48 protein-coding genes (1 of these 48 running past the window's edge) are annotated in these 57671 nt (G+C 38.7%); 28 read left to right on the forward strand and 20 right to left on the reverse strand.

Going from position 1 to position 57671, the window contains the following annotated elements; genetic code table 11:
• From HQN86_RS00590 to HQN86_RS00600, 3 genes are all read right to left on the reverse strand, one after another.
• Positions 1 to 413 (reverse strand): MFS transporter (locus HQN86_RS00590; protein WP_172659107.1); only part of this gene is annotated, 413 nt, incomplete at its 3' end.
• A 107-nt stretch (positions 414 to 520) separates the two neighbouring features.
• Positions 521 to 1156, reverse strand: a complete 636-nt coding sequence (locus tag HQN86_RS00595; RefSeq protein WP_172659119.1) for a GDSL-type esterase/lipase family protein — start codon at positions 1154 to 1156, stop codon at positions 521 to 523.
• Between the two features lie 14 nt (positions 1157 to 1170).
• Positions 1171 to 3645 carry a glycoside hydrolase family 95 protein gene (locus HQN86_RS00600; RefSeq protein ID WP_172659120.1) on the reverse strand — a complete coding sequence of 825 codons (2475 nt, stop codon included), beginning with the start codon at positions 3643 to 3645 and terminating at the stop codon, positions 1171 to 1173.
• A 332-nt stretch (positions 3646 to 3977) separates the two neighbouring features.
• Between HQN86_RS00600 and HQN86_RS00605 the strand changes: the two genes are divergently transcribed.
• The 8 genes from HQN86_RS00605 to HQN86_RS00640 all read left to right on the forward strand — a co-directional run bounded on the left by HQN86_RS00605 (position 3978) and on the right by HQN86_RS00640 (position 13289).
• A complete protein-coding gene (locus HQN86_RS00605; RefSeq protein WP_172659122.1) occupies positions 3978 to 4730 on the forward strand; it encodes a DUF1835 domain-containing protein in 753 nt (250 codons plus the stop codon).
• A gap of 90 nt (positions 4731 to 4820) precedes the next feature.
• On the forward strand, positions 4821 to 5600 hold the full coding sequence (locus HQN86_RS00610; protein ID WP_172659124.1) for an enoyl-CoA hydratase/isomerase family protein: 780 nt from the start codon (positions 4821 to 4823) through the stop codon (positions 5598 to 5600).
• A 67-nt stretch (positions 5601 to 5667) separates the two neighbouring features.
• The gene (locus HQN86_RS00615; RefSeq protein WP_172659125.1) at positions 5668 to 6348 is read left to right on the forward strand and encodes a hypothetical protein; all 681 of its coding nucleotides are present in this window, start codon (positions 5668 to 5670) and stop codon (positions 6346 to 6348) included.
• Between the two features lie 116 nt (positions 6349 to 6464).
• Entirely contained in the window at positions 6465 to 8222 is a 1758-nt protein-coding gene (locus HQN86_RS00620; RefSeq protein WP_246269366.1) for an LTA synthase family protein, read from the forward strand.
• Between the two features lie 2 nt (positions 8223 to 8224).
• Complete coding sequence (locus HQN86_RS00625; RefSeq protein WP_172659128.1) at positions 8225 to 10387, forward strand: S9 family peptidase; 2163 nt, start codon at positions 8225 to 8227, stop codon at positions 10385 to 10387.
• A 313-nt stretch (positions 10388 to 10700) separates the two neighbouring features.
• Positions 10701 to 11510: an MlaE family ABC transporter permease gene (locus HQN86_RS00630; protein ID WP_172659129.1), complete on the forward strand. Its 810-nt coding sequence runs from the start codon at positions 10701 to 10703 to the stop codon at positions 11508 to 11510.
• 10 nt (positions 11511 to 11520) lie between these two features.
• Positions 11521 to 12291, forward strand: coding sequence for an ABC transporter ATP-binding protein (locus tag HQN86_RS00635; RefSeq protein ID WP_172659130.1), 771 nt, complete (start codon positions 11521 to 11523; stop codon positions 12289 to 12291).
• A gap of 5 nt (positions 12292 to 12296) precedes the next feature.
• Positions 12297 to 13289, forward strand: a complete 993-nt coding sequence (locus HQN86_RS00640; protein ID WP_172659131.1) for an MlaD family protein — start codon at positions 12297 to 12299, stop codon at positions 13287 to 13289.
• 15 nt (positions 13290 to 13304) lie between these two features.
• Here HQN86_RS00640 and HQN86_RS00645 read toward each other — a convergent pair whose 3' ends face one another.
• Complete coding sequence (locus tag HQN86_RS00645) at positions 13305 to 15665, reverse strand: sensor histidine kinase (protein ID WP_172659132.1); 2361 nt, start codon at positions 15663 to 15665, stop codon at positions 13305 to 13307.
• 81 nt (positions 15666 to 15746) lie between these two features.
• Between HQN86_RS00645 and HQN86_RS00650 the strand changes: the two genes are divergently transcribed.
• Positions 15747 to 16613 carry an aldose 1-epimerase family protein gene (locus HQN86_RS00650; RefSeq protein ID WP_172659133.1) on the forward strand — a complete coding sequence of 289 codons (867 nt, stop codon included), beginning with the start codon at positions 15747 to 15749 and terminating at the stop codon, positions 16611 to 16613.
• Here HQN86_RS00650 and HQN86_RS00655 read toward each other — a convergent pair.
• The 4 genes from HQN86_RS00655 to HQN86_RS00670 all read right to left on the reverse strand — a co-directional run bounded on the left by HQN86_RS00655 (position 16610) and on the right by HQN86_RS00670 (position 23535).
• A complete protein-coding gene (locus HQN86_RS00655; protein ID WP_172659134.1) occupies positions 16610 to 17776 on the reverse strand; it encodes a GAF domain-containing sensor histidine kinase in 1167 nt (388 codons plus the stop codon). The two genes, HQN86_RS00650 and HQN86_RS00655, sit on opposite strands and share 4 nt — an antisense overlap.
• A gap of 76 nt (positions 17777 to 17852) precedes the next feature.
• Positions 17853 to 18647 carry a DUF4249 domain-containing protein gene (locus HQN86_RS00660; RefSeq protein ID WP_172659135.1) on the reverse strand — a complete coding sequence of 265 codons (795 nt, stop codon included), beginning with the start codon at positions 18645 to 18647 and terminating at the stop codon, positions 17853 to 17855.
• A 4-nt stretch (positions 18648 to 18651) separates the two neighbouring features.
• Positions 18652 to 20982 carry a TonB-dependent receptor gene (locus HQN86_RS00665; protein WP_172659136.1) on the reverse strand — a complete coding sequence of 777 codons (2331 nt, stop codon included), beginning with the start codon at positions 20980 to 20982 and terminating at the stop codon, positions 18652 to 18654.
• 60 nt (positions 20983 to 21042) lie between these two features.
• Positions 21043 to 23535 carry a ThuA domain-containing protein gene (locus HQN86_RS00670; RefSeq protein ID WP_172659137.1) on the reverse strand — a complete coding sequence of 831 codons (2493 nt, stop codon included), beginning with the start codon at positions 23533 to 23535 and terminating at the stop codon, positions 21043 to 21045.
• Positions 23536 to 23806: 271 nt separating this feature from the next.
• Between HQN86_RS00670 and HQN86_RS00675 the strand changes: the two genes are divergently transcribed.
• The gene (locus HQN86_RS00675) at positions 23807 to 24301 is read left to right on the forward strand and encodes an ankyrin repeat domain-containing protein (protein ID WP_172659138.1); all 495 of its coding nucleotides are present in this window, start codon (positions 23807 to 23809) and stop codon (positions 24299 to 24301) included.
• Between the two features lie 4 nt (positions 24302 to 24305).
• Complete coding sequence (locus HQN86_RS00680) at positions 24306 to 26417, forward strand: catalase (protein ID WP_172659139.1); 2112 nt, start codon at positions 24306 to 24308, stop codon at positions 26415 to 26417.
• A gap of 105 nt (positions 26418 to 26522) precedes the next feature.
• Here HQN86_RS00680 and HQN86_RS00685 read toward each other — a convergent pair whose 3' ends face one another.
• Positions 26523 to 27545: an LLM class flavin-dependent oxidoreductase gene (locus tag HQN86_RS00685; protein WP_172659140.1), complete on the reverse strand. Its 1023-nt coding sequence runs from the start codon at positions 27543 to 27545 to the stop codon at positions 26523 to 26525.
• Between the two features lie 137 nt (positions 27546 to 27682).
• On the opposite strand from HQN86_RS00685, the gene HQN86_RS00690 reads away from it, so the two are divergent.
• From HQN86_RS00690 to pdeM, 9 genes are all read left to right on the forward strand, one after another.
• Positions 27683 to 28396, forward strand: coding sequence for a hypothetical protein (locus tag HQN86_RS00690; RefSeq protein ID WP_172659141.1), 714 nt, complete (start codon positions 27683 to 27685; stop codon positions 28394 to 28396).
• 174 nt (positions 28397 to 28570) lie between these two features.
• Positions 28571 to 29965 (forward strand): TolC family protein, encoded by a 1395-nt coding sequence (locus HQN86_RS00695; protein ID WP_172659142.1) that lies wholly within the window; start codon positions 28571 to 28573, stop codon positions 29963 to 29965.
• 12 nt (positions 29966 to 29977) lie between these two features.
• The gene (locus tag HQN86_RS00700; protein WP_172659143.1) at positions 29978 to 33256 is read left to right on the forward strand and encodes an efflux RND transporter permease subunit; all 3279 of its coding nucleotides are present in this window, start codon (positions 29978 to 29980) and stop codon (positions 33254 to 33256) included.
• 27 nt (positions 33257 to 33283) lie between these two features.
• Positions 33284 to 34387, forward strand: coding sequence for an efflux RND transporter periplasmic adaptor subunit (locus tag HQN86_RS00705; protein ID WP_172659144.1), 1104 nt, complete (start codon positions 33284 to 33286; stop codon positions 34385 to 34387).
• Between the two features lie 22 nt (positions 34388 to 34409).
• The gene (locus HQN86_RS00710) at positions 34410 to 35363 is read left to right on the forward strand and encodes a helix-turn-helix domain-containing protein (RefSeq protein ID WP_216854298.1); all 954 of its coding nucleotides are present in this window, start codon (positions 34410 to 34412) and stop codon (positions 35361 to 35363) included.
• Between the two features lie 302 nt (positions 35364 to 35665).
• On the forward strand, positions 35666 to 36709 hold the full coding sequence (locus HQN86_RS00715; RefSeq protein WP_246269369.1) for a ligase-associated DNA damage response exonuclease: 1044 nt from the start codon (positions 35666 to 35668) through the stop codon (positions 36707 to 36709).
• Positions 36706 to 38298 carry an ATP-dependent DNA ligase gene (locus tag HQN86_RS00720; protein WP_172659145.1) on the forward strand — a complete coding sequence of 531 codons (1593 nt, stop codon included), beginning with the start codon at positions 36706 to 36708 and terminating at the stop codon, positions 38296 to 38298. The genes HQN86_RS00715 and HQN86_RS00720 overlap by 4 nt, the downstream gene beginning before the upstream one ends.
• Positions 38295 to 40832: a ligase-associated DNA damage response DEXH box helicase gene (locus tag HQN86_RS00725; protein WP_172659146.1), complete on the forward strand. Its 2538-nt coding sequence runs from the start codon at positions 38295 to 38297 to the stop codon at positions 40830 to 40832. Before HQN86_RS00720 ends, HQN86_RS00725 begins: the two co-directional genes overlap by 4 nt.
• On the forward strand, positions 40822 to 41457 hold the full coding sequence (gene pdeM, locus HQN86_RS00730; protein WP_172659147.1) for a ligase-associated DNA damage response endonuclease PdeM: 636 nt from the start codon (positions 40822 to 40824) through the stop codon (positions 41455 to 41457). The genes HQN86_RS00725 and pdeM overlap by 11 nt, the downstream gene beginning before the upstream one ends.
• On the opposite strand, the gene HQN86_RS00735 is transcribed toward pdeM, so the two are convergent.
• From HQN86_RS00735 to HQN86_RS00750, 4 genes are all read right to left on the reverse strand, one after another.
• Positions 41454 to 42062: a hypothetical protein gene (locus tag HQN86_RS00735; RefSeq protein ID WP_172659148.1), complete on the reverse strand. Its 609-nt coding sequence runs from the start codon at positions 42060 to 42062 to the stop codon at positions 41454 to 41456. The genes pdeM and HQN86_RS00735 overlap by 4 nt on opposite strands.
• 157 nt (positions 42063 to 42219) lie before the next feature.
• Positions 42220 to 43488 carry an adenosylmethionine--8-amino-7-oxononanoate transaminase gene (gene bioA, locus HQN86_RS00740; RefSeq protein ID WP_172659149.1) on the reverse strand — a complete coding sequence of 423 codons (1269 nt, stop codon included), beginning with the start codon at positions 43486 to 43488 and terminating at the stop codon, positions 42220 to 42222.
• Positions 43485 to 43925, reverse strand: coding sequence for an NUDIX domain-containing protein (locus HQN86_RS00745; protein ID WP_172659150.1), 441 nt, complete (start codon positions 43923 to 43925; stop codon positions 43485 to 43487). Before HQN86_RS00745 ends, bioA begins: the two co-directional genes overlap by 4 nt.
• Positions 43922 to 44899, reverse strand: coding sequence for a cation diffusion facilitator family transporter (locus HQN86_RS00750; RefSeq protein ID WP_172659151.1), 978 nt, complete (start codon positions 44897 to 44899; stop codon positions 43922 to 43924). Before HQN86_RS00750 ends, HQN86_RS00745 begins: the two co-directional genes overlap by 4 nt.
• A 135-nt stretch (positions 44900 to 45034) precedes the next feature.
• Between HQN86_RS00750 and HQN86_RS00755 the strand changes: the two genes are divergently transcribed.
• Positions 45035 to 46228 carry a pyridoxal phosphate-dependent aminotransferase gene (locus tag HQN86_RS00755; protein WP_172659152.1) on the forward strand — a complete coding sequence of 398 codons (1194 nt, stop codon included), beginning with the start codon at positions 45035 to 45037 and terminating at the stop codon, positions 46226 to 46228.
• Positions 46229 to 46499: 271 nt separating this feature from the next.
• Here HQN86_RS00755 and HQN86_RS00760 read toward each other — a convergent pair whose 3' ends face one another.
• A complete protein-coding gene (locus tag HQN86_RS00760) occupies positions 46500 to 47741 on the reverse strand; it encodes an ABC transporter permease (RefSeq protein WP_172659153.1) in 1242 nt (413 codons plus the stop codon).
• Between the two features lie 174 nt (positions 47742 to 47915).
• On the opposite strand from HQN86_RS00760, the gene queA reads away from it, so the two are divergent.
• Together queA and HQN86_RS00770 are read left to right on the forward strand one after the other, a co-directional pair.
• Positions 47916 to 48965, forward strand: a complete 1050-nt coding sequence (gene queA / locus HQN86_RS00765; RefSeq protein WP_172659154.1) for a tRNA preQ1(34) S-adenosylmethionine ribosyltransferase-isomerase QueA — start codon at positions 47916 to 47918, stop codon at positions 48963 to 48965.
• A gap of 93 nt (positions 48966 to 49058) precedes the next feature.
• Entirely contained in the window at positions 49059 to 49736 is a 678-nt protein-coding gene (locus HQN86_RS00770) for a 2-C-methyl-D-erythritol 4-phosphate cytidylyltransferase (RefSeq protein ID WP_172659155.1), read from the forward strand.
• Positions 49737 to 49786: 50 nt separating this feature from the next.
• Here HQN86_RS00770 and HQN86_RS00775 read toward each other — a convergent pair whose 3' ends face one another.
• The 6 genes from HQN86_RS00775 to HQN86_RS00800 all read right to left on the reverse strand — a co-directional run bounded on the left by HQN86_RS00775 (position 49787) and on the right by HQN86_RS00800 (position 52776).
• On the reverse strand, positions 49787 to 49948 hold the full coding sequence (locus tag HQN86_RS00775) for a lmo0937 family membrane protein (RefSeq protein ID WP_152542334.1): 162 nt from the start codon (positions 49946 to 49948) through the stop codon (positions 49787 to 49789).
• Between the two features lie 134 nt (positions 49949 to 50082).
• Positions 50083 to 50304 carry a DUF2795 domain-containing protein gene (locus tag HQN86_RS00780; protein ID WP_008240955.1) on the reverse strand — a complete coding sequence of 74 codons (222 nt, stop codon included), beginning with the start codon at positions 50302 to 50304 and terminating at the stop codon, positions 50083 to 50085.
• A gap of 86 nt (positions 50305 to 50390) precedes the next feature.
• Positions 50391 to 50939 carry a cob(I)yrinic acid a,c-diamide adenosyltransferase gene (locus HQN86_RS00785; RefSeq protein WP_172659156.1) on the reverse strand — a complete coding sequence of 183 codons (549 nt, stop codon included), beginning with the start codon at positions 50937 to 50939 and terminating at the stop codon, positions 50391 to 50393.
• A gap of 9 nt (positions 50940 to 50948) precedes the next feature.
• Positions 50949 to 51707 (reverse strand): ABC transporter ATP-binding protein, encoded by a 759-nt coding sequence (locus tag HQN86_RS00790; RefSeq protein ID WP_172659157.1) that lies wholly within the window; start codon positions 51705 to 51707, stop codon positions 50949 to 50951.
• Positions 51708 to 51757: 50 nt separating this feature from the next.
• Complete coding sequence (gene gatC / locus HQN86_RS00795; RefSeq protein ID WP_048906171.1) at positions 51758 to 52048, reverse strand: Asp-tRNA(Asn)/Glu-tRNA(Gln) amidotransferase subunit GatC; 291 nt, start codon at positions 52046 to 52048, stop codon at positions 51758 to 51760.
• Positions 52045 to 52776, reverse strand: coding sequence for a lysophospholipid acyltransferase family protein (locus HQN86_RS00800; protein ID WP_172659158.1), 732 nt, complete (start codon positions 52774 to 52776; stop codon positions 52045 to 52047). The genes gatC and HQN86_RS00800 overlap by 4 nt, the downstream gene beginning before the upstream one ends.
• Before the next feature lie 140 nt (positions 52777 to 52916).
• On the opposite strand from HQN86_RS00800, the gene trpS reads away from it, so the two are divergent.
• The 5 genes from trpS to HQN86_RS00825 all read left to right on the forward strand — a co-directional run.
• Positions 52917 to 53915, forward strand: a complete 999-nt coding sequence (trpS, locus tag HQN86_RS00805; RefSeq protein ID WP_172659159.1) for a tryptophan--tRNA ligase — start codon at positions 52917 to 52919, stop codon at positions 53913 to 53915.
• A 45-nt stretch (positions 53916 to 53960) separates the two neighbouring features.
• Positions 53961 to 54575, forward strand: coding sequence for a deoxynucleoside kinase (locus tag HQN86_RS00810; RefSeq protein ID WP_048906174.1), 615 nt, complete (start codon positions 53961 to 53963; stop codon positions 54573 to 54575).
• Positions 54576 to 55310, forward strand: a complete 735-nt coding sequence (kdsB, locus tag HQN86_RS00815; protein WP_172659160.1) for a 3-deoxy-manno-octulosonate cytidylyltransferase — start codon at positions 54576 to 54578, stop codon at positions 55308 to 55310. It abuts the gene before it with no gap.
• Complete coding sequence (locus tag HQN86_RS00820; protein WP_172659161.1) at positions 55307 to 55846, forward strand: hypothetical protein; 540 nt, start codon at positions 55307 to 55309, stop codon at positions 55844 to 55846. The genes kdsB and HQN86_RS00820 overlap by 4 nt, the downstream gene beginning before the upstream one ends.
• A 317-nt stretch (positions 55847 to 56163) precedes the next feature.
• A protein-coding gene (locus tag HQN86_RS00825; protein ID WP_172659162.1) for an outer membrane beta-barrel family protein crosses the window boundary here: on the forward strand, positions 56164 to 57671 show its 5' portion. Its footprint extends 1261 nt past the window's final position; the window shows 1508 of its 2769 coding nt (coding positions 1-1508); it begins with the start codon at positions 56164 to 56166; its stop codon lies off the right edge, out of view.

Raw genomic sequence — 57671 nt, forward strand, 5'->3', positions numbered from 1 at the left:
AACCTGCTTAGCATTTTATTCATTTTTGGACCTGCATATGCATCTGCAATCAAAGGATTACAAGCCGCTTCTGTACATCCGTTACCAAATCCTATAAAAAGTGTAGAAACAAGTAACCCTACATATCCTCCGGCATATATGGTCAATAAGATACCAATAGTATGGGCGACAAATGCAGCTTTCATAATGTTTTTAGGCCCAAAAGTGTGATAAACCAACCCACCAATGATCATAGAGATCGGAAATCCTAAAAAGAACATACTGTTGATAAATCCAAGCTGTTCTGCAGTCAGGTTAAATTGCGCTCCGAGCTGGGGTAAAATACCCGCCCTGATAGAGAAGGTAAAAGCTGTGGTGATCACGGCAAAGCAACTCCCGTTGAATAAGGCACTCTTGTTAATGTTTTCGTTCATAATATAATGGTTATTTGGTTAGCAAAATCATCTTAAGGGATAGATTAAGTGTTTGGAAATATACAATTAATTTGTTTTTTTAAAAATAGTATATTTTTCATTAAGTGTTATTTATTAAACTTGATCTTTCTAAATATACGTTTCGCCATAATTCTGGATGCTTCTGCATTAGGATGTATTTTATCTGGCATAAGTTCAGGCTTATCTATCAACAAAACATGCATATCTAAAACCTCCACTTTATTCTCATTGGCCACATTCATTATTTTTGGGATAATCTGTTTTACAATCACAGGATCCCATATTCCTGCTGTATCCGCTACAAAAGACACTACAGGTAACAGCAATATAATACGTGGATGGGAAGGCAAATCTTTAAAAGATTTAATCATAGCATGGTAATCCTGCTCATATTCATTTAATCTGGATCTGTTAATCAATTTGCTATCATTTCCACCAAGATCAATAACCACAATATCAGGATTACGCTTTAAAGCTTTCTGATACTCATTGGTTTTGTAATATGGTGAATCCCCGTTTCGCAGAAGCGTACAACCACTTACACCATAGTTTTCTACGGCATAACTGCTTCCCAGATATCTTTGAAGCTGAGCCGGAAAGGAGTTTTGCTCCCTGTTTTCCACCATTGCCCCATAAGTTATACTTGCTCCAATGCAGGCTACTTTAGTAACCGCATTAGAGTTAGTATAAAAGCAAAGTGCAAGTAATAGACTAAATAACATTTTCATCTTTTAAATTACTCACTAATGAAAGTATATGTTTTACCAGCAGTGGTATCGAAATCATAAAGAATGGTTTCGTTAATGGATGGCTTATTCAGGTTGGCCTTAGCAGATATAACTGGTGTAGCTATTTTATCAATCTGATAAAACTGATTTGGGTTATCTCCTTTTGCGGGTTTAAGAGAGTTTCCTTTTAGCACATTAGGAACACGTAAGCGACAATTACCACCAAGTTTTGATTTAATGGTAACCTTGCTCAATTTTCCATTTTTCCAGGTGATGTTCTCAATTTCAAAACCTCCTGGAGCTCTTAACCCACTAATACTTCCGTCCTTCCATTCATCAGGCATCGCCGGAAGCAGTTGGATAGAGCCATCGTGGGCCTGTAATAACATTTCAGTAATACCTGCCGTGCATCCAAAATTACCATCTATCTGGAAAGGAGGATGTGCATCAAACAAATTAGGGTACGTTCCCCCGCCACTGTTTTCACCACCTTTATTTAATCCTGTAGGCGTAAGCTGGTTTCTAATTAGTTTATAAGCATGATTACCATCCTGTAATCTGGCCCACAGGTTTACCTTCCATCCCATAGACCATCCTGTAGAAACATCTCCCCTCTGGATCAATGAGGTATGCGCAGCGTCAAACAATTCAGGAGTACGTAAAGGAGAAATCTGATTTGCAGGATACAAACCAAAAAGGTGAGAAACATGCCTGTGTTTGTCATTAGGATCATCCAGATCCTGCATCCATTCCTGCAGTTGGCCGTACTGCCCTACCTGCATTGGGGCAAGCCTATTACGCATGGCCTTAATTTTAGCTACAAGATCTTTATCCGTATTTAGTGCCTCGGCAGCTCTTATGGTGTTAGAGAACAGATCAAACACAAGCTGGTTATCCATAGTTGCACCAGCGGCTATAGATTTACCTTTATGAGCTCTTGGTGCATTTTCTGGCGACATAGAGGGCGATACCACCATCCATTTATGAACTGGTTCTTCTACAAGGAAATCCAAATAAAACTCTGCCGCACCTTTTAATGCCGGGTATACTGTGGCAAGGTATTTTTTGTCTCCGTTATATAAATACTTTTCCCAAACATGGCGACTTAACCACGCTCCGCCCATAGGCCACATTGCAGAATAAATACCATCAACCGGGCCGGTTATTCTCCAAAGATCCGTGTTATGGTGTGTTACCCAACCGCCGGAGCCATACATAACCTTTGCAGTTTCGCGCCCTGTATGAGAAAGGTCTTTTACCATTTCTATCAGCGGGTTATGCATTTCGGTCAGGTTAGTCCCTTCAGCTGGCCAGTAGTTCATTTCAGTATTAATGTTAATGGTATATTTACTTCCCCATGGCGGATCCATTTTATTGTTCCAAATTCCTTGCAGGTTGGCAGGCTGGCCACCTGGCTGAGAAGACGAGATCAATAAATAACGACCAAACTGATAATAAATAGCTGCCAATTGAGGGTCATTGCCATTTGCAAAGTCCTTTAACCTAACATCTGTAGGATTCTTAATAGAATCTGTTTTACCAAGATCAATTTTTACACGGTTAAAATATTTTTGATAAGCTGCAACATGATCCTTCAATAGCTGAGGATAGCTTTTCTTTAATGCAGCATTCAAATAGGTTCCAGAGCGTTTGTTTTCATCAGCACTGATGTCGTTATAGTTCACAAAATTGGTTGCAATAGAAACATATATGGTAACACTGTTCGCTCCTTTAACACTAACCTGATCATCTGATAAAGAAAGCTGTCCACCTTCATTTTTAACTTTTGCTATTGCATTAAATTTAACCTTACCTGGAACGTTCTCTCTGTCGCTGCTTATTCCCGACAAGTGTATTTCATTTGTATTAATAGCTTTAGCAGACCCTTTGTGCTCAGTTGCCATTGATGCGTTAAACGTTATGCTACCTGGCTTACTCGCGGTTAACCTGACTACTATTGCCTGATCTGGTATAGAAGAAAAAATGGTGCGGGTATAATTAACTCCATTAACTACGTAAGTACTTTTAACTACGGCATCAGCAAGATTTAGCTCGCGGTAATAGTTCGAAAAGTTTTCATGCCCCGGAAAGTTCAGATTTAAATCGCCCACTGGCTGATACTTCATTCCGTTGTTCTTTTTAGACTGGATAGCCTTTTCAGCAAGCGCATTGGCTTCCACATATTTATCTTCAAAAAGTAGTTTTCTCACTTCTGGTAAAGCACCCAAAGCATCGGGGTTGTCATTGCGATTTGGGCTCCCACTCCATACTGTAGATTCGTTTAAACTGATCTTTTCGTGGGCAGTATTTCCATAGATCATGGCGGCTAGTCTTCCATTTCCTATTGGAAGAGCAGCTTCCCAAACAGATCCTGCCGGAGATTTATACCATAATTTCAAATCTTTCTCTTGCGAGAATGCAGATATGGTTATGCCCATAAGTAAAGCATAAGCCACAATAATTGTTTTTAGGTTGGTGAACATTGGTTGTTTAATATTTGGTTTGTGTGTAATCTTTTTTACTAATTAATGCATTAGCATTAAAAAAAAATTAATATATGATTAATTCCATTATGGTTTACATTATTGGTTTAGTTTTCATGTTCAAACACATAATTATTACAATCTATACCGTTCCTTATTCCTAAATCCCAATCACTTGGATTGCTTTTCATACTATGAATCTTGTTTAACTACCTCAATCGCATTGGAGAACAATTTACTTTGACTAATGGTGATGTAGGAGAAAATATGGCAGCCATTTTTTATATCTTTATATCTGCAATGTAAATAAGCCTCAAAAGAATCTTACAGTCATGGTGTACAATATTTTAAACGGCGACTCCCTTGCTTATAGTTTTCCAGAAGCAAAAATTGAAGGGGATGTTATTGTTGTTAGAGAAGGTCTTATTGACGGAGAATTATCAGGAGACAACCTACATGACTTTTGGCAATCAAGAGCCAAATACATGAGAATAACTGAAACCGAATACAATAATTCTGTTGTAAAAGAATTTGAAAAAATAATAAATGCACCCGATCATTCAGAGTTTAATCTTTGGTTTGAGTATGACTTGTTTTGTCAAGTAAATATGTGGTTTGTTATTTCAATTATCAATAGTTTGTCAATAAAGAAAAAAGTTTTTGCTGTTTACACTTCTTATTTAGACAAAACCAGTAAACAATTTTGGAATGGCTTTGGATCAGCAAATTCAGATGAACTTAAAGTTTGTTATGCGAATAGACTTCCTTTAAGTGAAGCCGACATAAATTTAGGACAACAATTATGGAAAGCTTACAAAAACGGCAATCTTGAAGAGTTGACAAATCTTTCAAAACATCAATCTTTAGTTTTTCCGTATTTACAAGAAGTAGTGAAGGCGCATGTTGACCGCTTTCCAAAAGATGGCACAACAGGAAGACCTGAAAAAGTTATTGAAGACATCACGAAAAATATTTCTACTGATTTTCATAAAGTGTTCAAAGAATTTTGGAATAGAGAAAGCGTTTATGGTTTTGGTGACGTTCAATTAAAAAGTCTCTATGACAAAGTAATGCACTACCGCTAATATTTGTATGCCACAGACGTAGCCCCCTTAAAGGAACAAAAAACACCAATAATTACTTATTTATTAGGATTTAGTAGATATTTACAGATTATGACAGAACCCCTCGTTTTATATTCAGTAAGTGAGCGTATAGCAACTATTGCTATAAATCGTCCTGAGAAGCGTAATGCATTAAATCCCGATCTTGTTCAGCAGTTAACGGATTCGTTCATCAGCGCATCAGAGGATGATGGCGTAAAAGTGATTGTTTTAAAAGCTAACGGTGCTGTTTTTAGTGCAGGTGCTGATCTGGCTTATTTGCAGCAATTGCAGTTAAATACTTATGAAGAAAACCTTGCCGATTCTGAGAACCTAAAGCGACTGTTTACCACCATTTATTATTTACCTAAGGTTGTCATAGCTCAGGTAGAAGGGCATGCAATTGCCGGAGGCTGTGGACTTGCAACTGTTTGCGACATTACATTTTCTGTTCCTGAGGCCAATTTTGGCTACACTGAAGTAAAACTGGGATTTGTTCCGGCTATAGTATCCTGCTTTTTATTACGCAAAACAAGTGAAACTATTGCTAAAAAAATACTACTGACAGGAAGCCTTTTTTCTGCACAAGAGGCACTTGAGCATGGATTAATAACGTTTGTAACAAACAAAGAAGAGATTAGTCAAAAAGTGAAAGATTTTGCATTAAATTTGTGTAATGAAGCTTCAGCAAATTCGTTAATGGTAACTAAGCAGCTAATCGGGCAGACTACAAATCCTTTATTGGAGAAATGCTTGTCGCTAGCCGTTCAGATAAATGCCAGGGTAAGAGATACTGATGATTTCAAAAAAGGAATTGCCTCTTTCATTAACAAGGAAAAGATAAAGTGGTAATTACCTTTTGATTGTGACAAATGCTAATAGAACTATACTAATACATAAAAAAACTAAAAACCAGAAAATGTTTAAATCAATCAAAACCGGTGTTGTAGCTGTAATTTTAATCAGCACGGCCATTGTTGCTAAAGCTCAAAAAATTGTAGATCAGGGAACATTAACCTTTGGAATTGAGTATCAATTAACAGATGATCAAAAGAAGGTTATAGATCCTTCTGTTCTTCCTTCCGAAAGTAAAGTTCAGTTTAATGGCAATATATCTAAAATTGAAATGGATATGGGCCCTGCAATGATAAAGGTATTTTCTGATGGAGCTGCCAGAACTGCATTAGTACTTATAGATATTCCGGTTGCCCAAAAACAGTATGCGTCTAAAATGTCTAAAGAAGATTTAGACAAACAAACAGGAAACCTGGTATTCAGCGACTTTAAAGCAACAGGCGAAAAACAAACAATCGCAGGCTTTAATTCAGAAAAATACACTTATAAAGATAACAATGGTGCTAACTACGAAGTTTGGGTTACTACCGATTTAAAGGTTACACCGGGTGCTACCCCTCCAGGATTTGATCAGATAAAAGGTACCCCTGTAAAATACACCAACATCAGAGATGGTTTTAAAACAGTAGCAACATTAAAAAGTCTGAAAGAAGAAAAAGTAGGTCCTTTTAGCCTTACTATACCAAGTGGTTATGAAGAAAAAACAATGGCAGAATTAAAAGCTATGCAAGGTGGTGGCCAATAACATAGCGTAAAATGTTAAAAAGCTTCCTGTTTTTTGCACGCTTCTTTCTGTTTTGGCTGTTATTTTTTTTCGTTGACCGCCTTACATTTATCATTATAAATTCAAAAAAACTTGCCATGGTTCCTTTATCGGAAATCATGGCAAGTTTTTATCATGCCCTAAAGCTTGATCTGTCGATGACGGCGTACATACTCGTCATTCCTCTTTTCAGCTATATATACTGGCTCTTAAATGGCCGCAAGGTGGTAGAATTAAAATGGCTTACCATCTATAACAAAATCCTGATCATATTATTCAGCATTGTATCTGTTGTAAATTTCAATATTTACCGGGAATGGGGTAGCAAAATAAACGCAAAAGCTGTTGGTTTTGCCATTTCAACGCCCAACGAAGCACTTGCATCAAGTGCATCCTCTCCTATCGGATTAACGTTATCTTTACTTGTTTTATTGATTGTTATAGGTTTTATTCTGCAACGATGGGTTGTACTTAGGAAACTTAGTTTTAAAGCTAGTCCGATCTGGTTACGGGGAATTGCCGTTATCATATTGGTTTTTTTAAATTTTCTCTTGATACGTGGCGGGTTAGGCGGGTCTCCAATTAATCAAAGCATGGCCTACTTTTCCAAAGAACAGGTTTTAAATCATGCTGCAGTAAATACAGAGTGGAACCTGTTGTCGAGCGCCCTTGCTGCCCGCATGACCAAGAATAACCCTTATAACTATTTAAGCAAGCAAGCAGCCGATGCAAATATTAAGGAACTTTATACTCCGGCAAAGGACACTACCATCAACATACTTACCACTAAACGACCAAATGTAGTTCTGGTAATCATTGAAAGCTTTACTGCAGATCTAACCAAAACACTGGGCAACGAGGATGGTATTACGCCTAACTTTGATACGCTAATACACAAAGGAGTGCTTTTTAGTAATATTTATTCCTCTGGTAGCAGAACTGACAAAGGATTGGTAGCCACATTAGCTGGCTTCCCTACCCTTGCCGCTGGCAGCATAGTAAAATGGCCTGAAAAAATGCAGAAAATTCCCGGCATCTCTCAGCCATTTTTTAAAAACGGGTATCAAACCTCTTTTTTTTATGGTGGAGAATCCGAATTCGACAATTACAAGGCATTTATTTTAAGTCACAATTACCAAAAGTTGATTGACAAAAATAATTTTAAAGGTGGAAAAGTAACCAAATGGGGACAATTTGATGAGGCGGTTTTTGACAGGCAGATTGAGGATCTTAATAAAGAAAAGCAACCTTTCTTCTCTACCCTGCTTACCCTTACCAATCATGAACCTTATGCGCTTCCGGGCAATTACAAGTTTGGACAGGCTGATAACGTTGCAAAATTTAAAAGCACCGCACATTATACCGATTCCTGTATCAACGCTTATTTAAACAATGCAAAAAAAGAAAACTGGTATAAAAATACACTCTTTGTATTTATTGCAGACCATGGTCACCTTTTACCTAAAAATAGTCACGAAATTTATGTTCCTCAACGTTATCATGTACCCTTATTATTCTATGGAGATGTGATTAAAGACGAATGTAAGGGCAAAAAATTTGAAGATGTAGGAAGTCAGGCTGATGTGGCTGCCACAATACTTGGCCAGTTGGATATCAGTGCAAAGGAATTTGTGTGGAGCAAGAACCTCTTAAACCCTTATGCAAAACATTTTGCATTTTTTAGCTGGGATAATGGAATGGGCTTTATTGATAACCAGCAATGTGTTACTTTTGACAATGTGGGGAAGACCATATTATACAACAGCAATCCTAAAGATAAGGACCTAACTTTAAAAACCCTTAACACCGCCAAATCATACCTACAAAACGTTTATCAGCAATTTATAGAACTATAAAAATGAACTTCAAACACATTTTTTTTAAACTGGCTTTAGTCTTAGTTTTAGGACTTTTTGGAAAAGCCAATGCTCAGGATATCAAATGGGCAAAAGATGGCAATTCATACTATGAGGTGAGCCAAGGTGAAATTGTATCAATAAGCCTTCCTCTTAATGAAAGAAAAACCATTGTGAGCCGAAACTTGCTTTATTCAAGCGGTAATACAGGACTTGGTGAGATCAAAAGTTTTGAAATATCTGAAGACGGCACAAAAGTTTTACTTTACACCAATAGTAAAAAGGTTTGGCGCTATGAAACACGTGGAGATTACTTCGTTGCCGATCTGAAAACCAATCAACTTACTCAGGTGGGAAAAGATAAACCTGCCTCTTCGTTAATGTTTGCCAAGTTTTCTCCTGATGGGAATAAGGTTGCCTATGTAAGTAAGCACAACCTATATGTTGATGACTTAACGAGCAAAACGAGTAAAGCCTTAACTACTGATGGTACTGAAAGATTAATAAACGGAACTTTTGATTGGGTATATGAAGAAGAATTTGATTGCAGAGATGGATTCAGATGGAGCCCTGATGGTCAATCTATCGCCTATTGGCAAATTGATGCTACCAAAATCAAAAACTTTTTGATGATAGACAATACAGATTCTATTTATTCTTTTACTATCCCTGTAGAATATCCTAAAGTTGGAGAAAACCCATCGTCATGCAAAGTCGGTATCGTTAATATCGCCTCAGCAAAAACCAACTGGTTAGAAGTACCCGGCGATCAGATCCAAAATTATATTCCTAGAATGGACTGGATCCCTTCTAGCAATGAAGTGATTTTACAACAATTAAACAGAGAACAAAATGTAAGTAAACTATTTGTTGCTGATGCAAGCTCTGGTCAGGTAAAAAATATTTATACCGAAACGGATAAAGCATGGATTGATGTAGCGAAGGGATGGGACTGGATAAATGACGGAAAAGAGTTTATTTGGATGAGTGAAAGTGATGGCTGGCGTCACCTTTACCGCATCAGTAAAGATGGTAAAAAGCATACGCTGATTACACAAGGTAATTACGATGTTATCGAGAAATCATTAATAGATGAGAAAAACGGTCAGATCTATTTTATTGCCTCTCCAACAAATGCTACCCAGAAATATTTGTTTAAGACTAAGCTTAGCGGTGGAAAAGCAGAAATGGTTACCCCTTCTATACTAAAAGGTACCCACTCTTACGAGATATCTCCAAATGGAGTATTTGCGCGCCATACTTACCAAAGTGCTTCAGTACCTCCAATTACGGAATGGATGAAACTTACCACCTTAAATCCATTGACCATGGAAGGTAGTGTTACCAATCAGCTTGGACGAATGAGACCGCCAAAGAACAAAGTGGAATTCTTTAAAGTAACTACTGAAGATGGAATTGAATTGGATGGCTGGATGAAGAAACCGGATAATTTTGACCAGACAAAAAAGTACCCGGTTGTATTTTATGTTTACGGTGAGCCTGCTTCGCAAACTGTAACCGATACTTATGGTGCAGGTCGCAACTGGCTTTATGCTGGTGACATGCCTAAAGATGGCTACATCTATATTTCTGTTGAAAACAGAGGCGCCCCTGCTCCCAAAGGCAGAGAATGGCGTAAAAGTGTTTTCCAAAAAATAGGTACCTTAAATATTCGCGACCAGGCTATGGCTGCAAAAAAAATAATGGAATGGCCGTTTGTAGATAAAAACAGGGTAGCTGTTTGGGGATGGAGCGGTGGCGGCTCATCAACCTTAAACTTAATGTTCCAGTATCCGGAAATATACAAAACCGGCATCGCTATTGCAGCAGTAGGAAATCAGTTAACTTATGATAATGTGTATCAGGAAAGATATATGGGATCTCCATTAAAAACTAAAGAGGCCTATGTTAAAGGCTCTCCTATCACTTACGCTAAAAACCTACAAGGCAAGCTTTTATACATACATGGAACCGGTGACGACAATGTGCATTACCAAAATGCAGAGATGCTGATTAATGAACTAATCAAGAATAGAAAAGTATTTCAACTGATGTCGTACCCTAACAGGACCCATAGCATTAACGAAGGCGAAGGCACATCTGAGCACCTTGCGCTTACTTACACCGAATTCTTACAAAGGAATTGTCCTCCGGGAGGCAAATAATGTAAAGAAGTGACTGTATCATTAATACGATCGCAAAACAAATAGCATGATTTAGATTAATGATACAGTCTCTTTTTTAAAACCTTTTTGACCTGTATATCGTTTATATAATTGGGACATTTACAAGACAAAAACACCCAAAAAATACTGCATATTTGCCCAAAATCATGTAAAAAAGAAGATAGCATACATTTTTTTGTGCTTCCGAATGTTAGTTTTGCATAATTATGGCTCATAATTTGATAGTGTGTGATCGCTATCAGAAACCTGATAATAACACTCTAAATCGAACAATAGATATTAAGGCATATACATGGAGAAAAAAGCTGAGAGCCAGGAAACCTTAAATGATGAAGTAAAAACTCCTGGTAAGTTATCCAGGACGTTTATAACGCTTTATGACGTTTTTCAGTTTATTGGACGCTTCTTTAAAGAAGGCTTCTTGCCTCCTTACGAGGGAAAAGAACTAATGAAACAGTGTTATGACATTGGCTATCGTTCTTTAGCGTTGATCTCTTTAACCGGATTTATTACAGGTATCGTATTTACAAAGCAATCCAGACCGTCGCTTGCTGAATTTGGCGCCACTTCATGGCTTCCATCATTAGTAGGTATTGCACTGCTACGAACATTAGCGCCATTACTAACTTCGCTTATAGCAGCAGGAAAAGTAGGATCTAGTATTGGCGCCGAGCTGGGCTCAATGAGGGTTACAGAACAAATAGATGCTATGGAAGTATCGGCAACCAATCCATTCAAATTTCTGGTAACAACAAGGGTGCTTGCATCAACAATTACGATTCCTATTCTTACCTTTTATACCGCTATGGTTGGAATGCTGGGCGCATTACTAAATGTTTCTCTAAGTGAAGGCACAAGCGCAAAGGCATTCTTTCAATCGTCTCTTGAATCGATTACCTTTTTAGACATTACCGCGTCTACTATTAAAGCCGTGATATTTGGTTTTACAATTGGAATGGTGGGTTGCTACCAGGGATATAATTCATCAAAAGGAACTGAAGGTGTAGGTAAAGCGGCGAATTCGGCAGTGGTTATTGGTATGTTCCTTATATTTATCGAGGAAGTAGTTTCCGTACAGTTTTTTGGTTTATTCAGGACTTAATTTTTAAACTATGAAAGAAAAGAAGCCCTTGTCTGAACAAGAAAAAGTAATAGAAATTAATGGCCTGTATAAGTCTTTCGGCAATTACCATGTACTGAGGGGAGTAGATTTAGAACTTTATAAGCGCGAAAACCTGGTTGTGCTTGGAAAGTCAGGTACGGGTAAATCTGTATTGATAAAAATTGTGGTCGGCCTATTAACCCCAGACCATGGGGATGTTAGGGTACTTAACCAGCATGTTGATCAGATCACTTATAAAGAACTGCTTGCTTTAAGATTAAAAGTAGGATTTTCATTCCAAAACAGTGCATTGTATGATAGTATGACTGTTAGAGAAAACCTGGTTTTCCCTTTAATCAGAAATCAGAAAAAGTTAACAAAGGGAGAAATAACCAGTGCGGTTGAAGAGATGCTGGATGCAGTTGGACTACTCCATACCATTAACCAGATGCCTTCGGAATTATCAGGCGGCCAAAGAAAAAGGATAGGTATTGCCAGAACATTGATCTTACGGCCTGAAATTATGCTTTATGATGAACCTACAGCCGGACTTGATCCGATAACCTGTTTGGAAATCAATAGCCTGATTAATGAAGTACAGGAGCGCTTTCATACCAGTTCGATCATCATTACCCATGATTTAACCTGTGCAAAAGCAGTTGGTAATAGAGTAGCGATGTTACTGGATGGCAAATTTGAGCGTCAGGGTACTTTCGAAGACGTGTTTAATACAAATGATGAACGGGTAAAACCATTTTACGATTACAATTTTATTCAATAGAAATTATGCAGGCAACAGACACACGCCGTAAGATTATAGTTGGAGCGTTTATTCTCCTGGGCATAGCGATATTTATTTTAGGGGTTTTCACATTGGGAAGTCAGAAAAAAGCATTCGTAAAGAGCTTTACAGTTGATGTTGTTTTCAACGATATTCAAGGACTTAAAACCGGTAATAATGTATGGTTTTCCGGTGTAAAAATAGGCACAATAAAAAAGATCCAATTTTATGGTACTTCACAGGTACAGGTTTTCCTTAATATTGAAGAAGAAGCACACAAATACATTCATAAGGATGCATCTGCCAGCATTAGTTCTGATGGACTAATTGGGAATAAAATCATCGTAATTACAGGTGGAACGCCAAAGTTCCCATTTGTAGAGGATGGAGACAGGCTAAGAGTGAATACCACTTTATCGACAGACGACATCATGAAAACATTCCAGGTGAACAACAAAAACCTGGTAGAGGTAACTTCCGATTTTAAGATTCTTGCCAAAAGCCTTGTTGAAGGAAAAGGCACAGCAGGCGCACTACTTACCGACGAACAGATAGCTACTGATTTTAAAGCGATTGTGGTAAACTTGAAGAACACCACAGCATCGGCAAACAAGATGGCAGCAGAATTGGATAAATTCTCAAAAACATTAAATACAAAAGGTGGTTTGGCCGACAAACTGCTTACTGATACTGCTGTTTTTGCCAAACTTCAGGCCTCTGTAAACGAATTACAGAAAACGGCAAGTTCAGCAGCCACACTTACAGAAAACCTGAATAAAGCATCTGGAAAATTAACACAGACAGACAATGCAGTTGGTGTATTGCTAAATGATCAAAAGACTGCTGAGCAGGTAAAATCAATTATGCTAAACATGGAAACCAGCAGCAAAAAGCTAGATGAAAATCTGGAAGCATTACAACATAATTTTCTTTTAAGAGGCTTCTTTAAAAAGAAAGCCAAAGCGGAAGCCGCGGCAGCAGAAACTAAAAAAGAATAATACCAGCCATTGAGGCTATCTAAAGTATATTTTAAAAGTAGTTCCCTTATTTACAACACTACTTACTGTTACTTTACCTCCCATGGCATCAATCTGATTCTTTGTAATAAAAAGCCCTACTCCTTTTGAGTCGGGCTTTTTATTAAAGGTCTTATACAATCCATAAAGTTCTTCGCCATATTTCTCCAAGTCTATTCCTATCCCGTTATCAGAAATCTGTAAAACAGTTTGGGAGTCCTCAATAAAGGAATCCAATTCAACAACCGGATTTCTGTCAGGATGGCTATATCTGATCGAATTAAAAATAAAATTTAATAAAATACTTTCCAGATAGGCAGGATTATAATTCACAATAACATCCTTAGGAACATTATTTTTAATAATGGCATTTTTTAAAACGATTTGATCATTCAATATATCAATGGTTTTATTAATGTAATTACTCAAACTTAGCCGCTCTTTTATCACATCTATACTGGTTTGGATGCTAACTACTTTATTCAAATTCAGCATGGTTTCATTTAACAGGCCTGATACAGTTTTAAGTACTTCAATCAGCTCAATCCTTTCCTCTTCAGAACTGGTCTGCCCTATTAAATTGGTAATAGCCTGAATATTAGAAGTATGCGATCTTAAGTTATGAGAAACGATATACGAAAAATTCAGGAGCCTTTTATTTTGCTCTGTAACCAGGTTAAATGAATGATTTAAGGCATCCTGGGCATGTTTATTCTCTCCCACATCAATCATTATACCCCTTAATAAAACTGGGTTATTATTCTCAGAGATTACGTTTACAATATCTCTTAGCCACACTATTGTCCCGTCCTTAGCAATCATCCTGTATTCAAAGTCATGCTGAATATTTTTTCTGGTAGAAACAGTACAATATTCAATAGCCCAGTCTTTATCATCAGGGTAAATGTGATCGGCCCAGAAAGTTGGAGACGACAACCATTCCTCAACAGAATAGCCTAAAATATCTTCAACCTTTTTGCTAATAAATGTAAATTCAAAAGTATTGGGGTCTGCTTCCCATACAATCCCATCAATGGTATTTATTAAAGATTCGATTCTCAATTGAGAATCCAGAACGATCTTTTCAGCAGCCTTCCGATCAGTAACATCCTCAATAATTACAATGTGGTTGGTTGGTTCACCATTATCATTCCACAAAGGTGTTTCCACAATATTACACCACTTTGTGTACCCCTCTTTGTGCAGATATTTTTTTTGAACTCTATATTCTTTAACACTTCCATTATTAAAATACTTAACATCGGCCCTCACTCCATTTGGGTGATTTGGGAGGGTTATGTTTTGAAAGCTCAAATTCAGCAATTCAGATTCTTTATACCCCAGTATATCACATAATTTCTTGTTCACCTGTAAAAACCTACCATCAGTTGGGGTTACTAAAGCTATACCAATAGCTGCCTGATCAAATATTGTTTTAAATTTTGTTTCTGTATTTATCAGTTTCAATTGCTGACTATCTACCAGGTTCTGTAGCTCAGTAGTTTTTTTAACTACCTGAACAACCAGCAAACTGGATAAAATGGCCAAACCAATACCAAAAAGCAAAGGATATATCAATTGAAAAGGGATTATCCTTTGGTGAGCGTTAATAACATAAAGCTTCCAATTGGTGCCAGCAAAAGATGTAGATTGATGATCTTGACCAAGAAAGTCCCTATCGCCTTTTAAAAAAAACTCCTCTTTTCCGGTAGCTATATCAACATTTGAAAATTGAAAGTAAAAATTATTGTTTTTATTATTATAAACACCAATACTATTAAAGAACGCATCTTGCTTAATCACTACAGCAGAAAAGCCCCAGAACCTATTTTCGCGGTATATCGGTAATCGGCCAACAATCCCCATTCCTCCTTGCTGTAATTCGTAAGGGCCGGCATAATACATCATTTTTGAGGCTATCGATTTGGTAGCCATTAACCTTGATTCTTCAGATTTTTTAAAAAGATCCAGATTCAATGCCAATTCATTGCCTTTCTTTGGATAGAGATACTTTATGATACCGTTAGGTAATAATTCTAACGCCTTATAATCAGAGTTGGATGCTATTAATCTATCCGCAACAGCATCAAAATTCTTTGGAATGCCCTTATCATTTAAGGTCATAGCAAGTGTTAAAGTAGCAGTATAGCCATTGTTCAATACCAATTGAACATTCTGCTTTACTACATTAAGTGCATTGGCCATCTCCAGGCGCCTACCCTCTTTAATTATCTGATATCTCTGAATTACCAATAAGCCTATCAGCAATAGCAAAAAAAAGAACACACACAAGCCAATCACTTTGGGCTTGCCTGACAGCCACCCAATACACGCTGTAAATTTTTCTTTGAGACGCATCGCTTGTTCTTAAACAAATATAACTTTTTACTAACAAACTATTATCCAAGTTTATTTACTTTAGTAGCTATAAAAGCATATATGATTTTTTTAGAAAACGAACATATAAAAGCATCTTTAACAACTAAAGGTGCAGAACTACAAAAGCTAACGAGCAAAGAAACAGGCAGGAACTACTTATGGGATGGTAATTCGGATTATTGGGGTAAGTTTAGTCCTATACTTTTTCCAATAGTAGGCGCCATTAAAAATAACACTTACCTATTTGAGGGTAAAGAATATACACTACCACGACATGGTTTTGCAAGAGACAATCAATTTGAAGCTGAACAGATCAGTAACACAGAAGTTGTATTTACGCTTATCCAAAACGAAGAAACTCTAAAGGTTTATCCCTTCGATTTTAAACTAAAGCTGCACTATAAAATTACTGATGCAAGTTTATCCTGCACTTATATTGTTTTAAATCCAGGGAATAAAGAACTTCTTTTTTCAGTTGGCGGACATCCGGCCTTTGCCATACCAACCAATGAGCATATAAGCTACGATGATTATTTTTTAGAATTCAATAAGGACGAAAATCTTGTTTATTACAAAATCAATAGTGATCTGATTGATGAAGAAACCGAAATAATACATCTGCAGGATCACTCCTTACCCCTTAGTCATCAGCTTTTTTATAAGGATGCGCTGGTATTTAAAACGCTTAAAAGTGACTGTATATCAATTAAGAACCATAAAGACTCACATGGTTTACATTTTACCTTTAAGGATTTTCCGTTTTTTGGGATCTGGGCGGCTAAAGATGCAGATTTTGTGTGCCTGGAGCCGTGGTGTGGTATTGCCGATGGAATAAACCACAATCAGAACCTTAAAGATAAAGAAGGAATTATAGCACTGCCTCCAAAAGGGAACTGGGAACGCAGCTGGTCTATTGTGTGTTTTTAATCCTGTAAGGGCAATTCAACTATAAATGTAGAGCCTTTATCATGGCCATCACTTTCGGCCCAGATGCTGCCTCCGTGCGCCTCAACCAATACTCTTACTATAGAAAGGCCTAAACCAGTTGAGTTTTCGCCACCCGTAGGTTGTGCACTTAACCTGGTAAAACGTTGATACAACCTATTTTTGTCATCATCTGTAAGCCCCTGTCCCTCATCCTTTACCTCTATACGAACCTTATCTGGTAATTTCTTAACACGCACTTCTATATTTGTATTTGCCGGGGAATACTTGATTGCATTATTAATCAGATTATCCAGTATTTCCGACAATTTACCCTCATCGCCTAACAATATTACATCGTCCTGAGCGATAAAATTTAAGGTCTGATCCTTTCTTTCTGCAAGCGGGAGATTCATAGAAACCACATTGCTAACCAGAGACGATAAATTCAGTTTAATCAGTAGCAACTGCACTTTACCTGCCTCTGCAGTACCGGAAAGCAGCAATTCATCAATAATACGAACCATATTTAAGCTGGCAGTTTTTATCTGTTCGCACATCTTGTCTACCATTTCCGGATCACCCTTTTTTAGTTTTATTAGATCTGCCCGCACAGGTATAGTAGTTAGCGGGTTTTTCAAATCATGTGCGGTAGTATTTAAGATTTGATTATGTTGTATTGCTGCAAGCCTTGATGCAAGCTTAACCTCAATCTGATCCATAACAAGATCCCTTAAATCACTTAAAATTGATTCTTCTTCAGGGCCAAATTTTCTTGGTTCACTATCAATAATGCAAAAAGCACCAAGGTTATAATTATCTGTCGTTTTTAGTGGAAGTGCTGCATAAAACCTCACGTCAAGGTTGCCCAGCGTCATCGAAGTATCTTCTATTGTGTATAAACCTTCAGAAAGCACTGCATTTGCACAAAGACCAACTTCGCGGCTTACCTCCTTAATATCTATACCATATTTTGATTTGAACCAGATTCTATCTTTATCAACAATACTAATAATAGCTACCGGCACATTAAATAGTTTTGCAGCTAATCTTGTTAGCTTATCAAAAGAACCATCAGGTGGAGTATCCAGAATTTCATAGCGGTGTAAGGCTTTTATTCGCTCTTCCTCAATTGAGAATTTACTTTGACTTAATTCTATGGCCATTTGAGACTAAATTGGAATTCATAAATTGGCTGTCAGTGCAATATAATACAATTCCAGATTAAACTGAAAGTTTATATTATTTAATTACAACGGTTTTTTTACTGGTCGAGTATGCATTAAAGACTCCCAGGGCTTTGTTATTAAAATTAGAAGGCGGATTAGCTGGTGCTACCGGCGGGCCACCTGCACCAGAATTTTGCCCTAAGCTATAAAAGTACTTGTAAACATTTCTATCAATGCATTGAAATTCAACCTCAATGGTATCTCCGCGAACCAGATCATTCAGGTCATAAAATATCACATTTGCGGCTTTATTACCATCATCAAATCGATCCTCACTTACTGCATCCTCCTCTATCTTACCTTTTACAGTTAAAATATATCGGTATTGATTTTGAATATCTTTTGGGTCATTATAATTAGCTGCCACATAAGTATTCTTTTCCCCAAAAAAACTAAAATCCTTAAAAGTCAATGAATCAAGTGGAACTTTAACTGGCATGGTAGAGCTGGCTGTATAAATTTTACCTTCGTAAGTAACATCTAATGTGTACTTCTTACCCGACTGCCCTCTAAATTTAGGACTTTGATACACACCTTTAGATACCTCAACATATTCCATAGTAGTTCCTTCTTCATTTCTCACGATCACTTTTGCACCCGAAACCGAATTAAATCTGTTGGGATCAGTAAAATCATATGTTTTAGAAACCATTATCAAATGGTTTTCAACTTTATCGCTAAGCCCTCCGTATATCACCAGTTGTGGCGCTGCATTGTCTAGCTTTAGATTGATCACTTTTTCGCATCCAGCCAGCACAAATAAAACAGCTAAAACACCTAAAACCCCAAGTATATCTCTCTTTTTCATCTCATTAAAATTTGAAATTCCAGGTTACCGACGGAATTATGCCAAACAAAGTTGTACGTACTACCTGCGTTGTGGAAACATCATCAGGATTATCCTTAAAATCAATTGAAAATGCATTATGGCGATTGTATACATTATAAATACCAAATGACCAGCTCGACTGAAGCTTCCTCCCAGGTTTTCCTTCAAGTGTAGCAGAAAGATCTAAACGATGATACGCGGGCGTACGGTAGCCATTTTTTTCTGTGTAATAAAATGCTGTACGGCCATTTATTTGATATTTACCACTTGGATAAGTAACTGCATTGCCTGTATTGTAAACAAAAACCGAAGAAAAGGTCCACCTGGATCCGGCCTTATAAATCCCAACAAGTGATAAATCGTGCGTCCTGTCTTGTTTCGCATAAAACCATTTCCCATCATTTATTGCATCAAATTGGCGTTGTGTTCTGGACCAGGTATAACCAATCCATCCATTAAACTTGCCAAATCTTTTCTTTAAAAAAAGTTCAATACCATAAGCCCTGCCATCACCAAAAAGTAAGTCAGCCTCAACATTTCCATTCCCTCTAAGATCAGTTCCACTTCTATATTCTATCTGATTTTGCATCCATTTATAGTACAACTCCGCTGAAAACTCATAATTATTGTCGCTAAAGTTTCTGAAATAACCTGCAGCAATCTGATCCGCAATTTCTGGTTTAACATTGTTACTGTTCATGATATAAAGATCAGTTGGAGATGTTGATGTTGAATTAGACATCAGATGGATATTTTGAATATTCCTGGTATATGCGATTTTTAAAGAGCTTGAGGGTGTTAACTGATAGCTAGCAGAAATTCTTGGTTCCAGATTAAAATAATTTTCTACCACCTCGCCCGCTTTATATGATGTTGTACTGGTGGTATTTCCATCTGCATCATATGTTTTAAAGTTACCTGGCCCTAATAAAGAGAACCCGCTTAACCTAAGTCCGTAAGCCAGGTTCATCTTTTCATTAACAGCCCATTCATCCGATAAGTAGGCAGCAAGCTCCAGTCCTTTGCGGTTTTCGTAGGTGGTTGCATTTACACTCGACGACTCGCTTGCAGTAAGTTTGCCCGGTGCAATGGTATGATGAATGGCATTTACACCAAACTTTAAACTGTGACTACTACTTAAACTGTATTCAAAGTCTTGTTTTAAATTAAAATCTTTAATAGAAGAGTTCACTTGAAAATCATTGTCTTCCATAAAATTCTGAATTACATAGTTATAGTTGCTATAAATCAGGGAAGTATTTGAAAACAATCTGTCGCTATACAGGTGGTTCCAGCGCAGGGTAAACGTAGCATTACCCCAATTAAAACCAAAAGCCTCTGATATTCCAAGTTTATCGCGTCCAAAATAACCCGACAAGTACAAGGTGTTCTTCTCATTTAACTGGTAATTTGCTTTGGCATTTACATCATAAAAATAAAGCGTATTGCCGTTTATCGAACTATCTGGCGACAAGGCTAAAAAAGCATCGAGGTAGGTTCTGCGGGCACTAATCATAAATGAACCTTTATCCTTAACAATTGGTCCTTCTACCTTTAACCTGGATGAGATCAAACCTATACCACCCTCTGCCGTATAATCCTTACGATTTCCATCATTCATCTTAATATCCAGTACAGAAGCCAATCTGCCGCCATATTGTGCAGGCATTCCTCCCTTATAAACACTTACATCTTTAATCGCATCAGAATTGAAAGTCGAAAAGAATCCAAGCAAGTGCGAAGCATTATATACCGGGGCTTCATCCAGTAATATTAAATTCTGATCGGTAGATCCACCCCTAACATAGAATCCACTATTGCCCTCTCCTGCCGATTTAATTCCGGGCAGCAATTGCAACGTTTTAAGCACATCACGTTCTCCAAGCAAAACAGGCACATTGTTAATTTCTCTGATATTGATTCTCTGAAGGCCCATTTGCGGACTGCTCACATTATCATTTTTCTTTTCGGCGGAAATAACCACCTCGTTTAACTGATTATCTTCTGAAAGAACAAAGTTCTGCCTGACGTTCCGTGAAATTGTAATTGATTGTTTAACCGTTTTATAACCAATAAAACTTATTGAAAGCTCATAAATCCCTTCTGTTGCACTCAAAGAATAAAATCCATATGCATTAGTTCCAGCACCAATGGTTGTTGAACCGGTAAGCTTAACACTGGCACCTATTAATGTTTCACCGGTTCCGGAATCGGTAACTATACCGCTAATCGTAAATTTATTTTGAGAAAAAGCAAATTGACAACAACATATAAATAATAAAAGTAGTGGTACAAATCTCTTTGTTATTGGCATATAAATACTTAGTCTTTCGTAAAAATAGAAAAGATAATCTATTCCATCACTACTATTGCACTAATTACCTTGGCCTGCAGTCCATAATATCGCATTATTTACCATTCTCTTCCAATTATTGTTTAGAAGCAAGTCTGGCGAGTGCCCCATAAAAATATAAACATTCCTTGCCTTAACTTTTGTGTTTACCCATACCACGGGGTGGTCGCCCATTTTTATTTTGGAATCTGGCTGATAACTGGCTTCATCTACATTGGCCAATACATGTACATTTGACCTTGGGCTTTTATTATAAGTATACCATTCTTCTTTATCCACTTTAAATAATGGGGTTACTCCTTTCATCACAGGATGTGTTTTTTCCTCTATCCTCACATTGGCCGAAGCAAAGTCTGCGATATAGTTCTGGAACCTTATGGTTCCCATGAAATCGGAAAACCAGTTCCACATTGGATACCCATCGAACTCACCGAGTAAAGTGGCATGATGAAATCCCAACCATCCACCTTTCCCATTGTTGATGTAATCTTCAAAGGCCTTAACGGCTTTGGGTTTCCAGGCATAAGGAGGGTAATCCAGTTGAATAACCAGCTTATATTTTTTTAAAAAAGCATCATCAATTTTATCAGTATTGTCAACATAATCAATTGCAAAATGATTCTTTTTTGCAAATTCATCTAGCCATGGGCGTACTGCTTTAGTAAAAGCAATATGATGCCCTCCATTTTCGGCCAACGCCAAAACCCTAAACAGCGGCTGTTCAATTTCAGGCTCTTTTACGGCTTCTATTGCGGTTAATGCCTGTAAAAACCATGCTGCATGAGGTATCCATTGTTCTGTCCAGCGCCATTCATTTCCGCCTGCTTCTGCTTTAAAATCTATACCACTGCCATCAGCATTTCCATCTTTTCCGGTGATACCATTAGAAATCCCTCCTTTTTGAGATCCGTGCCCAAACAAGGCAGCCATATAGGGTACATTTTTTTCGCCAAAGCCATACATAAAACACATTGAATAAGGGTTGCTGCCCAAAATCCATGAAAGTTGCTGCTCAGCATAAAGTTCAATATCCTTTCTTACTCCCCAGCCACTTTTTTCGGGGTAAATGAGTCGGCCGCCTAGCAATGACGCAGTGGCTAAAGAACCCAGTCTTGCATTTTCTCCCTGCCACCACCAGCCTGTTTCATTTTCATGAGGTATAAAAAACCCTTCCCGCACTTTGCCGTTAAGTTTAAAATACTGACGTGCATATCCAAACGGATTATTAACAGATTTGGCAATCTTTAAATTGCCATCAATAGCTTTCTTAATTACAGCGAGGGTTTGTGTTCTGTACCCCTCTTCTTTTTCCATATCAAGATAACGGACCAAAGCAACTACCGGCAATCCCGCATCGGCAGCATGCCAAAATGGTCTATCTTTATCATCTGCGATAAAATATCCCTTATCGGTTATTCTGGAACTTAAATTTGAAGCTCTTTTACGCGCCTCGTCTCTGTAATAGGAACTATCTGTAGCTAGCCACAATTCCGTAGCGGCCATTAATGCGCAATAATCATCGATGATGTTCTCTTTCCCATCATCAGCATATTTCAAATTATTTACCGTCAAATGTGCATATGCAATTTCTGCAGCTTTCAGGTATTCTTTAGCTTGATAATCACCATTCTTGCTCCATCTAGAAATGCGGGCTAACGAAGCAATTGCCATGCCCCCTCCTTCTCTAAATGCGCATTGATAATCTGCCGTAGTAACACTGTTTGCCTCCAGTCCTACAATTCTTCGGGCACTTGCATCTGGCTTAAAGTAGCTAAATACAGTCATGTAAAAGTACCCCTCCTCAGATAAAGAACGCATCAAATAGTCGGCACCCCATAAGGCTTCTGTTTTCAGGTCCTCTTTGAGTTTCAGTCTATCCAGCAATGCCGGAATTTTCTCGGTAGCATTAATCATCGACCAGGTAACCAAAGGGATTTGCTGTGGCGACATAAAATTCGCGTATGCCAAATGAGAAAAATATTTACTGATATCTCCAGACGCATCACCCCAGCCTCCATGCACATCTACCCTCTTCTCACTGCCATAAAGCAACATCTTTTTATCGGCCTCTATTTCCTGAGGAGTATTGGCGCGTTGCTTTTTATAATAGTTAAGAATGCTGGGTAAGGTATTAACCGCAAGTGCCTGTGCGGCAATATCAAAACTGGCCGATGTATAATGCTTTCCTTTAAATAATACATCGATCTTATATTTTCCGGGTTTATTAAATGAGGAAAAATCCGCAGTATAAAATTGACGATTCGGAAACCATTCCTCAACAGATCCTGCAGCTTTAAGAGTAGCACTAAAACTTATCTTTTGATCAGAAGCATTAATTAATGAGAACTTTTTTAATTCTGAAAAGCCACTCTCTAAACCAACAATGGCTTGCTTTGGCCCTGATAAATCAAAGGCGACCTGATTAACATGAATTACGGGTTGGGCCTTTATGGCAAAAGCAGATGCAAAAAGCAATATTAAACTTGCGCAAACAAATTTCAAGCGTTTTATCATTTTTTAGAGAGGAGGTTTTAAATGCATCGGCAAAATTGCTTCATGGCATTCTCAAAAATAGCATAATTTTCTCCCTTTAATAGAGCGTGGCAGCTACCAACCAAGATAACAAACTAAAAAACAACACCTTAACAGACGGCTGTAGTATTATTGTAGGGGCAATGCTTTGCCACAATCTTCACTTGAACTGGTCTACGACTATATCTAAACACAATCCTGTTCTCAGCCTCCTATCTACTAAACAATTCTCCATTGATGTTGTTATGCTAGCATGGATCCTATCACATCAGCCTTAATTCACGCTTCAAGAACTGGCGATTTGCCACTATTACAAGAAATAATAGATCAAAAAACCGACCTTGAAGTTCGGGATGATAAGGGTTATACACCCTTGATTATCGCTTCTTATAATCATCAACTTGCTGCAGCCCAATTGCTATTACAGTCAGGAGCAGATGTTAATGGCAAAGATACAGGTGGTAATACAGCATTAATGGGTGTATGTTTTAAAGGCTATGCAGATATAGCCGAGCTTCTACTCAGTCATCCCCATATCAATCTCGATGCACTGAACGGGAATGGAGGAACGGCCCTGATGTTTGCCATTATGTTTGGGCGCAATGAACTAACTCAATTACTATTGAAACATGGTGCAGATATAACGATTACTGATAATCGTGGCATGGATGCGTTAGAAATTGCTTTACAACAAGGCAATGAACAAGGACTCCTGCTTTTAAAACAACATCTATCTATAAACAAATAAGAGTATGAAAAAGAAAAAACTGGATACCACTTCTGATCAGGGTGAGTTCATGACGACCAACCAAGGTCTTAAAATCAACGATGACACAAATTCTTTGAAAGCTGGAGCACGCGGACCATCATTACTTGAAGATTTTATCCTGAGGGAGAAAATTACACATTTTGATCATGAGCGAATTCCAGAAAGGATAGTACACGCTCGCGGTTCCGGAGCGCATGGCTATTTCCAGGTTTATAAATCTATGGCTGAATACACAAAGGCGGGCTTTCTACAGGATCCATCGGTTAAAACGCCCGTATTTGTACGGTTTTCTACCGTTGCAGGATTTAGAGGCTCTACTGATTTGGCAAGGGATATTCGTGGATTCTCCGTTAAGTTTTACACAGAGGAAGGTAACTATGATTTGGTTGGCAACAATGTCCCGGTGTTCTTTATCCAGGATGCAATAAAATTTCCTGATCTGATCCATTCGGTTAAACCTGAACCTGATAATGAAATACCTCAGGCGGCTAGCGCCCACGATTCTTTTTGGGATTTTATTTCGCTAACTCCTGAATCTATGCATACGATTATGTGGGCCATGTCAGACCGGGCAATCCCCAGGAGTCTGCGGATGATAGAGGGCTTTGGTGTGCATACTTTTCGTTTTATTAATGCCAAAGGAAAATCTTTTTTTGTAAAATTTCATTGGAAGCCCCTTCTGGGCGTACATTCAGTTGCCTGGGATGAGGCTTTAAAAATATCTGGTAAAGATCCTGATTTTCACCGCCGGGATTTACACGATGCCATTGAAAGCGGCGCTTTTCCCGAATGGGAATTTGGCGTTCAGATTATACCGCAGGAAGATGAGCATAAGTTTGGTTTTGATTTGCTGGATCCAACCAAACTAATTCCTGAAGAGCTGGTTCCTGTACAAAGGATTGGGAAAATGGTATTAGATCGCAATCCTGATAATTTCTTTGCCGAGGTTGAACAGGTTGCCTTCCACCCCGGTCACCTGGTTCCAGGCATAGATTTCACTAATGACCCTTTATTGCAGGGCCGTTTATTCTCATACACGGATACGCAATTATCCCGTTTAGGAAGTCCTAATTTCCACGAAATCCCAATTAACCGTTCTGTCAATACGGTACACAACAATCAGCGAGATGGACATATGCGTCAGCAAATTAACGTAGGCAAGAGCAGTTATCATCCAAATTCCATTGCCGATGGTAGCCCTGCACAGGCGAAAATAGCTGAGGGAGGATTTTCATCCTATGAAGAACGTATTGATGCACATAAAGTAAGAGCAAGGAGTAAAAGCTTTATGGATTTCTTTAGCCAGGCAACTTTGTTCTATAACAGTCAGTCGGAACCAGAGCAAAACCACATTGCCGATGCATTTAAATTTGAACTGGGCAAAGTTGAAAGCGTAGAAATCCGCCAGCGTATGGTGAATCTTTTAACGCAGGTAAGCATACCTCTTGCAAATGCGGTTGCAGAGAGTTTAGGTTTAAAAGCAGGGAAACCGATAGAACCGATTAACCATATTCTTGGAGCTGATGCCAATCCGGCAGATTATAAACCGATCAAAGTAAAATCAGAAGTTGAAAAATCTTCGGCCTTAAGTATGGCAAATACTTCAAAAGACAGCATTAAGACCAGACAAATTGCTTTTCTGGCTGCTGATGGTGTTGATGCATCAGATTTTGGAAATATGAAAAAAGCACTTCTTGCTGCAGGCGCAGTTGTTAAAGTTGTTGCACCTAAAAATGGTACACTTAAAGACTCTGCTAGTAAGGAAATCAAAATTGACATGAGCTTCTTAACGGGAACTTCTGTGGTGTTTGATGCAATATATGTACCAGGCGGAGAAAAAAGCATTAAAGCCCTACTATCTGAACCGGATGCTATTCACTTTATAAATGAAGCCTATAAACATTGCAAAGCCATTGCAGCAACTGGCAAAGGTATTGAACTGATTAACCAAAGTTATGTTGGAGCAAAATTGAAAAGTGGTGATGCCGATGCGAAAGCAGGCTTGTTGACAGATCTTAAACCGGAAGCTTTTATTAAGGCGATTGCGCAGCATCGCTTCTGGATACGAGAGAAAAAAGATAAAATTCCGGCTTAATATCCCCGTCATTTCGAATGAAGAGAGAGATCTCTTGACCATGAAGTAGTTGCGAAGCAAACTATACCTAAGCAAGTGATCTCTCTCTTCATTCGAGATGACGTTTCATCGCCAACCCAATGCTGGGGCAACATGCTCCAGGATAGCAGCTAGCACATGGATATTGTAATCAACGCCCAATGTGTTCGGTATGGTTAGTAGCAGCGTATCCGCTTCTTGTATAGCTTCGTCTGCAGCAAGCTCTTTGATGAGCTGATCAGGTTCGGCTGCATAGCTCCTACCAAAGATCGCCCGTTTATCAGCTTCAATATAGCCAAAGCTATCTGATCCTTTTCCCTGCTGTCCGAAATAATACCTGTCCTGATCGTTTACCAGCGCAAAGATCGAACGGCTTACTGAAACCCTTGGCTCGCGCTGATGCCCGGCTTTGTTCCACGCTTCCTTATACAGCCTGATCTGTTCCGCCTGCTGGATGTGGAAAGGTTTACCATTTTCATCAAACTTCAGCGTTGAGCTTTGCAGGTACATGCCATTCTCTGCAGCCCAAACTGCGGTTGCGTTGGAGGCAGCTCCCCACCAGATACGGTCCCGCAATCCGTCGGAATGTGGCTCCAGGCGTAGCAGACCCGGCGGGTTCGGGAACATAGGATTGGGATTTGGCTGGGCAAATCCGTCACCCTTTAAGCGATCCAAAAACTCCAGTGCTTTTTTACGACCCATATCTGCATCGGTTTCTCCCTGTTCAGGTTGATAACCGAAGTAACGCCAGCCTTCGATGACCTGCTCGGGCGAACCCCTACTAATACCAAGTTGCAAGCGACCACCCGAAATCAGGTCCGCAGCACCGGCATCTTCTACCATATACAGCGGGTTTTCATAGCGCATATCGATCACGCCCGTCCCAATTTCTATCTTCTTGGTTTTCGCTCCAATAGCTGAAAGCAGCGGAAATGGTGATGCCAGCTGCCGTGCGAAATGGTGTACCCTAAAATAGGCTCCGTCCAAACCTATTTCTTCCGCAGCAACAGCAAGGTCTATGGATTGAAGCAATGTGTCGCCAGCGTTGCGAGTTTGATACGAGGGATGGTCAGACCAATGTCCGAATGATAAAAATCCTATTTTCTTCATTGATTAGATGAGTTAAAACCAAATATCAAATATAAGGATAGGTCAGTCGCGCACAGGTCACCACATAGTCATAACGATGAATAAATCTTCCTTTTATAACTTGTTTAAAACTATATTTATCTTAAAACTGACCTTGTATGAAATCAGATCTTGAAGAATTAATTGAAGCTTATGAAATCGAGAAAGTAGAACTTGAAAAACAGATTTCGGAGTATGTTGAAGAAGGTGACTATATCTATGCACATTATCATAACAAAGCCTTAAGAAAAATCAATAAAACACTCGATATCCTTAAGGACATACAGCATCCGTTTTACAGGCTTATTTCGGAAGAAAAAACTAAAGCGAGAAACATGACTAAGATGTTAACCCGCGAAGAATATAAAAAATACTTTGATCACTTGGGAACAGATTTTTTTGCAGAACGCCTGCAGGAAGGAGAAAATAAAATCCTTGAATGGCAGCGTGCGCCTGTTAGTCAGACATACGATAGTCAGGAGATTGATGACGCGCTTTTTCGTTTGGTTAAAGGGGTAGTGAGCAATTTCAAATTGTATTTTAAATCCAGGCCGGATATATACGCCAGATTTACATTAAAAGATCACACCATTGAAATTACACTGCTTTACGATGAAGACCCTTACTATGATCATCATGGGTGGATATTTGGAGATGGCAAAGAAATTAAACCTCTCGGATTTATTCTCAAAGACGAACAATGGATATATCAATATCATTTTAATAAGTTTAAAGACGCTTTGGAAATCAAAATCCTACTTGCCCGTTTAATCTATGATGTATTCAATTACGACCGCAGATTTGATTCAGCAAGAATAGTATATGATGATTAAATCTTCTATGGATTGTTTGCCTCAAACTTTGCCTTATCCAACCAGATACTCAATGTAATGGTAAAGTCATTAATTTAAAAAAGGGGCAATTATTTGAATTTCATAATAAATCGTTTGACGCGCATACTTTGAGCTCGGGGTAGAAAAATAAATTTGTCGTGTAATAAATACACTATGACTAAAGTCCTACCTTACTTTCTATTTTTCAGCTTTATAATTATTGGTACCAAAACATCATCAGCGCAAACACTAAAACTTAAGGATGCTGTAAATACTGCTTTAACCAATTATGGAACCATTAAAGCTAAACAGAATTATGTTAACGCCTCACAAGCTTCCGTAAGGCAAGCTAAAACTGATTTCCTTCCAAACTTAAGCTTATCGGCCCAGCAAGACTATGGTACCATTAACGGACAAAATGGCCCTTCTTATGGCCTGGGCGGATTAGGTATAGCGTCAAGCGGACCAGCATTTGAAAAGCAAAACTGGAATTCCGCTTTCGGGGGCTTGTACCTTGCCAATATCAATTGGGATTTTTTCACCTTTGGCAGGATCAAAGAAAGGGTTAAAGTAGCCAATACGATCTTGCAAAGAGATCAGAACGACCTGGCGCAGGAAAAGTTTCAACAGCAAATCAAAGTCTCCGCAGCCTACCTGAATCTGCTGGCCGCCCAACGATTAGCTAAATCCCAGGAGAACAATCTCGAAAGAGCAATCACCTTCAAAAATACAGCAGTGATCAGGGCACACAACGGGCTAATTGCCGGCGTAGATTCATCACTTGCCAAAGCAGAAGTTTCAAGCGCAAAAATCTCGCTGACTAAGGCAAGAGACCTGGAACAGGAACAAGCCAATCGTTTAGGTATACTAATGGGTGTAACCTCAACAGAAATGGAACTGGATACGGCCTCTATTTCAAGAATTCCTCAACAGATGTATGCAGATAGCTTATTGAATGAAAAAAATCATCCGCTGATGCGATTCTACAAAAACAGGGTCGATGTGAGCAATGAGCAGGTAAACCTTTTCCGAAAATCCTACTATCCTACCTTTTCTCTTTTTGGCGTAATGCAGGGAAGAGGATCCGGATTTAGCTCCGCATACGCTCAAAACCAGACAGCCTTTACCCGAAGTTATTTTGATGGGATAAACCCAACCAGAGGAAACTATCTTTTGGGTGTCGGGGTAGTTTGGAATTTAACAAGCATACTGCGTACCAGCCCTCAGGTACGGGCGCAACAGTTCCAAAGTAAAGGGCTACAAGACGAATATGAACTTGTGGGCCAGCAATTACAAGCTCAATTATCATTAGCTAACGCCAAACTCAAAAATGCCATTGACAATTACAATGAAGCACCGATACAGATTAAAGCGGCATCTGACGCCTATCTTCAGAAAAGTACTTTATATAAAAATGGATTAACTACAATAGTAGACCTTACCCAGGCATTGTATACCCTTAACCGCGCAGAAACTGACAGAGATATTGCCTACAACAATGTGTGGCAGGCATTATTGCTAAAATCGGCTGCACTTGGAGATTTTGACCTTTTCATCAACGAATTTTAATTAGCAATATTCATGAATTTAATCCGCTTTGCGCTTAGAAAACCTATCTCAATATTAGTATTGGTTGCCGGGCTATTCTTTTTTGGCATTAGTGCAGTAAACACCATTAAGGTAGATATTTTACCTAAAATGAACCTGCCGGTGATCTATATCGCCCACCCTTTCGGCGGTTACACCCCTACCCAAATGGAAGCTTACTTTGGCAAGCAATACGTTAACATCTTATTGTTTGCCAATGGCATTAAAACCATTGAAACCAAAAATATTCAGGGTCTGATGCTAATGAAGCTCACTTACTACGAAGGAACCAATATGGCTCAGGCAGCTTCCGAGCTCAGTGCCCTATCCAATCGTGCCCAGGCCATTTTTCCTCCGGGGTCACAGCCTCCCTTCATTATCCGTTTTGATGCTTCATCTCTTCCAATAGGTCAGCTTGTACTAAGCAGTCCTATAAGAACAAACAACGAATTGCAGGATATTGCCAACACCTATGTTCGTGCTTCATTTACTTCTATCCCAGGCTTGTTAGCACCTGCGCCTTTTGGTGGAAGTCCACGAACAATTGAAATAAATGTGGATCCGGTATTAATGCGTTCACATAATTTAACCGTAGACCAGGTAGTTGAAGCCATCAAAGTAAATAACCAAACAGCGCCTCCGGGTAATGTTCGTATAGGAGATAAGAATTACCTGACTCCAACCAATTATACAATCAAAAATGTTAAAGATTTTGAAAATATTCCATTATTTAAGGGGGGCGTACAAAACCTTTACCTGCGAGATGTTGCTGTAGTTAAGGATGGAGCAGATGCGACAGCTGGCTACGCCTTAATTAATGGTAAGCGTTCGGTATACCTGAGCATTGCCAAATCAGGTGACGCCTCTACATGGGATGTGGTTAGTAACTTAAAAAAGAATTTACCTCAGATTCAGAACACGCTGCCTGAGGATGTAAAACTGTCCTACGAATTTGACCAATCGGTATATGTGATCAATGCAGTAAAAAGTCTGATCAGCGAGGGCGCAATCGGCGCTATTCTTACCGGACTAATGGTATTACTATTTTTAGGTGACAAAAGGGCGGCATTGATTGTAATTCTAACCATACCAACTTCTATCATTGCGGGGGTTTTGTTTCTGAAGTTATTCGATCAAACCATCAATATCATGTCTTTAAGTGGCTTAGCATTAGCCATTGGTATCCTGGTCGACGAATCAACAGTAACGATAGAAAATATACACCAGCATTTTGATATGGGTAAACCCAAGGCCCTGGCCATTTGGGATGCCTGTAAGGAAATCGCCTTCCCAAAATTGCTGATCCTATTGTGTATCCTTGCTGTATTTGCACCCGCCTTTACCATGACAGGCATTCCCGGAGCACTATTCTTGCCATTGGCACTTGCAATTGGCTTCTCTATGATTGTTTCCTTCTTTTTATCACAAACCTTCGTACCTATCATGGCCAATTGGTTAATGGTAGCACACCCTAAAAAAACACCAAAGCATAGTAAAAGGATTACAGATGATGAGGCAGTTTTTAACGAAACAGGACTAGGACTGGAATCAGAAAAAGATACGCTAAATCAAAAGAAAATCCTTGTAGAACGTGAAGACTTCAGTAACGATGGCAAGATTTCCCTCTTTGACAGATTCAGGAATCGATTTATGCGCTTTCTGGATCGACTTATGGCTTATCGTAAACCTGTAGTATTGGTTTATTTGCTGGTCGTTATTGTAGCCGCAGCCTTGTTACTCACAAATATTGGAAGAGACGTACTGCCTAAAGTAAATTCCAGTCAGTTTCAGTTAAGGATGAAAGCTCCCGAAGGAACCAGATTGGAACGTACAGAAGCAAAAGTACAGGTGATCCTTAAGGAAATCAAAAGAATGGTTGGAGAGGACCATTTATCCATTAGTTCAGTATATGTAGGACAGCATCCATCTTTATTCTCTGTAAACCCGATTTATTTATTCATGGCAGGGCCACATGAAGCCGTCTTTCAGATTGGACTGAAAGATTATCATGCGGATATGGAAGAATTTAAAGATGAATTAAGGAAAAATGTAAAAAGACTTGAACCGGATATCAGTTTATCTTTTGAGCCAATAGAATTAACCGACAAGGTGTTAAGCCAGGGCTCTCCCACTCCTGTTGAAGTGCGCATAGCGGGTAAGAATAAAAAGATAAATGAAACTTACGCCAGAAAGGTACTCGCTGAACTGAAACAGATTCCTTATTTGCGTGACGTGCAAATTGCACAGTCTATCAAATACCCTGCGTTAAACGTAAATATTGACAGGATTAAAGCTGCTCAACTGGGTGTAGACATGAGCGATGTGTCCCGATCGTTAATAGCCTCTACCTCTTCCTCTCGTTATACAGATAAAAATGTCTGGGTAGATGAGAAAATTGGTTTAACCTATAATGTTCAGGTACAGGTTCCCTTTAATCAGATGAACACCAAAGAGAATATCGGCGAAATCCCCTTGCTTAGAAATAGCATCAGACCTATACTAAGTGATGTAGCCACTATTACTACAGATACCACTTATGGTGAAAATGACAATGTTGGCGCTATGCCCTACCTATCAGTTACGGCAAACCTGAACAAAATGGATCTGGGCTCCGCAAGTAAAGATGTAGACAAAGCGATTAAAGATTTGGGTGAACTGCCGAGAGGTTTGATTGTAAAACCAGTAGGTATGATCAATGTGCTGGGAGAGACCTTAAGCAGTTTACAATCCGGACTTCTTGTTGCCATTGTGGTTATATTCCTGATGCTCTCGGCAAATTTCCAGTCTTTTAAAGTACCATTGGTGATTTTAACTGCGGTACCTGCTGTTATACTCGGAGCGTTGCTGTTGTTAAGTATAACCGGTTCTACTTTAAATCTTCAATCTTATATGGGCATCATTATGTCTGTTGGGGTATCTATCGCTAATGCTGTACTTCTGATAACAAACGCTGAGCATTTACGTAAACATAGCGGGAATGCAGCAAGCGCGGCAAGAGAAGCTGCAGCGCTAAGGATCAGGCCCATCATTATGACCAGTGTGGCGATGGTTGCCGGAATGCTTCCGATGGCCATTGGCCATGGCGAAGGAGGAGACCAGGTTTCACCGCTTGGCAGAGCAGTAATTGGAGGTTTGATCGCTTCAACTATTGCGGTTTTGATAATTTTACCATTAGTATTTGCATGGGTACAAGGCAAGGAAACTACACAATCTATATCACTTGATCCGGAGGATAAAGAAAGTAAACATTACATCAAAGGATTAGCAGAATAACATAAAGGCATTTAAAATAACTTACAAATGAAAACAAACCTATTTCTAAACACAGTAGCCCTGGCAGGAGGAATTGCCATATTGGCTATAATGAACGGATGTACGGCCAAAGCAGAAAAAGAAGCAGACAAAAAAGAGAAGGCAGTTACTATTGCTACTTTTAAACTTAAAAAAGATAAGCTGGCCACCACACTGCAGCTGCCGGGAGAGCTAAGTGCTTACCAGCAGGTTGACTTGTATGCGAAGATAAGCAGCTTTATTAAAACATTAAAAGTAGATATCGGCTCACAGGTAAGTAAAGGTCAATTACTAATGACCCTGGAAGCACCAGAAACCAATTCTCAGTTGGCTGCCGCACAATCGCGACTCAAATCTCAGGAAGCTTTATACACCGCAAGCAAAGCGAATTACGAGCGTTTGTATGAGACCAGTAAAACCCCCGGTACCATTTCCAAAAATGACCTGGATCAGGCCATAGCCCGTAGAAATTCCGACCAGGCACAATTTGAAGCAACTAAAGCTGCATATAAAGAGGTGGCCGCGATTAGAGATTATCTGGAAATCCGCGCACCATTCAGCGGTATTATTACTGCCAGAAATGTGAATTTAGGTGCTTATGTGGGTCCGTCTGGCAAAGGGTCAGAGTTTCCATTACTTACCCTTCAGGAACAGAAAAATCTCCGTTTAGCCATTTCTATTCCTGAAGTATATACTGGGTATTTAAAGCAAGGTGATCAAATTAGCTTTACAGTAAAGTCAATGCCAGATCAGGTTTTTACCGCCAAAGTGAAACGCTTATCCGGTGCTTTAGATCTACGTCTTCGTTCCGAAAAAATAGAAATGGATGTTCCAAACACTTCAAAAAGACTATTGCCAGGCATGGTGGCTGAAGTTCACATTCCACTTCCCGCCAATGCAAGCACATTTGTGGTTCCTAAAAAAACAATACTGGAAACAGCTGAAGGTATCTTTGTGCTAAAAAACAACAACAATAAGATAGAAAAAATCGAAGTAAAAAAAGGCAGGGAAGCAGATGATAGAATAGAGATTTTCGGAGATCTTAAAGCAGACGATGAATTGGTAACAAATCCTTCAGAAGAAATGCAGACTGGTCAAGTCATACAACCATAATTTTACACGGAGGTTATAGCCAATGCTGAATAAAAATGAAGAACTTTATGTTGTGAATAAAATTGAAAGCCTTCAGGATTTTTATGAACGTCTAAAGATACGACATCCTGATGTTACCATCCCCAGTGTTGAAACGGTTACAAATGTCGGCCACTTTGGAGTATTCAAAAGATCTACGCACTGTTCGGCGCAACCATCTCCATATAATCGTAGGGATTATTATAAAATTTCCCTGATCCTTGGATCTGGAATACTCCATTATCCAAATCAGCGAATTATTGTAAAAGAACGAGGCCTGCTTTTTACCAACCCCAATATTCCCTATGCCTGGGAAGCAACCTCAGAAACGCAGGCTGGATTTTTTTGCCTGTTTACCGAGAATTTTATACATAACAGAAATGAAAGTCTCAGAGAGTCATTGTTATGGAAACTTCAAGGTTGTCCTATCATTTCTATTAATCAACATCAGGAAAAGATTTTCATGGAGCTATTTGCCAAGATGATGGCTGAGATGGAAAGTATGTATGTTCATAAATATGACATGCTCCGCAATTACATTCAATTAATTGTTCATGAGGCATTAAAGGTTCAACCACCGGACACTTATGTTAGGGAAAATAACGCAGCTGTAAGATTAACATCTATGTTTATAGAACTGCTTGAAAGGCAATTTCCGATAGGCTCCACTGATCATATACTTGAATTACGAACACCCCACGATTTCGCCGAACGACTCGCTGTGCATGTAAATCACCTCAATCATGCTGTAAAAGAGGTAACCGGCCGAACCACATCGGAACACATCTTGAAAAGAATAGCCACCGAAGCTGTGGCACTGCTAAGTCATACCGAATGGAATGTTGGCCAAATTGCATACTGCCTTGGTTTTGAGTACCCTGCCAATTTTAATATATTCTTTAAAAGACAGATGCAATGCACACCACGCTTTTTTAGACGGGAGCGAGTTCCTTCCTAATACCATGCCCATCGCCTGTAAAAGCAAAATCGTCGACGCAATCCCTGAGTTCGTCTATTATTCACTTGCAATGTCCGTTGTATTTGTACTTTAGAATACATTTTATTGCATGAAACCAGCTATTACATTTATAAAAGATATAAAACAGCATTAAAGGTCCCCCGTATACGCAGGTATATGGGTCTATTTTGATGTGATGCCTGGCCTGGATGGGCCGGGCAATCACAAACTTTCTGCTGATAGCAGACTGAGGTAAGTCTGCTTCCAGCGTGCCCGCAGTGCATAATCAGCACGCACTTAAAATGCGCCAAAACTTTACCTATCTTGATTTTGTTTATTACCACATGGCGTTAATCAAATTTACGAGCAAGGGCATTTATTGTGCACAAGGTGATTTTTATATTGACCCTTGGAAACCAGTTAACTACGCGGTGACCACTCATGGACATTCAGATCACGTAAAATCGGGCAATAAAGCCTATTTATGTCATGAGCTTACAAAATCAATTCTTAATCACCGGTTAGGCCCAGATCTAAACATACAGACCTTACCCTATCACAAACAGATTACCATAAATGGTGTTAAGCTAAGTCTTGTCCCTGCAGGCCACGTTATAGGCTCTGCACAGATAAGACTCGAATATAAAGGCGAGATCTGTGTAATATCTGGCGACTATAAAGTAGAATACGATGGAATAACCACCCAATTTGAGCCTGTAAAGTGCCACACTTTCGTTTCTGAAAGTACTTTCGGACTGCCTATCTATAAATGGCAACCACAGCAAGAAGTGTTTGCACAGATAAAAGATTGGATATCTGGCAATCGGGATAAGAACAAAACCTCAGTACTTACCGCTTACAGCCTGGGCAAAGCACAAAGACTTATGAAAGGCCTGGAGGGTTATGGTGATATATATGTTCATAGCTCCATTGCAAATTTAAATGAAGGGTTTCTACACTCCGGGGTAAATTTACCAGAAACCATCAGGATCACCCCGGAAACTAGGAAAGAAGAACTGCAAAAAGGGATTGTCATTGTGCCGCCGGCACTTTCTGATGGCCGGTGGATTAAAACTTTAACCAGTCCGGCTACCGCGGTATGCTCTGGCTGGATGCAGGTAAGGGCTGGCAGAAGATGGCAAAGTGCCGATGCTGGCTTCGCATTAAGTGATCATGCCGATTGGCCCGGTCTATTGTCGGCAATAAAAGCTACGGAGGCAGAGAGAGTGTATATAACGCATGGCTTTACAGCAACCTTTTCCAAATACTTAAATGAAATAGGCATTGAATCTGAAGAAGTGAAAACGCAATATGGGAATGAGGAAGAAGAGGAGGAAAAATCGTGAAACGCTTTGCAGAACTTATACAACAGCTTGAAACAAGTAACAAAACAAATGATAAAATTGCGGCCCTTGTTGATTATTTCAATGAAGCTGATGATTTGGATAAACCTTATGTAATAGCCATGTTTACAGGCAAGCGCCCCAAACGCCCTGTAAGTACTGCTCTAATTAAATTGTGGGCTGTAGAGCTCAGCGAAATCCCCGAATGGTTATTTACAGAAAGTTATCATAATGTGGGCGACTTAAGTGAAACCATAGCCCTTATACTCCCCCCTCCTGTTCAGATTTCAGATCGTAAATTACACGAATGGATAAAGGATCTGGCTTTATTAAACGGGCAAGACGACACACATAAAAAGGCCTTTATTGTTAACGCCTGGAATAGTTTGGAAACAAGGGAACGCTTTATATTTAACAAGCTCATTTCGGGAAATTTCAGAATCGGTGTTTCCAACAAAATGCTTGTAAATGCGCTTGCAAAACAAAGTACAATCGAGAGCAGCAAAATCATGCACAGTATTATGGGCAAATGGGAACCTTCAGACATTACCTATAATGATCTTATTGCAGGTGTCCATGTAAATACCGACAACTCCTGGCCATATCCTTTTTGCCTGGCTTATGCTCTTGAATCTGAGCCTGCAAGCTTGGGTGAGCCAAAAGAATGGCAGGCTGAATGGAAATGGGATGGTATTCGCGGACAAATTATTAAGCGTAATGGAGAATTGTTCATTTGGTCGCGCGGCGAAGAACTGGTAACAGATCAATTTCCCGAACTACACTTCCTTGCGAATGAATTGCCAGATGGCACCGTACTGGATGGAGAGATACTTTCGGTTAAGGAAGGTAAAGTGCAGGCATTTAGCATACTGCAACAGAGATTAAACCGAAAAACCATTAATAAAGCACAGCTCAATGATGCGCCAGTAGGTTTTTACACCTACGACCTTCTTGAGCATAAAGGAAGGGATTTAAGAGAAGACCCTTTGGCCACCCGTAGACAATTACTTGAGCAAACAATTCAGCAACTACAGACTCAGGATATCGTTGCGCTCTCTCCCATAGTTATTTTTAGCGACTGGACATCTCTTGCAAAACTTAGAGAAGGTGCAAGAGAACTGAACAGTGAAGGTATTATGCTCAAAAAACTAGATTCATTATACCATTCAGGAAGAAAGCGCGGAGATTGGTGGAAATGGAAAATAAACCCTTATACTGTTGATACGGTAATGATCTATGCGCAAAAAGGAAGTGGTCGCAGGGCCAACTTCTATACCGATTATACCTTTGCTGTGCGCGATGGGGATCAACTAATCACTGTTGCTAAGGCTTATTCCGGGTTAACGGATGCTGAAATTAAAGAAGTAGATCGTTTTGTAAAGAAAAATGCTGTAGAGAAATTCGGCCCCGTACGCACAGTAAAGCCAGAACTGGTATTCGAAATAGCCTTTGAAGGGATAGCCGAAAGTAAAAGGCACAAGGCAGGGCTGGCATTAAGGTTTCCCCGAATTGCCCGCTGGAGAAAAGATAAGAAAGCCGATGAAATCAATACGCTTGACGACCTTAGGCAATTATTACAATCTACATTATGAAACTGGAAAATAGCAAGGGGTATAAGCAGGTTATAAGTTGGCTAAAACTTAGCAAAAAAAGACCTTTTAAGTTTCAAACTGAAGCATGGCAATATTATGCTGAAGGCTATAGCGGCCTGGTGAACGCTCCTACCGGCTTTGGCAAAACCTATTCTATATTTTTAGCTGTAGTAATTGATGAGCTGAATAAAAGAGCTGAACTGAAAACCACAGCACTTAAAATTAAAACTAGGAAAAACACGACCGGACTAAAATTAATCTGGATAACACCTCTTCGATCCTTAGCTAAAGACCTGGCCCGCGCTATGCGCGAGGTTTGTGATGAGTTGCAACTGGACTGGATGGTGGGTGTAAGAAATGGAGACACCCCACAAAGCGAAAAGCTAAAACAGAAAAAACAAATGCCAGAGGTGCTCATCATCACACCTGAAAGTATGCACCTGCTGCTTGCCCAAAAAAGCACTTTCAATTACTTTGATCAATTACAATGTATAGTTGCTGATGAATGGCATGAACTGCTGGGTAGCAAACGTGGTGTGATGGCGGAATTGGCGATTTCAAGAATAAAAGGGTTGCTTACAGCGCAACACCCAGAAAGACTTCTAAGGATATGGGGAATCTCGGCAACCATTGGCAATATGGAGCAGGCGATGGACGTACTTGTACCTTACACCGATTTGCTTAAAACCATAATAAAATCCGACATTAAAAAGAAGATCGTTATCAAATCAATATTACCAGATCATGTAGATATGTTGCCCTGGGCTGGTCATTTAGGACATAAGTTGGCTAATAAACTCATCCCTATTATTAATAAAAGTAAAACCACTTTAATATTTACCAATACCCGGGGGCAGGCCGAACTCTGGTACCAGACCTTGCTTGCCCAGGACGAAAACCTTGCCGGCTTACTCGCTATCCATCATGGTTCTATAGATTATGAATTGAGGAACTGGATTGAAGACGCATTACATTCAGGAGTGCTTAAGGCTGTTGTATGCACGTCATCTTTGGATTTAGGTGTGGATTTTAAACCCGTTGATACCGTAGTTCAGATTGGCTCTCCAAAAGGTGTTGCCAGGTTTTTACAACGCGCCGGGCGCAGTGGGCACTCCCCTAACGAAACTTCTAAGATTTATTTTCTGCCTACTCACGCGCTAGAACTTGTGGAGGCTGCAGCAATAAAAGAAGCGGCAAGAATACAAGATATCGAAAGCAGAGAGCCTATTGTAATGTCATTTGATACATTGATCCAGTACCTGGTTACTTTGGCCGTTGGCGATGGCTTTGATGATGAAAAGATCTTTTTTGAGATTAAGCAAACCCATGCTTTCAGGGAACTGCTGCCTCAGGAATGGAGCTGGATCATGCAATTTATTACCACGGGCGGGGATAGCTTAACAGCTTATAATGAGTTCAGCAAAGTGACAAAAAGCACAGATGGGCTTTGGAAAGTGGAAAGCAGACAAATTGCAATGCGCCACAGATTACACATAGGAACAATAGTTAGTGATGCCATGCTTAAAGTAAAATACCTAACCGGTGGCTATGTTGGTATGATTGAAGAATCATTCATATCACGGATGAAACCAGGAAGTAGCTTTACCCTTGCCGGCAGGGTACTTGAATTTATAATGGTTAAGGAGATGATGGTATTGGTTAGAAAAAGTAAACTTAAACAAGCCATTAGCCCAAGTTGGATGGGAGGCCGTATGTCGCTAACCGCAAATCTTGGTAGCGTACTTAGAAAGAAATACAATGAAACACTCGATAAGCAGCACGGAGATGAAGAACTCGATTTCATACTGCCCTTATTTGAGCGTCAGGCCAAGGTTTCTCATGTTCCTAAAAGCGACGAGTTTTTAATTGAACTGATCAATACCAAGGATGGTTACCATTTCTTTGCTTATCCCTTTGAAGGCAGACAGGTACATGAGATCATGGCTGCATTAATAGCCTACAGACTTGGACGCGTGCAACCAATAAGCTTCTCTATTGCTATGAACGATTATGGCTTTGAGTTGCTCAGTGAGCAGCCTATCCCTCTAGACGAAAATTCTATAAAAGACCTATTTAGCCCTGTAAACCTTACCGACGATATTGTGGCTAGTATAAATGCAACAGAAATGGCCCGACGTAAGTTCAGAGACATCGCCTGCATTTCGGGACTTGTATTTCAGGGATATCCCGGGAAATATGTTGCGAACAAGCACTTACAATCATCCGCTTCCCTATTTTTTAATGTTTTTAGCGATTATGATAAACATAACTTATTATTGCGTCAGTCATACGATGAAGCATTTTATCAACAGATTGAAGAGCCTAGATTAGCCGCAGCCCTACACCGCGTACAAGCCAGTAAGGTTATTATTATAAAAACGGACAGTTATACCCCACTCTGTTTCCCCATAAAAGTAGACAGTTTAAGAGATAATATGAGCAGTGAAGAACTTAGTCAGCGGATTGAAAGGATGACTTCAGAATCGGAAAAACGAGTACAGGTAAAAAGAAAAAAGCAAAAAAATGACCATTGATTGTAAAGGCGAGCAACTGATATTAAGCAATGAGAGAGCTATATACTGGCCAGCCAGAAAAATGCTTATCATTAGTGATCTTCATATTGGCAAGTCTGCTCATTTTAGAAAATCAGGCATACAAGTTCCTGATGCAATAAACCATACCGACTTACAAAGACTGACCACTTTGATGTCGGAATTTAACCCTGAAAATCTGCTGGTTACCGGCGACATGTTCCACAATAACATTAACAGCGACGCCAATGCTTTTATGCACTGGCGAAATGGCTATGCCAACCTTAAAGTTATTTTGATAAAAGGAAATCACGACAATTTAAAGAATGAAGATTATGAGGCTTTAGGAATTGAAGTCCATCAAAAAGAGTTACTGCTGGCACCTTTTAGATTTATACATGATAAACCTGGAGAGGTTGATGAATATTATAACATCACGGGTCATATACATCCAGGTGTAGTTATTTATGGAAGGGCTAAGCAGCAATTGAAGTTCCCTTGCTTTTACTTTGGAAAACATTGCGCCATATTACCAGCTTTTAGTGTTTTTACAGGACTAAAAATATTAGATGCAGAGCAGGGCGATTGCTTTTATGCCATCACACCTGCTAAGGTTGTAAGGGTTTAGGCAATTTGTTTATTCAAATTTTGCATCCAGGAATTGAACATATCCTGCTCAATTTTTATAACCAGTTCAGCATGTTTTTCCCAGTCCGCATCAAAGCTTCTAAGTTGGTTCAACATTTCTTCCAGGTGACCTTCTTCTTCAAGAATGATCGATTTAACGGTTACCTTGCTGCCTGCAGCAGTTAAAACATCCTGATAAACAGGGTATAGCTCATCTGCACGTACCTCAATTGCATAGGTTACAAAAAGATAAGCTGCAAACTTTAGTTCATATCCGCTTAAATTAAAATGCTGTTTCAAATAACGGCATACCGCTACATCCAAAGCATTTAAATAAAATTTGGTATCGTTAGGAGCCAATAGCTCATCGCTGGTATAGGTTTTGCAAAGATCGCCATCCAGTTTGTCCAGTTGCTTTTTTAAATAATAAGCATGACGATGTTCCTCTGCTGCATGTTTAAGAATTATAAGGTTCACCTTTTCTTTATGCTCCGATGCAGAGATTTTCTTTGCACCTGCATTTTCCATATACGACAAGGTATTTAACCACTTGGCATGTAAAACATTATCGCTTACTATGTTCTCTAAAATCGGTTTAATGTTCATTACTGTTTTTATTATAATATTGCTAATAACACATTGTTTTTTTGATGTCTTCTTTTTCTTTACAGGCGGTCGTCATCTCCACGATAGGAGAGATTTCTTGAAATGGCATAACCAAGAGATTTCTCCTATCGTGGAGATGACGAGGCGCAGACTACTCTTATATATCGTTTAGTGCTTCATTAATAGTTTGGTAAATATAATCAAGGTCTTCATTACTGATTATATAAGGCGCTAAAATATAAATGATATTTCCCAGCGGCCTAAGTATAATCCCCCTGTCCAGAAAGTAATTGTACAATTGATTTCTCAATCCACTTAAATAAGAGGTATCTGAACCTGTTTCCCACTCCATTACCAATATGGTTCCTGCCTGCCTTACATCCTTAAGCTTTGGATGACCTTTTATCTGTGAAGCAAAAGCTTCATGTTTTGCTACTACTCTATGAATGTTCTCAAGCGTTTCCGGTTTTAATAAAATATCCAGACTGGCCAATGAGGCTGCACAAGTTACCGGATTAGCCGTAAATGAATGTCCGTGATATAAGGTTTTAAGCTTGTCATCACTTAAAAATGCGTCAAATATTTTTTGGTTACATGTAGTAATCCCCATTGGCATAGTGCCACCTGTAAGCCCTTTAGACAAACAAAAAATATCAGGATTGGTATTTAGTGCTTCGCAGGAGAAATACTTACCAGTGCGCCCAAAACCAGTCATCACTTCATCTGCTATTGTCAATATCCCGTGTTTCTGACAAGTTTCAATTAACTGATCCAGATACTGGGGTTCATACATTAACATTCCGCCTGCACCTAAAACCATCGGTTCAAATATAAAGCAGGCAACCTCATTAGAAAGATAATTGATCTTAGATTTAAGCTGCTCAATATTCCGCTCATTAGGAAGATCAATAAATTCAACATCAAACAAAAGAGAAGCAAAGGGATCAGTAAAAATACTCCGTCCACTCACCGACATGGCACCAAAAGTATCGCCATGATAAGCCTCCCTAAATGCAATAATTTTAGTACGGGGCTGCTTGGTCGTATTAACCCAATACTGTAAGCACATTTTAATGGCTACCTCTACAGCTGTAGATCCATTATCACTATAAAACACCTTTTCCTGCTTACCAGGCAATAATGGCAGCAGACGTTCTGCCAGCTGTACAGCCGGTTCATGGGTAAAACCTGCAAATATTACATGCTCTAAAGTCTTTAATTGTTCAGCAACTTTAGCGGCAATATGAGGATGAGCGTGTCCATGAATGGTAACCCACCAGCTGGAAACGGCATCAATATATTTCTTGCCATCTTCATCAAATAAGTAAACACCCTCTCCTCTTACAATTGGGACATGAGGTGCGGCATTTTTCATTTGTGTGTAAGGATGCCATATTACTTTTTTATCCCTTTCGGCTAAACTCATTGGTTTCTTTCTTTAATTAATAGTTCTACTACAGTTTTGTCAGTTTTAAAAGTCACGTCGTCAGTTTTAAGGTCATTTAAACTAACCCATCTAAACGACTGTAAGGTATTTTCATCAAAATCAAATACATCAGTCTTAAAATTCAACGCTAAAGGATGTAATGCTTTTACGGTATAATAAATACTTAAAATCTGACTATCGTTAAAAGAAGATTGCTCATAGAAGTCGGTAGTATAAAGATGATTGAGTATCTCAATTTCAGCGTTGCATTCTTCCATAAACTCCCGTTTAAGAGCGTCTATAAGACCTTCACCCAGCTCTAATCCACCACCGGGGAATTTACTGAATGTCCGGCCACCAGATTGTTCGTCGCTAATCAGTACCTGGTTTTCAGCATTAATTAGTAAGCCGTATACTCTTACATTAAAATAACTCATTGATCGAAGTGTTTTTGATTTTTAGTTGCATTCTCGATTGTCCATTTAATTTCACCTCTAAAGGCTTCCTTCCTTACCGGACAATCATTCATTTTACAATAGTTGCAGCAAGCAGGTAAGCAAGGGTCTGCGTGAATAAACAATTCTGTTTTCCGATGTGCATTGCCATTTATAAGCTTATCAATACTTGATATTTCCTGATGAACACGATTGAGATCGAAATAATAAGGGAGCGTGAAGTGGCAATCTATATGCAGATCGGCACCATACTGCTGCGCCCTCAGGTTGTGTACATCTATCCAGGGTTCCTTTCGGTTTTTCTGCAAAATTTCGATAATGTCTTTTACAAGATCAATATTACTTTCATCCATCAATCCACCTATAGATCTTCGCGTAAGCTTATATCCGTTGTAAATGATGTATAATCCTAATAAAATCGAGATCACGCTATCCAGCCAATAGATTTTGGTGAGTTGTATTAAAATTACACCAACCACCAGACCGGCACTGGTTATGGCATCAGTAAGCAAGTGTTTCCCATCAGCCTCCAGTGTAATTGAATTGTGTTTTTTGCCGGTATTTATCAGATAAAAACCTATAATTAAGTTTACAATTCCGGTTGCCCCTATAATAATAGCCCCTTCAAAAAGCTGATGAATTGGCTTAGGATAGATTAAATCGTAAGTAGATTTAAAGATAATGATCAATCCGGCAATGGTTATTAGCGTACCTTCCAGAAAAGCTGAGAAAAACTCCACTTTACCATGACCATAAGGATGATTTTTATCTTTAGGGATGGTGGCCAGATAGATGCTATAAAACGCAAAGCTGCTGGCCAGTACATTCACAATACTCTCTAAAGCATCGGTTAAAATTGCATTGGACTGAGTGATGAAATAGGCAACAAATTTTGCCAGCATAAGCGCTATCCCGATGCATAAAGAAAGAAGTATCGCCTTTTTTTTAGGTTGCACTTTATAGAGATTAGCCACCAAAAATACAGTTTCACTATCGAATTACATTAAAAAGTATTTTTTTTAGTTTATAATTCAGTGAGGTTCATATATTTGTCACTGCACAAAATTAAATTTGCCCACGCACAAATTATTATGACATTTTTATCCAAAAGAATCAATAACCTATCTGAGTCACAGACAATTAAAATGGCTAAGTTAGGCAGAGAGCTATCCGCAAAAGGAATAGACGTTATTAACCTAAGCTTTGGTGAGCCAGACTTCTTTACACCTGAGTTTGTTAAGGAGGCTGCAAAGACCGCTGTAGATGAGAATTACTCTTACTACACTCCGGTTTCTGGTTACCCTGAACTACGTAAGGCAGTTGCAGAAAAGTTATTGAGAGAAAATGGATTAACCTATGGTTTCGATCAGATTGTAGTTTCTACAGGAGCTAAACAATCACTTGCCAACGCAGTAATGTGTCTTGTTGATCCAGGAGACGAGGTTATCGTTCCAACCCCTTACTGGGTATCTTATTCAGAAATGATTAAACTTGGTGAAGGTGAAACAGTATTCATCAACGCTACAGTTGAAAACAACTTTAAAATTACAGGAGCGCAATTAGAAGCAGCAATTACTCCTAAAACCAAATTGTTCATGTTTTCTTCGCCATGCAATCCAACCGGATCTGTTTACAGCAAAGAAGAATTGGCTGATTTAGTAGCTGTTTTTGAAAAACACCCGAACATCTATATCATCTCTGATGAAATTTATGAGCACATCAACTTTGTTGGTAAACATGCTTCAATTGCTGAATTTGATTCAGTTAAAGACAGAGTAATCCTGATCAATGGTTTCTCTAAATCTTACGCTATGACTGGCTGGAGAGTTGGTTACATGGCTGCGAATAAAGAAATTGCAAATGCTTGCGATAAACTACAAGGCCAAATCACTTCAGGTACTTCTTCTATCGCTCAACGCGCGGCTTTAGCCGCATATCAGGGTGGTTTAGATACGGTAAACGAAATGGTTGGCGAATTCAAAAAACGTAGAGACATCGTTTATGCCCTATTAACAGAAATTCCAGGTGTTAAGGTAAATCTTCCAGACGGAGCTTTTTATTTCTTCCCTGAAATAAAATCTTACTTTGGTAAAACCGATGGTACTCAAACCATCAATAGCGCAGAAGACTTAAGCTTGTTCTTATTAAACGAAGCTCATGTATCTACTGTTACAGGTGAAGCATTCGGAAACAACGATTGTATCAGAATTTCCTATGCTGCAGCTGAAGATAAACTTAGAGATGCCGTTTCAAGAATCAAAGCTGCTTTAGCTAAATTGAGCTAAGTTAGTACTTAGATATTGGTATTTAGCACTTAGACATCAAGCTCAAAATATAACAAAAGGCCTGTTTCGTCATCCGGAACAGGCCTTTTTATTTCTTTATGTTTCTCCCTATTACTCCATCCGTGTTGGACTAGCGAGTTTATGCTGAGGCGCCATATTTAAAAACTGAGTGTTCTGGGAAAAGGCATAGGAAATTTTGTCCTTTTTCAGGGCAAAAGATTCCAGCCTTTGAGTAGTAATACTCAGTTTTTAAGCAAAGAGCGAAGCCATATTATGAGCGAATCGCTTCAACAGGATCCAACCTCGACGCTGCGTAAGCCGGCCAAAAGCCCGATATTGTGCCTATAATAACAGACACACCTATTCCCAGCATAATATTCTTCATAAATAAGATCATCTCAAAACCGGCGGCACTGGCTGCTAAGGTAGCCAAGTAAACCAGGAGCAAGCCTAACAGCCCTCCGAGCAGGCACAGCGCTATTGCTTCAAATAGAAACTGCAGCATAATAAAATAATTTTTAGCGCCCAGCGATTTCTGAATACCGATAATATTGGTGCGTTCTTTTACCGAAACAAACATAATGTTAGCAATACCAAACCCTCCGACAAGAATAGAAAAGCCACCAATAACCCAACCTGCTATATCAACCATTCCGAACATGGTATCTAACTGATTAGATGCGATAGTACTCTTATTCAAAGAGAAATCATCCTCTACACCAGGCCTTAGCCTTCTAATGGAACGCATAGTCCCTTGTATTTCACTTTCAATCTCATCAAGAGCAATGTGTTCAAAACCCCTTACCGTAATTGATGGGTCATATCTATCGCTTTCGATATCCATAATACCCTTCGCAAAATTTAAAGGCATTACAATATTTTTATCCTGCGACATACCCAGAATATCTTCTCCTTCTTTCTTAAAAACACCAACTACATTCAATTTACGGCCCATTACTATTATGGATTTACCAATTGCTGGTTCTCCATTAAATAAACCTTCAGCTACAAGAGCACCAATAAGAACAACAGGAGAACCTGCCCTTCCTTCATTCTCAGTAAAATATCGACCTTCCTGAAAATCCAGGGTCCATGTTTTATTGAAATCCTGAGAAGCGGCTCTTACTCCCACACCTTCTACAGAATTACTTCTGTATTTAATGGTTCTCTCATTTGCCCAGATTTCATAAGACAAGCCTTCGGCATGTTCCAGACGATCCCTAAGCAACTCATAATCTCTCAGCGACGGCACAGGTCTGTTCATATATTTCCACCACGGATAATCTCCAAAACCACCCCATGGCCATTTCTGAACAAATATTGTTTTAGAACCCAGTTTATCTATACTTGCCTGCAGTTTACTTCTAAAAGTATCAGCAGCAGAAAACACGAATATGATTGCAAAAATACCAATGGTGATCCCTAATAAGGAAAGCATGGTGCGAAGCTTATTTTGGCGGAGAGCATCAAATGCAAATCGAAAACTTTCGCCTATTAGTTTGAGAATGATCATAATTAATGTTTAGACCAAAACTAACCAAAAAGGTTACAGAAAAACATTATATAATATAAAAAATACATTTATGTTTATGAATAAAACATATCTTGTTTATCAGGACGTAAGTTAATTGCAAAAAAGAAGATTATATTTTGTAAATTTGCGCCCTTAATTATCACATCGAAAAATATGAAGTTATCTCAATTTAAGTTTAATCTACCTGAATCATTAGTTGCCAATAATCCTTCAGAACAAAGGGACGAAGCCCGTTTAATGGTTTTACACAAGGATAGTGGCAAAATTGAACATAAAATATTTAAGGATATTTTAGGTTATTTTGATGATAAGGATGTAATGATATTGAACAACACCAAAGTTTTTCCTGCCCGTTTATACGGAAACAAGGAAAAAACAGGTGCGACAATTGAAGTCTTCTTATTACGTGAACTGAACAAAGAATTACGTTTATGGGATGTTTTGGTTGATCCGGCCCGTAAAATCCGCGTTGGAAACAAATTATACTTTGGTGATGACGATTTATTAGTTGCCGAAGTTGTTGATAACACCACCTCACGCGGACGTACCATCCGTTTCCTATTTGATGGAACTGACGAAGAATTCAGAAAAAATATCGAAATCCTTGGCGAAACGCCACTTCCAAAATACATTAAGCGTAAAGCTACTGCGCAGGATAAAGAACGTTATCAAACTATATTTGCAAAACATGAAGGTGCAGTTGCTGCCCCAACTGCTGGCTTGCATTTTAGCAGAGAGTTGATGAAACGTCTGGAATTAAAAGGTATTAATTTTGCAGAAGTTACTTTACATGTTGGCTTAGGTACTTTCAGATCTGTAGAGGTTGAAGATTTAACTAAACACAAAATGGACTCAGAACAGTACATTATTGAGCAAAAAGATGCAGATATTGTAAATAAAGCGATTGAAGAAAAAAGAAGGGTTTGTGCTGTTGGAACTACTTCGATGCGTGCAATAGAATCTGCTGTTTCTTCAAACAGAACACTTAAGGCGGCTAACGACTGGACGAGCAAGTTCATCTTCCCTCCATATGATTTCAGTATCGCTAACTCAATGATTACTAACTTCCACACTCCGGAATCAACTTTATTGATGATGGTAAGTGCATTTGGCGGTTACGATTATGTTAGACATGCTTATGAAGTAGCTTTAAAAGAAAAATACCGTTTCTATAGCTATGGTGATGCTATGTTAATCATTTAGTACTTTAGATACTAGTACTTAGTATTTAGACAAAATGCAAATAGCTCATTAACTATACGATTTATCTAAATACTAAGTACTAAATACTCACTCATGAAATACTACGCTATTTTAGTTGCAGGTGGTTCCGGCAACAGAATGCAAAATACCATCGCCAAACAATTTCTATTATTAGATGGCAAGCCGATACTCATGCATACACTTGAGGCTTTTCATCAATGCCCACTAAACCCCGAAATACTCTTAGTATTAAACATACATCAACATGCCTACTGGGAAGAGCTTTGTAATACTTACAGCTGCTCAATTCCTCATCAGGTAATAAAAGGTGGCGAACAAAGATTTCACTCCGTAAAAAACGGTTTAAAAGCAATTAGGGGAAAAGGGATTGTTGCCGTACATGATGCAGTAAGACCATTGGTATCTCCTGAGCTTATCTCGAAATCATTTCAGGTAGCGGAAGAAAAAGGCAACTGTGTTGTAGGCATTAATCCAACAGATTCCATCAGGAGAATCATTGGAGGCCAAAAAAGTGAGTCGCTGAACAGAAATGAGGTCGCTTTGATACAAACCCCCCAAACATTTAATCTGGACATGTTAAGAAAATCATATGAAAAGCCATTCAGAAATGAGTTTACGGACGACGCCTCAGTTGCCGAGTATTCTGGATTTGAGATAAATATGATAGACGGAGAAAGAGAGAATATTAAAATTACTTATCCGGAGGATCTTGAAATTGCTTCAATTTTCCTCAAGCGGTCGTTACGCTGATAAAAACAAATGGTCTCTAATAGCATAACGACCGATTAACAGGAATGCTATTACGCTGCCCTATTGATAACTTTTAGAATAATTGCGATAACAGCAATCACTAATAAAATATGGATTAAGCCACCAACATTCGGACCAAAACCATTAAAGAAGAAGCCAATGATCCACAGTATTACTAATACTACGGCAACTAGATAAAGTAGATTTCCCATAACGTTTAATTTAAGTATATGTTTAGATAGATTTCAGGTTGTGTTAAACACTTCCATGACAATACATAAACAATCATCGTTCCAAAAAAAGAAAGGCCCCTATAATTGGGGCCTTTCTTTTTTATTAGTTATGGTTAATATTCGTCTTCGTTAAAGAAGAAATCATCCTTAGTAGGGTAATCTGGCCAAATTTCTTCGATGGTTTCATATGGTTCCCCATCGTCTTCCAAAGCTTGTAAATTTTCTATCACCTCTACAGGTGCTCCAGATCGTATACCATAATCTATCAATTCATCTTTTGTTGCAGGCCATGGAGCGTCTTCCAAATGCGATGCGAGTTCTAAAGTCCAATACATATTTCTTTACTATTAAGTTATTCTAAATTTATTCGCAAAAGTATATTAAAAAACCTGAGCAAAACAAACTTTTTTTTCCACTTTTTTTAAAGCCTCGGAAGCCATATATTTTCTTCCGTTCCAGCATCTAAATTCAGTTTTCGTGCCAAAACAAATAAATAATCGCTTAAACGGTTCAAATAAATGGTCATTTTTTCGTCAACAAAGCTTTCGGCAGCCAAATGTACCGTTAAACGCTCTGCACGGCGGCAAATACATCTTGCAACATGGCAGTAAGAAACTACCGTATTTCCACCTGGCAACACAAAATGCTTCAATTCTGGCAGTATTTCGTTCATGCCATCCATTTCCTGTTCCAACAGTGCAATGTCGCTTTCATGAAGGTCGGGTATCTTCATTTTGGATTTTTCAGGATCAGCAGCTAGCGATGCTCCTACAGTGAATAACCTGTCCTGAATCTCTTTAAGTATTTTTTGATGATGGTTATCTATATCCTGACACATGATTAATCCTATGTAGGAATTAAGCTCATCAACGGTTCCATAACATTCAATACGCAAATGGAATTTCGGAACTCGGGTACCTCCTATCAACGAGGTTAATCCCTTATCACCGGTTTTGGTATATATCTTCATTAAGAAATGTTATACTATTTTCTCAAAATCACTGCCTATTTTTTCCAGATTGCTAAGGCGTGGCGATACGGTTTTAATATCTTCATTCTTATAGTCCTTCTCAACCAAACCATCGCGCATACGCACAATGCGATGAGCATGTTGAGCAATATCCTCCTCGTGCGTAACCAGGATGATGGTATTTCCCTTACTATGAATTTCTTCAAGCAAACCCATAATTTCTATGGAAGTTTTAGTATCAAGGTTACCTGTTGGCTCATCGGCCAATATAATTGATGGGTTGTTTATTAAAGCTCTGGCAACAGCTACACGCTGGCGCTGCCCACCCGAAAGCTCATTAGGCTTGTGTGTAACCCTGTTGCCCAGGCCTACGTTTTCCAAAGCTTTTTGAGCCCGCTCGTCACGCTCCTTTTTAGAAGCACCGGCATAAATTAATGGTAAAGCAACATTATCTAAAGATGTTGAACGGGGTAAAAGATTAAAAGTTTGAAAAACAAACCCGATCTCTTTATTTCTTACCTCAGCAAGCTCATTATCGGTCATATGGCTCACATTAATTCCATTAAGAATGTATGTTCCCTTACTTGGGGTATCTAAACAGCCAAGAATGTTCATTAAGGTCGATTTACCAGAACCTGAAGGCCCCATTAAAGCAACGAACTCGCCTTTATGGATATCAAGAGTAACGGATTTTAAAGCATGAATAACTTCTGAACCTATAACGTATTTACGGCCTATCTCTGTAATTTGTATTAATGCTTTTTCCATCACTTTTTTCTTTTTAGACGATCTTTAATACTTCAATGTTACACTTCAGCTTATTTTTCTATGATCTTAGGGACAAAGAAGAAGCTTTCGTTGTGTTTAGCTGCATTCTTTAATCCATCTTGTACTGTAATTTCCTGCTTCACTACATCTTCTCTCCAGATGTTTTCTTCCTGGTTCATATAAACCAAAGGCTTTACACCTGTAGTATCCAACTCATTCAACTTCTCCATAAAAGTAAGTATCTTATTCATGTCGGCAATCAATGTATCAACTTCTTTATCTTCAATAGCTATTCTGGCTAAATCAGCAACTTTATTTATGGTTTGCTTATCTATAATCATTTATGAGCAAGTTTACTGTTTATTAAATCAAAAACACGGTCCTTCAATATATCTGAGTCATCAACACCCAAATCCTGAGTCCCAATTGGTTTGTGGATGTAAATATCGCAAATTCCCGGACTTGTTCCATATTTTGATCCATCATCCCACATTCTTTTCCAAACATTAATCATACTGACAGGAACAATGGCTATATTTTTTTCAATTGCAAGTCTAAAAGGCCCATTTTTAAAAGGGATTGTTTTGGGAGGATATTGATCTTCTATCCTTCCTTCCGGAAAAATAATCAGGCTCATTCCCTTTTCCAGATTATCACCTGCTTTTTTAAACGCCCTAAACGCCGAAATCTTACTCTCACGCTTTACCGGAACATCAATAGTATTAAAAAACAACTTTAAAACAGGGTTAGCCAGCAACTCTTCTTTACCCATAAAATGAAAGCGTCCCTTTGCAATTACACAAAGTATCATGATATCAAAATTAGAAGTATGATTGGCACAATAGATATAAGTCTGATCGCTTTTTAATTCCTCTTCAAACTTAATACGATAAGCCAATCCAATAAAGAAACTACAAATGAAGCTATTCCATTTGCGCAATTTGTTCATCAGGTCGTAGTACTTTGGGTTTCTCGAAGCAAGATAATAAAACGGGTAAAACAGAGCCGAAAAAACCAAAAGAACAAATAAAGAATAAATACGGTGCAGGTGCCTTAGAAGTTTAACCATTGAATTCAAACATACAAATTTTTAGAATTCAAACCATTAAAGTATCAGAGTTGAGAAATTAATTAACCAATTAAAGAAATAAGGATAAAAAAAGAAATTATTAGCAGATCGAGTTGTGGTTTTTTATTAATTTCGGCCCTATGAAAGAAACGGTAGTTAGTGGCATACGTCCGACAGGAAAATTACACTTAGGGAATTATTTTGGTGCAGTAACCAACTTTGTAAAAATGCAGTACGATTATAACTGCTTTTTTTTCATTGCTGATCTTCATTCTTTAACAACTCATCCTACTCCTGGAGATTTACATGGCTACGTTAGACACGTTTTGGTAGAATATCTTGCATGTGGAATAGACCCTGAAGAAACAACCATCTATATTCAGTCTGATGTTCCGGAAGTTGCCGAACTGTATTTATATCTTAATATGAATGCATACATGGGTGAGTTGGAAAGAAGTACTTCATTTAAAGACAAAGTAAGGTCTCAGCCAGATAATGTAAATGCAGGTCTGCTAACCTACCCTACCTTAATGGCAGCTGATATTTTGATCCATAAGGCTACAAAAGTACCCGTTGGAAAAGATCAGGAACAGCACCTTGAATTTACACGTACTTTTGGCAATAGATTTAACAGATTATATAATTCAGAATATTTCCCTGAAGCATTTGCTTTTAACTACTCGAAAAATCTGGTTAAGGTACCTGGTTTAGATGGAAATGGAAAAATGAGCAAATCAAACGGAGAAGGTAGCTGCATCTATTTATCAGACAGCCCTGAAATTATCCGTAAAAAAGTGTCGCGCGCGGTAACTGATAGTGGCCCTTCAGCGGAAAACCAAACAAAACCGGAAGCAATCCAGAATCTGTTTGATTTAATGAAAATTGTTTCACCCGCCGATACACTGAAACATTTTGATGACTTGTATAATAAAATGGGTATTCGGTACGGTGACTTCAAAAAGCAACTGGCCGAAGATATGATCATTTTTAACACCCCCATTCGTGAGCGTATTGAAGATCTTTCTAAAGACAGTTCATATTTACGTCAGGTAGCTATTCATGGTGCTTTAAAAGCCAGAGAAAGCGCACAAAAAACAATAAGAGAGGTCAGACAATTAATTGGCTTCAAATCATTTTAACTTATTGCCTAAAATAACTACCTTACTGATCTTCAATAAAAGTTTATGCACATAGCGATAGTAGGAAATATAGGAGCAGGAAAAACCACGCTAACGGGTTTACTGGCTAAGAATTATGGATGGGAAGCTTTATACGAAGCTGTTGACAATAACCCATATCTCGAAGATTTTTACAGCGACATGAAAAGATGGAGCTTCAATCTTCAAATTTACTTTCTTAATAGTCGTTTCCAACAAATCGTAGATATACAAAACTTCAACAGAAACGTAATACAGGATAGGACCATATATGAGGATGCTCATATATTTGCTGATAACTTACACGATATGGGCCTGATGACCACAAGAGATCATCAAAACTATAAAGCAATTTTTGCAAATGTAACCTCGTTTATCAAACCTCCTGACTTACTTGTTTACCTTCGTGCATCTGTACCTACATTGGTTAACAATATCCAGCGCAGAGGCAGGGAATATGAGGCCAGCATCCGAATAGATTACTTATCAAAGTTAAATGAAAAGTACGAAGCCTGGATTAAAGATTATAAACTGGGTAACCTGCTTATTCTGGATAAGGATAAATTAGACTTCACTAATAACCCTGAAGATCTGGGAACAATAATACAAGCTATAGAAGCCGAAATAAACGGATTATTTTAAATGAAGATTCTCGGAATCATACCTGCAAGATACGCCTCAACCCGCTTTCCGGGTAAACCTTTAGTTCAAATTAAGGGAAAGAGTATGATCCAAAGGGTTTATGAACAAGCTAGTAAGGCCACAAGCTTATCTGATGTAATTGTGGCTACCGACGATGAACGCATTGCTGCTGAAGTTAAAAGGTTCGGAGGCAAATTCATTGTTACCGGAAGTGATCATTTAAGTGGCACAGATCGCTGTGCGGAAGTAGCAACGTCTGTTTCCGGATACGATGCCATCATAAACATACAAGGTGACGAGCCTTATATAGACCCAGAGCAGATTGATCTTTTAGCCTCGTGTTTTAACGAAAAGGGGGTTCAGTTAGCTACCTTAATTAAGGAAATACATACAGAAACTGAGCTTTATAATGTTAATATTCCTAAAGTGGTTATCAATTCCAAAGGAGAAGCCACTTATTTTAGCCGACAAACAATCCCGTATATCAGAAGTCAGGAAAAGGAGAATTGGCTAAAAGCTCATCAGTTTTATAAGCATATCGGCATTTATGGTTACACCTATCCTATCCTGTTAGAAATTACTAAACTCCCTCAATCCTCTTTAGAAATTGCAGAAAGTTTAGAACAATTAAGATGGATAGAAAATGGGTACAGAATCCAAACCAAAGTAACTGAAATTGAAACCATAGCCATAGATACCCCTGAAGATCTAATTAAAATAAACGATGGCGTATGAAACAACTAATAACCTGCATTTTTCTCTGCACCATTTTTTTAGTTGCATGTAATAGCACAGACAAAGACGATGCCGCCGGAAAAGATCTTGTAAAGATTGTAACAAAGCCATTTAGTGATTCTTTAAAGGCTGATACCTTTAAAGTACAGATACTGGGGGATAAACCCGACAACATGCACCTTGCATTCTCCATCACCTCTTTTAATGGCAAACAGATTTACGATGTAGACATTAAAGCTACCGATTTGTTCAAGAATTACATTGCTACCATTGATCTTTCCAAGAAGAAAAATCAGATCAAATTTCTACAGGAAGAAGTTAACCGTTTCTTTGACGACGAGAACTTCATGGAACCCGCCGTTGATGAGGCAGACCTGCCTGATGCAAACGTACCCGATAAAGCATTTTTCGACGAGTTAAAAAAAAACAGATTGAATGGATTCATTTATCGACTTGGTAAAGAGAGTAAAAACTACGTAGCCTGGTCTGATAAAGAAGGTAAGGTTAAAACTTACTATACCTGTTGCACTAAGTAAAATCTTATATTTTAGTAAAAACCCCTATCAACACAATAAATGCTTATTTGATGCGTTTTTGAGCATTCCATTAAAATTGTTGAAAATAATTAAAAAAAATATTATGATAATTTCAAATTTAACACTATGTTTATATAACGAAACAAAAAGAACTACGTAATAACTTATAAATAAACAACCTAGAATATTCTAACCAAATATACTTTAAAGAAAGTGCCCGAAATATTTCGGGCCTTTTTTTTGTCCCCCAGCATAAAAACCTTAAGTTGTCAAAAAACATTATTTTAGCTTTCTTAATAAATGTTATACGGTAATTTATGCTGAAGAGGTTATCCATTTTCATTTTCCTTACACTATCGTTTCTTACCGTAACTGCGCAAAAAGCAAGTGTTGCCGGTAGGGTTGTCGATACATTGGAAAAAAGGAATCTGGAACACAGTTCAGTTTTATTGCTAAGATCCGTTGACTCTGTAATGGTTAAAACTACTCGAACAAATGCAGAGGGAAAGTTTGAATTTAGAAACATGGCCAAGGGTGATTACAAGCTGCTGGTAACATTCCCTAAAATGGCCGACTATATCACGAACTTAAGGATTTCGGACACTTCCAACATCAAACTGGGCGACATTAAAATGGAGCTAAAATCAAAACTCTTAAGTGAAGTAGTTATACAGGCTAAAAGTGCCGTACGCATGAAAGGCGATACTTTGGTGTTTCAGGCTGATAGCTTTGCTGTGCGTAGCAATGCGAATGTTCAAGAGTTGCTAAAGAGGCTACCAGGAGTTGTTGTAGATAAAAACGGAAATATAAAAGCACAGGGTAAAGATGTAAAGACAGTTTTGGTTGATGGAGATGAGTTTTTTGGCGATGACCCGCTTTTAGCCACAAAATATTTAAAGGCAAATGCTGTAGAAGAAGTTCAGGTTTTCGATAAAAAAAGTAAAACAGCAGAGCTTACGGGAATAGATGATGGGGTAAAAAACAAAACCATTAATATCAAATTAAAGGAAAATGCCAAAAACGGATACCTGGCATCTTTAGATGCAAACCAGGGAAACGACAAGTTCCGTGATTACGGTGCTATGGCTGGGGTTTTTAAGAGCAAGCTCAAAGCTGCAGTTTATGGAACCTACTCTACCCTAACCAATGATTCTAAGATCAACCGATCTATGCGAAAGCTTAAAGGCGAAGAATATGATGTAATTGAGGTGGGCGATGATGGCAGCTCAGTGATGTATTCCTCCGGTGGTGATGATGATGATGATTACAGCTCCCCCACCAGCGGTTTGCCCAATAATTTCAATATGGGGGGGCACTTTGCCGACAGGTTCGAAAACAACACAATGGGAATAAAGCTCAATTTTAAAGGCTTCGATTACAAAAACAAGAATGTAAGAACTTCTAAATCCGAGGAACTTTTACCCAATGGATCGTTATTTTCAAGCTCCGGAAGAAAAGAAGACAGGTCGAAAAATACAGGTGAAAGCTTAAGAGGTGGATATAGTTACAATATCGACTCACTTACTACATTAAAAATAGCCTTTGGAGCAAAGCAAAACAGAAATCAGCTAAACTCTACGAGTGACGACTTTACAAGAGATCAGCGAGGCTTATTTATCAGTAACAATACCCAAACCAATACCGGCTCTGGTCATAGTGAAGCATTTAATGGAAATATCAACTGGTCAAAAAGATTTAATAAAAAAGGAAGAACACTATCAATAGACATTCAGCCCGAGAATCTTTCCAGTAAAAACATTGAAAAAAGTATAAATCAGACAAAGTACTATGATGACAATGGCCATGAAAACCGGGTAGAAAACAC

Origin of the sequence: Pedobacter panaciterrae (assembly GCF_013204795.1) — a bacterium.
In the GTDB taxonomy this organism is placed as follows: Bacteria; Bacteroidota; Bacteroidia; order Sphingobacteriales; family Sphingobacteriaceae; genus Pedobacter; species Pedobacter panaciterrae.

Excerpts from the sequence above, each read along its gene's own strand:
- HQN86_RS00630 (WP_172659129.1), top strand. The coding sequence starts at position 10,701 with ATGGAGAAAAAAGCTGAGAGCCAGGAAACCTTAAATGATGAAGTAAAA.
- HQN86_RS00690 (WP_172659141.1), top strand. The coding sequence starts at position 27,683 with ATGAAATCAGATCTTGAAGAATTAATTGAAGCTTATGAAATCGAGAAA.
- HQN86_RS00610 (WP_172659124.1), top strand. The coding sequence starts at position 4,821 with ATGACAGAACCCCTCGTTTTATATTCAGTAAGTGAGCGTATAGCAACT.
- HQN86_RS00695 (WP_172659142.1), top strand. The coding sequence starts at position 28,571 with ATGACTAAAGTCCTACCTTACTTTCTATTTTTCAGCTTTATAATTATT.
- HQN86_RS00625 (WP_172659128.1), top strand. The coding sequence starts at position 8,225 with ATGAACTTCAAACACATTTTTTTTAAACTGGCTTTAGTCTTAGTTTTA.
- pdeM (WP_172659147.1), top strand. The coding sequence starts at position 40,822 with ATGACCATTGATTGTAAAGGCGAGCAACTGATATTAAGCAATGAGAGA.
- HQN86_RS00605 (WP_172659122.1), top strand. The coding sequence starts at position 3,978 with ATGGTGTACAATATTTTAAACGGCGACTCCCTTGCTTATAGTTTTCCA.
- HQN86_RS00660 (WP_172659135.1), bottom strand. The coding sequence starts at position 18,647 with ATGAAAAAGAGAGATATACTTGGGGTTTTAGGTGTTTTAGCTGTTTTA.
- HQN86_RS00715 (WP_246269369.1), top strand. The coding sequence starts at position 35,666 with ATGCGCCAAAACTTTACCTATCTTGATTTTGTTTATTACCACATGGCG.
- HQN86_RS00600 (WP_172659120.1), bottom strand. The coding sequence starts at position 3,645 with ATGTTCACCAACCTAAAAACAATTATTGTGGCTTATGCTTTACTTATG.
- HQN86_RS00645 (WP_172659132.1), bottom strand. The coding sequence starts at position 15,665 with ATGCGTCTCAAAGAAAAATTTACAGCGTGTATTGGGTGGCTGTCAGGC.
- HQN86_RS00705 (WP_172659144.1), top strand. The coding sequence starts at position 33,284 with ATGAAAACAAACCTATTTCTAAACACAGTAGCCCTGGCAGGAGGAATT.
- HQN86_RS00735 (WP_172659148.1), bottom strand. The coding sequence starts at position 42,062 with ATGAACATTAAACCGATTTTAGAGAACATAGTAAGCGATAATGTTTTA.
- kdsB (WP_172659160.1), top strand. The coding sequence starts at position 54,576 with ATGAAGATTCTCGGAATCATACCTGCAAGATACGCCTCAACCCGCTTT.
- HQN86_RS00675 (WP_172659138.1), top strand. The coding sequence starts at position 23,807 with ATGGATCCTATCACATCAGCCTTAATTCACGCTTCAAGAACTGGCGAT.
- HQN86_RS00680 (WP_172659139.1), top strand. The coding sequence starts at position 24,306 with ATGAAAAAGAAAAAACTGGATACCACTTCTGATCAGGGTGAGTTCATG.
- HQN86_RS00595 (WP_172659119.1), bottom strand. The coding sequence starts at position 1,156 with ATGTTATTTAGTCTATTACTTGCACTTTGCTTTTATACTAACTCTAAT.
- HQN86_RS00790 (WP_172659157.1), bottom strand. The coding sequence starts at position 51,707 with ATGGAAAAAGCATTAATACAAATTACAGAGATAGGCCGTAAATACGTT.
- HQN86_RS00620 (WP_246269366.1), top strand. The coding sequence starts at position 6,465 with ATGGTTCCTTTATCGGAAATCATGGCAAGTTTTTATCATGCCCTAAAG.
- queA (WP_172659154.1), top strand. The coding sequence starts at position 47,916 with ATGAAGTTATCTCAATTTAAGTTTAATCTACCTGAATCATTAGTTGCC.
- HQN86_RS00755 (WP_172659152.1), top strand. The coding sequence starts at position 45,035 with ATGACATTTTTATCCAAAAGAATCAATAACCTATCTGAGTCACAGACA.
- HQN86_RS00810 (WP_048906174.1), top strand. The coding sequence starts at position 53,961 with ATGCACATAGCGATAGTAGGAAATATAGGAGCAGGAAAAACCACGCTA.
- HQN86_RS00760 (WP_172659153.1), bottom strand. The coding sequence starts at position 47,741 with ATGATCATTCTCAAACTAATAGGCGAAAGTTTTCGATTTGCATTTGAT.
- HQN86_RS00665 (WP_172659136.1), bottom strand. The coding sequence starts at position 20,982 with ATGCCAATAACAAAGAGATTTGTACCACTACTTTTATTATTTATATGT.
- HQN86_RS00700 (WP_172659143.1), top strand. The coding sequence starts at position 29,978 with ATGAATTTAATCCGCTTTGCGCTTAGAAAACCTATCTCAATATTAGTA.
- HQN86_RS00775 (WP_152542334.1), bottom strand. The coding sequence starts at position 49,948 with ATGGGAAATCTACTTTATCTAGTTGCCGTAGTATTAGTAATACTGTGG.
- HQN86_RS00770 (WP_172659155.1), top strand. The coding sequence starts at position 49,059 with ATGAAATACTACGCTATTTTAGTTGCAGGTGGTTCCGGCAACAGAATG.
- HQN86_RS00635 (WP_172659130.1), top strand. The coding sequence starts at position 11,521 with ATGAAAGAAAAGAAGCCCTTGTCTGAACAAGAAAAAGTAATAGAAATT.
- HQN86_RS00785 (WP_172659156.1), bottom strand. The coding sequence starts at position 50,939 with ATGAAGATATATACCAAAACCGGTGATAAGGGATTAACCTCGTTGATA.
- HQN86_RS00710 (WP_216854298.1), top strand. The coding sequence starts at position 34,410 with ATGCTGAATAAAAATGAAGAACTTTATGTTGTGAATAAAATTGAAAGC.
- HQN86_RS00615 (WP_172659125.1), top strand. The coding sequence starts at position 5,668 with ATGTTTAAATCAATCAAAACCGGTGTTGTAGCTGTAATTTTAATCAGC.
- trpS (WP_172659159.1), top strand. The coding sequence starts at position 52,917 with ATGAAAGAAACGGTAGTTAGTGGCATACGTCCGACAGGAAAATTACAC.
- HQN86_RS00650 (WP_172659133.1), top strand. The coding sequence starts at position 15,747 with ATGATTTTTTTAGAAAACGAACATATAAAAGCATCTTTAACAACTAAA.
- HQN86_RS00655 (WP_172659134.1), bottom strand. The coding sequence starts at position 17,776 with ATGGCCATAGAATTAAGTCAAAGTAAATTCTCAATTGAGGAAGAGCGA.
- HQN86_RS00685 (WP_172659140.1), bottom strand. The coding sequence starts at position 27,545 with ATGAAGAAAATAGGATTTTTATCATTCGGACATTGGTCTGACCATCCC.
- HQN86_RS00640 (WP_172659131.1), top strand. The coding sequence starts at position 12,297 with ATGCAGGCAACAGACACACGCCGTAAGATTATAGTTGGAGCGTTTATT.
- HQN86_RS00725 (WP_172659146.1), top strand. The coding sequence starts at position 38,295 with ATGAAACTGGAAAATAGCAAGGGGTATAAGCAGGTTATAAGTTGGCTA.
- HQN86_RS00800 (WP_172659158.1), bottom strand. The coding sequence starts at position 52,776 with ATGGTTAAACTTCTAAGGCACCTGCACCGTATTTATTCTTTATTTGTT.
- HQN86_RS00820 (WP_172659161.1), top strand. The coding sequence starts at position 55,307 with ATGAAACAACTAATAACCTGCATTTTTCTCTGCACCATTTTTTTAGTT.
- gatC (WP_048906171.1), bottom strand. The coding sequence starts at position 52,048 with ATGATTATAGATAAGCAAACCATAAATAAAGTTGCTGATTTAGCCAGA.
- HQN86_RS00670 (WP_172659137.1), bottom strand. The coding sequence starts at position 23,535 with ATGATAAAACGCTTGAAATTTGTTTGCGCAAGTTTAATATTGCTTTTT.
- HQN86_RS00780 (WP_008240955.1), bottom strand. The coding sequence starts at position 50,304 with ATGTATTGGACTTTAGAACTCGCATCGCATTTGGAAGACGCTCCATGG.
- HQN86_RS00745 (WP_172659150.1), bottom strand. The coding sequence starts at position 43,925 with ATGAGTTATTTTAATGTAAGAGTATACGGCTTACTAATTAATGCTGAA.
- bioA (WP_172659149.1), bottom strand. The coding sequence starts at position 43,488 with ATGAGTTTAGCCGAAAGGGATAAAAAAGTAATATGGCATCCTTACACA.